The organism is Bacteroidia bacterium (genome assembly GCA_033391075.1).
Classification (GTDB): Bacteria; Bacteroidota; Bacteroidia; order J057; family J057; genus JAWPMV01.
On the sequence record JAWPMV010000001.1, the window covers coordinates 5131005 to 5188675 of the forward strand.

The window sequence follows — 57671 nt, forward strand, 5'->3', positions numbered from 1 at the left end:
CACTATGGCCTTCTTTACCGAGGATATGCTCGGCAATCATGAGGTTTACTTCATCGTCCTCGACAACCAGAATTTTTTTACCGGTAGGGATACTCATACACAGCTTTATGTAGGCAACAAACCTATCTCAGATATGAAAATAAGGGCTTTTTGGCTGATAATCAAAGCAAAAAGACCCACAAAGCAATCTAAATGTAACCAAGTCCCTAATTTGGTAAAATAAACGCCCTTGAAATGGAATTATTATTCTACTTTTGTTCCAATTCTGATTAAAAGACTGCTAAACTCGAATAGAAGATCTATGTCTACGGCAAAAAAAGATGTTAAACGCGTAACCACTCATGTACTGCGTGCCATGAAGGAACGTGGTGAGAAAATTTCCATGCTCACTTCCTACGATTTTTCCATGACCCGTATCGTGGATGAAGCAGGAATCGATGTCATTTTAGTAGGAGATTCTGCATCCAATGTGATACATGGACATGAAACTACCCTTCCCATTACCCTTGATCAAATGATCGATCATGCCTGTTCAGTAGTAAAAGCTGCGAAACGGGCATTGGTAGTCGTGGACCTTCCTTTTGGTCATTACCAGGGAGACTCCCGGGCAGCACTCAAAAGTGCAATTCGAATTATGAAGGAATCCGGGGCACATGCCATCAAAATGGAGGGAGGAGAGTTCATTGTAGATTCGGTAAAGCGGATTGTGAGTGCGGGTATCCCAGTAATGGGGCATTTGGGCCTTATGCCTCAGTCTATTTATAAATACGGAACCTATACCGTTAGGGCCAAAGAAGAAGAAGAAGCCAAACAATTGATTTCCGATGCCAAGAGTTTGCAAAAAGCAGGTGCCTTCGGAATCGTCCTGGAAAAGATTCCCCGTGATTTGGCTAAGCAGACAAGCGCCAAACTTAAGATTCCTACAATTGGAATTGGGGCCGGGCCGGATTGTGATGGACAAGTACTGGTTCTCCACGATATGCTAGGAATCAATAAGGACTTTAGCCCAAGATTTTTACGACGCTATGCAAATTTATTTGACGTGATTAAGGAGGCGGTTTCTGCGTATATTGGAGACGTAAAATCTCAGGACTTCCCCAATGAAAAGGAAGCCTACTAAATATTTGCCGTGAAGGGCTGAATGGAGAAATTACTGGATAAAATACCTCTAAAGATTTGGCACAATCTCGGATTGGCTGCCATTGCGCTTTTGTTATGGGGTACAATCTGGCTTACCCTTCAATACAAAATCTGGTTTTTGCTCGCGCTGCCTCTGGGAGCAATTGTGCTTTTACAGGTAGTCTATAATTACCGTCCCCTTTATTACCTCTTGATCTTTTCTATTCCCTGCTCCCTGCATTATGAGATGGGAGATTTGGCCATAGATGTAGTTTCGGAGCCCTTGATGCTTCTTTTTCTCTTGATTTTTTTGGTGAATCTGGCTTCGGGTAAGCAGTTTAACCTAAAAGGCAAACTCTATCCCTTCCATATTCTGATCTTTATGATCCTGTTTTGGACTGCCTTTACTACCATTACATCAGAATATCCGCTGCGATCCATAAAATTCCTCATGTCGAGGGTATGGTATCTGGCTGCCTTTGTCTATATCGCCGAACGGATTATAACAAGACCTGCTTCAATCAAAAAAATCTTCTGGGCCTTCTTTGTACCTATGGTGCTGGTAAGTATCGGAATCACCATACGCCACAGCCTGGATGGCTTTTCCTTTGAGCAATCCAATCTAGTCCCCTATCCTATATTCCCAAATGGAGTAGTATACTCTGCGACCCTCGTACTCTTTTTGCCCTGGTGCTGGTATGCAAGGACCTGGTATAGCCCTAAAAGTGTGGAATGGTATCTTATTATTATAGGGACGCTTATTCTGGCTTTTGCTACCATCATCACGTATAAGAGAGGTGCATGGGCTGCGATTTGTGTATTGCCGCTTATCGACCTCGCGATCAAACGGAAGATTTTTGACAAACTCATATATGTAGTCCTCCTACTTGCTACCCTTGCATTGGGCTGGCTACTCAATGACAACAAATTCTATGAGTTCGCTCCTAACTACCAGAAAACCGTCTGGCATGAAGGAGATATCAGTGGACATTTGGCTGCGACTTTTACCGGTACAGAGATTTCCAGTATGGAACGATTCTATCGATGGGTAGCCGCCAAAAACATGATTGCGGACATGCCAGTTCTGGGGGCAGGTCCCAGTACCTTTAACCAGGTTTACAAACGATATACAGACGATGCTTTCCGGACCTATGTAAGTGATAATCCGGAACAATCTACTACCCACAACTATTTTCTTCTGACCTTTTCAGAACAGGGAATTATCGGGGGATTGCTTTTCATCGCCTTCTGCGTATATATGCTTATTCAGGCTGCTCGCCTCTATCCCCGAATCAAAGATCCGGAGATGAGGTCATTTTTGATGCTGGCCCTTTTGAGCGTAAGCACCATCCTTTTCCATAGTTTGTTAAATGAATTACTGGAAGTAGATAAGGTAGGGGCTATGTTTTGGTTAAATATGTTGCTCATCCACAAACTCACTGTCTGGCATGAACCGGAAAAAAACGGGAAAGATAGATCGTAAACAATTCTACGAAGACGTCTATGAAGTCGTAAAGCTCATCCCCAAAGGACGAGTCAGCAGTTATGGCGCTATTGCCCGATATCTGGGTGCCAATAAAGCCTCCCGCATGGTCGGCTATGCCCTGGGCGGGAGTTTTGATGGCCTGGATGTTCCCGCTCATCGGGTTGTCAATCGAAATGGACTCCTCAGTGGTGCCCACAATTTTCCCAAAGATCGACCGATGGATAAATCTCTGGAAGCTGAAGGTGTAAAGATCGTAGATATGCAGGTTCAGAATTTTAAAGAGATCTATTGGGATCCAAATGAGGAACTACTCTAATACGAGAGTAGTTATCGTGTTCTTGTGTTCACGTATTCTTGTTTGGCATGCAGCAGAATACTTTAACACCTGAACACTCGCATACGCTCTTACCTCTGTAAGCTTTCCTTCAAAATCTACTATATCAGAGAGAAAAAAGACCGTATCTTCTAATAAGATTGATCGAAGGCGAACATTTTTTTGCCAAATCCGAAAAATTGTCCATTTGGGCAAAAGTTATGATTTAACTAAAACTGTCGCTTTCCGGATAATTCATTGGAACGTTCCTTGCAAAAGGAGGTTGTAACCAGACAAACCCCATGAACCCATTCAAAGGATTAGCTAAACTGGGTATCCTATGTTTAGCCCCATTTTTTGTCGCTTGCTCACCTCAACTGAAAGTTCAGCAATACAGTTATTTGCTGAAACATACTTCTCCTAAAAAAGAAGTACCCGCACCCAAAAGTGCTATTGCATCCACAGATCTTGTAGCTTCAAATCATATGGAACCGCAGAGTCAGACCACTCGTGTATATTACGATGAGCCTGCTCCGATCGGTAAAACAGATGTGAAAGCTCCGATTGTTGTTAAAGAAGAAACGGAAGCTCCGAAAGTAGATGTTTCACCAAAAATTCCCATTGCCCCAAAGGTCATCCATAAAGACCTCAAACAGATCCTTAATACAGCTGATACATTTATCGGCACTCCTTATCTCTATGCAGGAGATACAGAGAAAGGCATCGACTGCTCAGGTTTGATCTGTCAGTCTTATGCATCTGTTGGGATCAGACTGCCTCGCACATCACATGCAATGGCTGAAAGTGGGCGAAAAGTGTCCATTTCCGAGATCGGTCCTGGCGACCTTCTCTTTTTCCATTCCTACAAAGGGAAAGGCATCAATCATGTAGCGATGGTCAGTAAAGTGGAAGATGGTGAAATTGAATTCATCCATTCGACCGTAAGCAATGGCGTGAGAAAGGACATCCTATCCGATCCGTACTGGAATCAGAGATTCAGAATGGCGATAGAGATAGTACCTGCGGGTAAAAAATAAAGCACAGCTCTCAATAGAACTGTGCTTTTGTTTGAATAAGTCTAATTAGCCTGCAAAGGCTGTGAGCAATCGGTATTATGCTTCGGGAAGGCTTACTTTGGAAATCTTTTCCAATCCTTCCACAAGAATACCGAATTGATCGTCTTGCATTACTTGCTTCATTCGGGTTGAGAGTTCTCTCAGGAAATCAGCATAGTCTGCAAGTAATTTTTTACCCTTAGTAGTAATGTGGACATAAATAGATCGTCTGTCAGTTTTTGAGTTTACGCGCTTTACAAGCTTCTGCGTTTCCAAGCGATCAATAATATTGGTCAGGTTACTCAATTTTACCCTAACACGGTCTCCAATGTCCTTCATTTTTTTGTCGCCCTCATCACTCAGCAGTTTCAAGATATCAATCTCTACTGCTGTAACTTTAAACCGCCGTTGAACTATTTCCTGGTGTCTGTTGATCACAGCGCTAAGCTCGAACAGACTTTTTTCCAGGCGCGATAGCTTATCAGCTTTGGCGTCGAGGTTCTCTTGCATAGTCATTGGGTATTAAACAATGGGTTGATGTAGCTCCGAACTGAAATATACAATTCTATGGAATTAATAGGTAGCATATTGGAGGATCGAAGTTTAACAAAAATTGAAAAAAGCAGTCTAGGTAGAAGTAGTTTTTCGACTTTTTCTATATTAAAGAGGGAAAAATTGTTTACGTTCTGCTTTTTCTAGAAATTAGTTTTGTATTGAGAACGAAATAATCTTTTTCAGGATTATTTCTCAAAAAAAACACTTTAAATTCAAAAACGCAAATTTCGAAAGTTATTTACCTATAATACTTTTATTCGTAAATAATTCTGGTTTTAAATATTTTCTGCAATTTTTGTACCAAAGGATTTTTCTTGTTCATCGCCTCCAATTTCCCTTCTTCCGTATAGGGAATTTCTTCTTTTTCAGGGACCAGGCTTTCATCAACAATCACCTCAATAAACAAGGAACTTTGGTCCAGTTTATCTCTCAAATAAGGCAACAGGTCCTGTTCATGTTCAATGTATCCTTTGAAGATATGATTCTCCACTGCCAGCTCCCATTTATTGTGGGTAAAAGTACTCTTCCCATTGAGGATGGCAGAGGCCAGATTCATTTTATTTTGACTCTTTAGCTTTTCAACATAATCAGCCAGGTGTTTTTCAAAGGCAGAAAGGTCTAATTGGATCTCAGGCCTGATCTCCTTGCTGATTTCTACCTCCTGTTGCTTGGAAAGCTGTTTTTTCAGCTCGGCCTTTTCTTTTAACTGATTCTGAATTGCTTCAAAACTATTTCCTCCCAGCTTCAAAGCGCCATTGGATTTCCTTTTAGAGGCGACCTTTGGTGCACTTTGCGAAACACTTATTTCTTCCTTTACAACTGGGGTTTCAACTTCTGCTATGGGAGTGGATATTTCTTCTTTTTTTGCTGGAATTGCAGGGCTTTCAGCTAGCGCTTTGGCTGCAGGAGGTGGACTTTCTAGCTTAGGATTTTTTTTTTATCCACAGTCTCCTGTGTCGCTACAATTTGCATGGCTTCACTGAGGTGGGCCAGCTTGATCAAAGCCAGTTCTACCTTGAGCCTGGGATGGGTGGCATAGCGGGCTTCTTTTTCAGATTCTGAGCAGAGATTGAAAGCGTTCAGCAAAAAACCGGGAGACATGCTCGCACTTTGTTCCTGATATCTTTTCTTCACATTTTCAGAAGTTTCCAAAAGAGAAACTGTTTTTGGATCCAGACAAACGAGCAGATTTCTAAAATGAACAGTCAGACCTACAATAAAATCCTTCGGTTCAAAGCCACGCTCCATGATCTCTTCCAGAAGGAGTAAGAGGGAGCTATGATCTTTTTCAGATATCTTTTCTACTGCCTTGAAATAATAGTCATAATCGAGAATATTCAGATTCTCGAGAACTGATTCAAAGTTGAGTTTCTTTCCGGTAAAACTGACAAGTTGGTCGAAAAGACTCAGACCATCTCTGAGCGCTCCATCAGCTTTCAAGGCAATTTGTTGTAAAGCTGCAAATTCGTAGTCGATTTCTTCTGCCTTACAGATATGCTCTAAATGCCGGGCAATATCATCTACCTTGATCCGGCGAAAATCAAATTTCTGTACCCGGGAAAGAATGGTCGGCAGAATCTTATGCTTTTCTGTTGTAGCCAGAATAAATAGCACGTGATCCGGCGGTTCTTCCAATGTCTTGAGGAAAGCATTGAATGCAGCCTGCGAAAGCATGTGAACCTCATCTATGATGTAAACACTTTTCTTTCCATTGGCAGGAACATAGCGAGTCTGCTCAATCAGATTACGAATATCATCAACGCTATTATTAGAGGCAGCATCCAGTTCGTGAATGTTTATGCTCTTTCCCTGATTATAAGATTGGCAGGATTCACAGGAATTACAGGGTTCTCCGTCTTGTTGCAGGTTCTCGCAGTTGATACTCTTGGCCAGAATCCGGGCACAAGTAGTCTTGCCAACTCCTCTGGGCCCGGAAAACAAAAAAGCATGCGCAAGCTGATCCAGCAGGATCGCACTCTTAAGCGTATGCGTTACATGTGCCTGCCCCACCACTGATGCAAAAGTATCCGGGCGATACTTGCGAGCCGATACAACATAATTAGACATAGAAACAAAGCTAAGAAAAAATCAGCGACCTCAAATAGCCTGTAACAATTCTTTGTCCACATAGGTTTTCCACATCTTCTTTACCAACTACTCAAAAAAACATACCAACTACTCATTTACCTCCTCGGATCGCAGGGATTTTCCTGATTTTTACCCAGGCCCTGATCGCAACAAATCAAATCTATTATCCTTGTCCCAAGTCCAATAAAATGAAAACTCATTACTTCCACATCCTGCAAAAATTCGGCATACTATCTTTGCTGCTGCTGGAAGTAGTATATCACCACCCTTTACACGCACAGGTCAATTGGGACAATCCCAGTTTTATCCTCACTACGGATGAAGGCCTTCCTGACAACTATATAAAGAGCATCGCTGAGGACTCCTATGGCTTCTTTTGGATAGGTAGCAATAATGGTTTGAGTAGATATGATGGAACCCGCGTTGAAGTCATCAAGAAAGAAGGCCTGCCCCAGGCCTATTATTCAAAATTACTGGTCGATAAGAAAAGAGATATCATCTGGCTGGGAAGCTATTTGGGACTATACAATATGGACCTCAAATCCCAAAAAGTAGAACAGTTTACCGTAACAGGGATTAAAAAAGAATTCGAACATTATGTAAATGCCCTTCACTTGGATAGAAATGATCGGCTATGGGTAGGAAGCCGGAAAGGATTCTATCATGTTGATCTCGAAAGCCGAGAGTTAAGCTACCACCTCATCCTGGAGGACAGCACCGATTCCAGATTTGGGATGTACAACAACATCCATCATATTTTACAGGACCCTGACAGAGATCATATCCTTTGGATAGGAGCAGTCGGGGGATTCTTTAAATATGATATAAATAAGGGGAAAGCCGAATTAATCAAACCCCAACTGGAAAAACTCAAAAGTAGCAAGATCATTGGCTACCTCTATCAGGATACTTCCTCGCATTACATTTATGCATCCATTCGACCGGGAACCTCTACCCCCAGCCCTTATCAGTATTTAAAGTTTGATCCCCGACAGGAAAAATTTGTAAAAGGTATATCCATATTTGACACCTGGAGGAGTTACAAGATTTTCCCCCATAGCCAAAATCGCCTGTGTTTTTCTTCCAATGAAGGCATAGCTGTATACAATACGATAGAGGATAAGATTGAAGAAGTTAGGAAAATGGATCCCAGCTCAGGAAAAAGCTTCCGGATAGAATTTATGGATAGTTCAGAACGGATTTGGGCAAGTAATGCAAATGGACTTGCTGTTTATGATCCCATTCAGAACCAATGCTTAAGCGCATATTATGAATCAAATCTTCCCAAGGCTTATCATGTGATTACAGAGATTTATGTAGAGCCCTCCGGAAGAAAAGTTTACCTGGCTGTTTTTGGCGGCGATGGATTGTATGAATACGACCTCAGGAAAAAAAGCTGGAAAATCTATCCGGCTGTGGGTCGGGATGGTCAAATTTTTGATGCAACAGGGGTACAAACAGATAATAAAGGCCGCGTGATTGTAATTGCGAACTCGAATACCTATTTCCTTGATAGATCTGCAGGCCTTCTCAAACCCATGAAACTCCCCTTCTCTCTGGAAGAAGCAGGAAGAGGATTGAAGTTCATTCGCGACAGAAAAGAAAATGCCCTCTGGCTACTATACAGGCGAGGATTATATTACCTCAATCTGGATGAAAACAGTTATAAATCCTGGCCTGATTTCCCAGAATTTTGCCCGGAATCTCATACAGCCGCAGCCATGTTTCAAGACAAGAAAGGGAGAATCTGGTTTTCAGGAATATGCGATGGATTCCTTGTTTTTGATCCCAAAACGGAGGAGGTAAAAAATCAAATGGACTTTCCCATCCTGATTCAAGATTTTTCCAATGCAGAAATTGGAGATATAGCTGAACTGGGCGATACGGTCTATGTCTTGTCCGAGCTGTTGAAGTTGGCAAAGATACCGGTAGAGGACCTTTCCGCCGAACATAGCCGTTTATTAAACCTAAAAGATCATATTCCCAGTGAAAAGTATCCCAATCTTGAAGGTATGAGCGAGCTGGGCTTTGCAGCTGCGACCACTTCCTCCTTTGACCAAAAAGGAAACTACTTTATCCTAACCACCTTTGGTTTGTTAAAATATAACCCCAAAGATCATAGCACTGAGATCTATAATGAGGGAGAAGGTTTTGTCTTTAAGGATAGGGAACTTAAGGTACATGTAGCCGAAAAACTGACTACCATGCCTAATGGCCAAATGGTATATGGGTCCAGAAAAGGTATTCATTTTTTTGATCCCCTGAATTTGAGTAAGGATGAAAGAATGCCTATCCCCTACATCAGAAACATCGATATCAATGACGAAGCAATAGAAAGTGATTCTGCTTTCTATTTCAAGAAATCTCATTACCTGGAAGCCGGAGAGTATTATCTGAGTTTCGATTTCTCGGCCATTGATCAGACAAGTTCAAACAAGCGCAAATACAAGCATAAGCTCGAGGGCGTAGATCAGGAGTGGCGAACCCTGAGAGATAGAAACAGCATTTCTTATCCCAATCTAAAAGGCGGCGAATACACCTTCAAATTGATGGTCAGTAATAAAGATGGGATTTGGAATCCTCAGGTAGCTACTGCCAGCATAAAGATTGACAAATTTTGGTATGACACCTATTTTGCACGTGCCTTTGGGATTACTTTTCTGATTTGCCTGGCTATACTTTGGTATCACTATCGGGTAAAGAGAGCAGTAGAGAAAGAGCAAATGAGGACCAGCTTTGAAAAGAAACTGGCGGAGGTAAAAATGAATGCCCTCACGGCTCAAATGAATCCTCATTTCATCTTCAACAGCCTCAACTCTATCGACTACTTTATCATCAAAAATGAATCCGTCCTGGCCTCCGAATACCTCAATCGTTTCTCCAGACTGATTCGACTCATCCTCAATAATAGCAGATCCAATTACATCTCCCTGAAAGATGATTTGGATGCATTAAAACTGTATATTGAAATTGAGAGCCTTAGATTTGACAATAAATTTGAATACGAAGTTAAGGCAAGCAAAAACCTCGATCCCGAATTGATACAAATACCACCTATGCTTTTTCAACCCTATGTAGAAAACGCGATCTGGCACGGATTGATGCAAAAAGAGGGCTCGGGGAAGATTGAAGTAAAAGTGGAATTGGATGAAAAGGAAGAGCTCATCATAGGTACGATTACAGACAATGGAATCGGAAGAAAAAAAGCTATGGAGCTTAAATCCAAAGGAGTAAACAAAAAGAAAAACAAGTCTATGGGTATGCAGATTACTCACGACAAAATAGAAGCAATAAATTTTTTACACGATCTAAATGCAAGCGTAAGCATACATGACCTGGTAGATGATGCAGGAATAGCAGCAGGTACTCAGGTTGTATTGGAGATACCTATTTAGGAAGTCTTCTTGTTTTCAGCTGTTCCAGTGTTCCTGTAGTTTTTACAGCAGCACGAGAATACCAGAACACCTGAGTACGTGAGCACTAAATATGCTACCATGATAAAATCCGTAATACTCGACGACGAAAAGCACTCGGTGGAGACCCTTAAATGGAAAATCGAGAAGTTCTGCCCGGAAGTGGAAATCGTGGCAACATTTACCAATCCCGAAGAAGCCTTTAATTTTCTTCAAACTGCGAATATCAATCTCTTGTTTATAGATATTGAGATGCCTCGCATGAATGGTTTTGAGGTACTTCGAAATCTGGGGAAAGTAAATTTTGATGTCATTTTTACTACCGCCTATGATGAATTTGGGATCAAAGCCATCAAATTCAGTGCGCTGGATTATTTACTCAAACCCATCCAGACCCAGGAACTTGGACAAGCTATAGAAAAGCACAAGCAAAAATCAGCTCAGCAGATTAGCTCAGAACAACTCAAAGTACTCTTCAGCAATATAAAAGAAGACAATGAAGCCCCTATAAAGATCGCCTTAGCGACCAAGGAAAGTATAGAGTTTGTCCAACCTCATGAGATCATTGCCTGCGAAGCAGATAGCAATTATACCCGTGTCTTTCTGGCAGACGGGAGAAAGAAACTCATTTCGAAAACCCTCAAGGAATTTGAAGAACTTTTGGGGGAACATCATTTCTTCCGCTCTCATCACAGCCATTTAGTTAATACCAACCACATCAAGGAATATGTCAGAACAGAAGGTGGCTATCTGCTTATGACGAATAAACTTTCCGTACCCGTCTCCAGATCCAAGCGAGAAGAGATCCTGCGGTTATTCTAAAAATTAGATACTGTGATATTTGAGGCTTTGTGGAATTCGACCGCAAGGCCTCTTTAGCCCCAAGTCTTACCAACTACTCAAAATACCTTACCAAGTAATCATTTAGCCCTACAAATATCCTGAGTCTTTGGGATATTGAATCCTATAAGATCTATTGTTATGGATAATTACGAACAAAGCCCACAAGCGGAAGAAAAGAAAGATGCCCCCAAGGTTACTTATGTCGGCATGAATCAATCCTTTCCCTGTTACGACCCCAATTATAGCATCCTCGATGTGTCGATTGAAGAAAGGATTTCTCACGTTCACGAATGTGGCGGAAATGGAAAATGTACGACCTGTCGGGTGCGGGTATTGGATGGAATGAACAATCTAAGTCCTAAAACGGCCCTGGAGAAAGAGATTGCCCACAAAAGGAAATGGGATCATGGTATTCGCCTCGCATGCCAGGCCAAACCCAAGGGCGATGTCGTAGTACAAAGGTTGGTCTGGTCCAGTGCGGAGATTAGCCAACTGCAGACGGAATTTATAGGAGATTCCGGAGGAGAGGAAAGAGAAATTATCATCCTTTGTTGTGATCTGAGGAACTTTACAGAAATCACCAGTCAGAACCTGGTTTTCGATATGGTGCATATGCTCAATCGTTTTTACACCTTACTGGGTGATCCCATTTTGGTAAACAATGGCATCATTTATCAGTATGTTGGCGATGAGATTGTAGGCATCTTTGGAACAGCTGGCGGAGATGTGGAGAAAAATTGCACCGATGCTATACGAGCAGCATTGGGTATGCAATATGCCCTGGAAAGGCTCAATCAATTTGAACTGAAAGACCTGGGCAACCAGTTTGACATAGGGATAGGTATCCATTATGGCAAAGCCTACCTCGGACACATGGGCCACCCCAAACACAGACAATTTGCAGTCATTGGCGATCCCATCAATATTGCCAATAGAATACAATCCGAAACCAAAGAAATCGAATCCAAAATCCTGATCTCAGAAGACTTTCTTGCAAAGTTGCCGGATGGTATACTTGAATTGAAGGAGGAAATGGATTCAACCTTAAAAGGAAAAGAAGACAGTCTGAAGCTCCATGGGGTTAAATCTTTCCGCAAACCCGATATGAATCTGGAAGTACAAGCTTCTCTGAGTGTTTTATTGAAAGATGAGGAAGGTTTTGCCGAAAGTTTTTACAAAAGGGTATTCGAGAAGGCTCCACAGGTTCGCTCTATGTTCAAAAACAATATGACTATCCAGGGCAGACTTCTGACGCATATGCTTGGAGGAATAGTCTATAGCCTGAGTAGACCCGGACACTTGAAATTAGGCCTGAAAAGTTTAGGAAAAAACCATGCTAAATATGGGGTAATGCCCGCACATTATCCGGTGGTAAAAGAAGCCATGCTCGAAACCATCGAAGCTGAAATGGGAGATTTATACAATGAAAACATCGGAGCAGCATGGACCCAGGCATTGGACTTCGTTCTTATGCACATGATACAGGGACATATGAGTAAATTCTGATAAACGCCTTTCAACAAACAAAGACAAAAAATGAAATACAGAAAAAGGAACGGAGCTCCCAGAGAGCCTTCGAGGGATGGGATTGGGCAGGAATTTCGGCAGATAGCCAGTTCAGAAAACCGAGAAAAAGAATTCCTTGAATTCCCCTTTAGTTCCAAGAGACCCAAACTAAACCAGGCCTTAGGTGGCAGATCCCTGGGCCAGAGTCACAAAGACGAATTGTATCTGCAGATCATGCGCCTCAAAGGAGGTTCCGAATGTCTACCCAATAAATACGAAGATGCGGAAGTACAACTTAGTCTGGTTGCACGAAGGATTTGCTCTGCTTATTCTTCCATCCTCGTCGGCAGATATTATGAAGGCCTGCTAGAAGGGATTCCAGTAAAAGCCTTCCTAGCCCAGGTAAGCCTGAATCCGGATGAAATTTATCTGGTCATCTCGGTACTTGAAGCCAGAAAAAAAGAAGAGGCAGTTGAATCATATACCCTCCTGGTAGCAAAGGCTCTGGAAGATTGTGTCAAAGAGAATCAACTATCTCATTTATCCTGATCGGTATGGGATAATAGAAAAATTATTTAATGTGTATCTTTTCTGCAGTTGTCTGTTTCGATAGGCAACTGTTTCACTTTTGAAGATACCCCCTTTCCAGCCGCAGAAATTCCACCATTTCTGAAGCGCTCCCAGGCGAATTAGGCGGGGGAACAAAATATTCAAAGTAACCATGTGCTCGCATAAACTCCTTTTGCCCGTTTACATGGCTGAGAAAAGCTTCCTTATTGGCATAGCGCTCATAAAAAAGCACCTCTAATTGGCTAGGAGTAGGTTTGGAAACTAAATCTATGTCCCACATGGGTCTATGGATCAAATAACTAAGCGTCCCAGGCTCATTTCGAGCCCGCTCCTCAAATTGAACCAGAACTTTCTCCGCTTCTTTCTGGTATCCATTTTTGATTTTCCATCGTGAAATCAGATGTACTTCCTCTGAAGATTTTTCCATGACTTCTGCCTTAAATTCGACAATACTAATATTTCGACCTCTAGTAATTTAGTCCTTTTATGGCAAAAAAAGTAGCTTAGCTTTCGTATAAATTTCAACCCTCACTCATGGCAAAGAAAATTGGACTTCTGATTTGTGATCATGTCCTGAAACAATACGTTCACATTAATGGCAGCTATCCGGAAATGTTCAGGAAACTACTCCCGAAGCTTGAGATGGTGGATTATTTCGTCTGTGATGGTCAATTCCCGGATAGCATAGAAGCCTGCGATGGCTATTTGGCTAGCGGTTCCAAATATTCGGTTTATGAAGAGGTCGATTGGATCATTCAGCTCAAGGAATTTGTTAGCCAGCTTGATCAGGCAAAAAAGAAATTTGTGGGAGTCTGTTTTGGTCATCAACTCCTCGCAGAATCGACGGGAGGTAAGGTGGAAAAATCAGCGAAGGGATGGTGCGTAGGTGTCCACAGTTTTGATATGATCCAGGAGAAGGATTGGATGAGAGAAAAGGAAGCCCCCCTCAATATCCTCATGATGTGTCAGGATCAGGTTCATAAGCTCCCTCCAGATACAGAAGTCCTGGCTACAGGGCCTACGGTTGAATACGCCATCATTCAGAAAGGAGATCATATGCTAGGCATTCAGGGGCATCCCGAATTTTCGAAAGCCTATGACAGAAAGCTCATGGAAGATCGGGTGGAAAGGATGGGGAGGGAAACTGTCCAAAAAGGTTTGAAGAGTCTTGAGAAAGATCCACATAGAGCTCTTTTTTCGCAATGGATCACGGATTTCCTCCAAACCTAAAAAAGAAGAACTCTCACCGATGCGAAACATCAGGAGAGCTCTTATGTCCATCTATGTTAGCTAATTCTAATTGATTTCTATCCGTTTTATCAGGTATACTTGTCGATTTCTGTTTTCAATCCTCAGGAGATACATCCCCAGGGCAAGTTCTCCCAGATAGAAACTGTTTTCTATTTCTTTTAGCTCTTTCCTCATAATTTCCTGGCCCATCATATTGAGTAAAAAAGCCTGTGTTCCAGCCAAAAGTTGATCTTCAAAATTGACATTCAATCGGTCATGAGCGGGATTTGGGAAAACGCTTAGCCGCATTTCTTCGGGCCAGCGCTCCCCGATACCCGTCACCCAGTCATTGGTAGCCTTGAACGTAGGGCTCCCAGCCAGAAAGTTTCCACTTCCATTGGGCTTTCTGGCAAAGGTCTGATTGGAGCTTTGGGCTTCATAGCTCAGTGAATCCAGGATCGTGTTATTATCCATAAGGATAATGGATTCACCTGCTTTTGAAAGTTTAAAGTTTGCGTGTAATCCCTCCTGGCCTTCATCATTGTCAGCCCAGATAATCATATAGGCGTGTGGACCTAATCGAGTTCCTGCAGGAAAGGCCCATTTTTGAGGGTTCGAAATATTGTCGGATAGGTACGCATGAGAAAGATCAACCTCCGATGAGGTCGTATTGTATATTTCTATCCAGTCATCATACTCTCCATTTGCATCTGCAAGTCCCGAAAGGGAATCACAGGAAGCACAAAATTCATTGATTACCACTTCCCGAAAAGAAAGACTTGAATTCAGTTGACTGCAATCATACAAATTTCCTAACTGCATGCTATGTTCTGCAATCCGAGAACCGATAAAGCGCTTTAGACCGGGAATGGTATCATTGCCCTGATCCAGATCGCCTTCAAAGTTCTGCAAGCTCCAGGGGTAATTTACATCTGTCTGTATGTGGGGTCTAATCAGATTCCCAATCGTATCAATGATGGGAAATAGTCTTTCTGTGGTAAAGTTATCTTCCAGCAATCGACACCAGGTCTGATAGTAAATTTCATTGTATTCAGGTACTGCAAGAAGTCGATTGATAAGCACCTTTGAAGAGGTGTCCATATTTACAGGAAAAGTCGGATAGCCGAAAGGAAAACCTCCCCCTCCACCCAGGGTATCTCCATTTGACAGTCGGGTATATAAATCCTGACAAATCCCATCCCAACCAATATAACAACAGGCTTCGTCCAGGCTCATAACCTCCTGTAAAATGGTATCCTCGGGAGGATAAGGAACGGATCCATTAATTACTGTCGGGCATTGAGATACGGCAAGGGAATCTTTGCGAAGAGAATCCGGGGGATTTGGATCTTCTCCGGCAGAACTAAAAGTTCCCCCCATAGCGAGATTATAATCCCAGGGAATCCATTGAAACTTCCCGGAATTGGGGTTCTCATACATATAAAAGTTCCGCCCATGCTCTATATAAGAATCCCAATTAGAAGTGGCGACATCCACTGCCAGAACTTTCAGGTATAATTCTACATCAAATACCTGTGCAATGGCATCTTTAAAATCCTGATCGGAACTATTGTTCAGGACATCCAGCAAATTGACAAAGCGATTCCAGGCACCTGCCCTTGCTGGAGTTTTCAATTCGAACTCCTGTTGGTATAGGCTAGTGTCCCTTCCCTGCCAACTCAAATCCGAATTGCCCATATTCTTGAAGAGATTTCCCTCATCTGTCCCAAAGTTTTCATCCAGAAACGTTCGGTCTATTTGCTCCACCAATAAATAGAGCCCCCAATAAGTCCCATTCAAATAGACCTTTGCATAAGCAGTACGGGGTACCTTTACGCCTGAATTCCTCAAAATATCATAGCATAATTTATCTCGAAGAATAGCAGGATCTCCTTCTCCATTATTGAGGTTAATCTTTTTGAGTCCATCATATTTCTTTCCACTGACATATTCATTGAAGTCTAGTTTGATGGATTTTTTTGGGGTTGCGATGAAAGTAGAGGAAAAGCCCTTTAGGCGTACCCCGATGGAATCGAGAATTTCCCCATCTATCACAGCATTGGCCATGATATAGGGAATGTTGGGATAGTTGTTTTCATAATTGTCACTCAGGGTAGTCCAAAAATCAGAATCACTGAAGCTGAGTTGAATTTCATGGACTATGGCATCATCAAAAATTTGTTCTCCCTGGCCTAGTAGGTTATAAAAGGGAAAACATAGCCATAGGAGCAAAAAGGCAGAAGTAGATCTGGTCATAGAAAATGTTTTTAGGTAATGCGAAAGTTAGAGCTCATGTGCACCTCCAATAGAGGTACATAGTAAGCATCCCTGAGCGAGACAGGTTCTAATCGTGATTCCCAGTAAGGACATAGGATTGAGCGTTTTCCCCTATGCTTCCTGCTAATTTTTCCTCCGGCTCTCAAAAACCGCTCTTTTCTTACAAAAATTCCGCTTCCCTTCTTATCTTTGCGCCCTCAAAGACGCAATTATGGCCGAAAATATTAAGATCACATTGCCTGATGGCATGGTAAAAGAGTATCCCTCCGGAGTAAGCGGAGAGAAAATTGCCATGGATATCAGTGAAGGACTTGCCCGGGTGGCACTATCGATCAAAGTAAATGGAGACATTTACGAGCTGAGCCGCCCCATCACAGAAGATGCAGATATCCAGATCCTCACATGGAGAGATCAGGAGGGGAAAGAAACGATGTGGCACTCTTCGGCTCATATTCTTGCAGAAGCAATTGAAGAATTATATCCCGGTGCAAAATTGGGATTCGGACCACCCATTGAAAGAGGTTTCTATTATGATATCGACTTTGGAGATCATGAGTTCAATCAGGATGATTTTCAGAAAGTAGAAAAGCGTTTCATTGAACTGGCAAGAAGTGGAGAAACTTTTGAACGGGTCCCTATCAGCAAAGCGGATGCTTTGGCCCACTATAAAGAAAAAGGAAATGAATATAAGGTAGAACTGATCGAAGGCCTGGATGATGGCAATATCACATTCTACCATAGTGGAAACTTTGTGGACCTGTGTAAAGGGGGGCATATCCCTAATTCCAAGGTCATCAAAGCCGTAAAAATCCTCAATACTGCCGGTGCATACTGGAGAGGGGATGAAAAGAATAAACAGCTGACTCGTTTGTATGCCATTTCTTTCCCCAAAAAGAAAGAACTGGATCAACATCTCGAAATGCTGGAGGAAGCCAAAAAGCGAGATCACAGAAAAGTAGGAAAAGAACTCGAGCTCTTTACTTTCTCAGAAAAAGTAGGAATGGGTTTGCCTATGTGGTTGCCAAAAGGAACCCGTTTGCGTGAGACTTTGGTTGATTTTCTGAAGAAAGTTCAGGAAAAAGGAGGGTATGAGCAGGTTATCACCCCGCATATCGGGAAGAAGGACCTCTATGTAACTTCCGGGCACTATGAGAAATATGGAGAGGATTCTTTTCAGCCTATTCATACCCCTCATGAGGGAGAAGAGTTTTTGCTCAAACCCATGAACTGCCCGCATCACTGTGAGATTTACAAAACTCGTCCACGCTCCTATCGTGAACTGCCTTTGCGATTGGCAGAGTTTGGAACTGTATATCGCTACGAGCAAAGTGGCGAATTGCATGGATTGACCCGGGTAAGAGGATTTACCCAGGACGATGCCCATATCTTTTGCCGTCCGGATCAGGTGAAAGAGGAATTCATGAAGGTGATAGACATTGTACTCTATATCTTCAAGATTCTCGATTTCAAAGAATTTAAGGCGCAGGTTTCTCTGCGCGATCCTGAAAAGCCGGAAAAGTACTTTGGCGCTACTGAGCAATGGGACATGGCCGAGCAGGCAATCATCGAAGCTGCCAATGAAAAAGGTCTGGAAACTGTGCATGTGAAAGGGGAAGCGGCATTCTATGGTCCGAAACTGGACTTCATGGTGCGAGATGCTTTGAGAAGGGAGTGGCAATTGGGTACCATCCAGGTTGATTATCAATTACCCGATCGCTTTGAACTGGAATATATCGGGGCAGATAATGATAAACATCGTCCGGTGATGATTCACCGTGCGCCATTCGGATCTTTGGAGCGATTTGTTGCTGTACTGATCGAGCATACCGGAGGAGATTTCCCCCTTTGGCTGGCTCCTGTACAAGCCATCATTCTGCCTATTACTGAGAAATTTAACGATCACTGCTTTGAGTTGAGAAATAGATTGCGCGATCAGGGAATCAGAGTTGAAGTAGATGAAAGATATGAGAAGATTGGCAGAAAGATTAGAGATGCAGAACTAAAAAAATTCCCTTACATGCTAATTGTTGGGGAGAAAGAAATAGAAAATAATGGAGTTTCTGTCAGAAAAAGGAAGCAGGGAGACCTCGGAACTATGACAGAAAAGGAATTTATTGAACATTTTCAGGCAGAAATCACTGAAATTTTGTCATAGCTTGTAGGAATCAGCATAAAAATTGCATATTCGGGAGCTGTAACAAAATGCTTTTCAGGCTTTTGCTACTTTATTGAATTTGATTATATTAAATTCTCGATTATTTATCACCATAAAACGAACCATAATTTAAAGCAATTTGGCAAAAAGAAGATCAAGTAGACCTCAGCCAAGGAGGAGAAATGTTAGGCCACACAGAATCAATGCGGAGATAAGAGTCCCAGAGATAAGAGTAGTTGGTATGGACGCACACAAGGAAGAGTTAGGAGATGTGGAAGATGGAGTATTCCAAACATCTAAAGCTCTACAAATGGCCATGGAATTAGGCCTTGACCTTGTAGAGGTTGCCCCTAAGGCTCAGCCTCCCGTATGTCGCATCGTTGAATACTCAAAATTCCGCTATGAGCAGAAGAAGAGGGAGAAAGCGCAAAAATCAAAGCAGCATACGATCGTAATGAAAGAAATCCGTTTTGGTCCCAATACGGACGATCACGATTTCAATTTCAAACTCCGACATGCACAGAAATTCCTCTCCGAAGGAAACAAACTAAAAGCATATGTTCAGTTCCGTGGAAGGAACATCATATATAAGAACAGAGGTGCTGATATGTTGGCGAAGTTTGCAGAAGAACTCGAAGAACTAGCCAAAATCGAAATGCATCCAAAAATGGAAGGACGCCGCATGATCATGATCATGGCGCCCAAGAAATCAAAATGATTACAACTCGTTTAAAATATATAAGGCCGCTTTGCAAAAAGCGGCCTTTATTATTTGATTCAGGTCCCTCCACAGAGGTCGAGATGACATTCGTTTTTTCCTTTTTACACATAGCTCATCTTCACCACGATCTTGTTCCAGATCTCTTCATCTTCTTCCCGTATAATAGCACCATACTGTCTTAGCAGCATTTCTTTGGTTACTTCCTTCTCCCCTTCATGCTGATCCATAAAACTGGTCTCTCGTTCAAAGAGATTGCTTTGCGGATGCAGATCACGGAAGCGACATCCCTGCACATGCAGTTCATAGGTATTGTAGAGTATATTCCTTTCCGTAAAACGCTCTCCCCTTAACTCCCAAATCCGCAAACGGCCATCTGAAGTTGCATAAGCAAACTGATTGCTTTGCGGATCAAAGTGTACACAATTCACCTCGCGGGCATAGCCTAAAGGCAATACATGATGATTCAGCGTTTTGGTAGAAAGATTATTAGGGCTGTTTTCACTCCAGTCAATCTGATCCAAATCCCAAATGATGATCTTATCATCACTGGCCGCACTTATTAAGTGGAATTGATCCTTTTGATTTTTCTTCTTCTTATCCGATTTCCTGTATTTGAATTGTAAGCTATCAATTCCCCTCGTATGCCCTTTCAGTCTTCGGTAGAAATGATTGGGGTTTTCAGTTTTCCAGATGATTACGGTATCATCACTAGAGCCACTGGCAAAATATTCTCCATCTTCACTGAAACTCACACAATGGACCCGACTTACATGCATATCCAAAACTGACATAAGAGAGCCCGAAACACCATCCCAAATAGAGACCGTATTATCCCAGGAACCTGCAATGATTCGAATAGTTAGATCAGATTCATCCGCTTTAGCAGATTTATTTTTAAAAATATGCATGTCAACACTTCTGACAGCATCCTGATGAAAGACCAATTCATGTTCGAGTTTGGCTTCCCTTTGCTCTAAATCTACTTTCCACACGCTGATGCTATGGTCATGAACACAACTGCTCAATAACCAGAATTTTGTTTCCACTTCCCCAGGAATCGGATGATAAGCCAAATCCAGGATACCCAGAGGAGTTCCATCATCATGGGTATGTCCCATTTTTTGCTCCAGTAAACAAACCTCCGTATGCTGATCCCAAAATTTGATACTTCCTTCTGCCCCCGCACTGATGATATAGCGGCCCTCATTGGTCAGACAGACCGTGCTGATCGGGACTTCATGTCCCTCTATGATCTTATAGCAGATATCGTATTCGGTATCCCAAAGGCGAATTGTTCCATCTGATTCTCCGGTAACAATGATGTCTCCATTTCCACTGTATACAAAGTCTTTCACATAGCCTCCCTTATCAAAAAAGATGTCCTCCCAATTCACCAAAGACATACTAAGATCAGAGGAAAGGAAATAAGGTTCATAGGTCAATTCTTTGGATAGTCTGGAAAGACGTATTCCCCGCAAATCCAGTTTGACCAAAGAAATCCCCATCAGATATCCCTTTACATCATTCCATACATTGAGGATGTTCCAAATCGTTTGTCCCAGGGTCGGCTGGTCAAATATTCCTCTGCATCTTTCGAGGATCTTGATAAGGACCTGTTCTTCGCTATTTCTTCCTATTCGATCTAAATGGCCCAGCATTTTACGGACGGGCGGATCGATCTTGTTTTCTCTTAAAGTATCGGGTAAGGTTCCCTGAATCAGGCTGGCTTTTGCATTTTGCCAGATATGGGTAGCCGAAAGAAAGTTTGCAAAATAATTGTTGGAGAAACGATAGGTCCTGACTTTCTGCAAATGCACAAATTCCTTTCCAGGCTGGATAACACTATAGGTCTTAAAGCCTTCGATGAAAATGGAGAAATCTTTGCACAGATCAATGATGACAGCCAGTCGTTCTGATTCCGCCACCCAATCTTCCGCCAGCAATAAAAAGTTCTTGAAATCTCGTCTGTATTCAGGAAAAGCTTTGAGAAACCAGGGTTGGTAGAAATGATGACTGATTTCGTTGATCTCCTGCATCAATTCATCCTCCGAAAGCTCTGTTCTTCCTTCAACCTGCATGCGATAGGCTAGCAAAGGGATGAAATGTCGAACATAAAAACGGTAAAAATTCAGGCTGGACCTTTTGCGGCCGATTTCCTGTATGGTATTGGTTTGTGATAAAAGTCGAGCTTCGAAATAATTCCAAAGAAACTCTCCTTCGGTATTGAAATCTCGAATAAATACATAGCCTTCCTGATTTTTCTCTTCCTGAATCTTATCATAAAATTCATAGAAAAGAGAAAGCCACAACCTATTGCTTTTTACAAGTTCTCTGATTTCCTGTCGATAGCTCCCTAATTCCGTCTTGATCCGATCTTTGATCTCATCTTCGACCAGCGGTTTGATCTCCATGCTATGAAAACCCAGGCGAAAAACCTCTTCCGCATTTGCTTTACTGGTGGTACAGACAATTTGAAGTCCTGGATAGCCAGATAGTTTTTCTATTTCCTGATATAAAAGATTGCCAAGATTGAGGCTACCATCCAGAAAAAGAATCACAGCGGGAATACGCATTTGATTTTGCATACCCGAACTCAGGGTAGTTCCCAAAATCTTATTGATGGCTTCCTTCTCTGTGTCTTCCGAATAGCCTTCCAGTTCCAAATAGTATTTGGAGATGAAATTGATGATATAGGATTCCTCCCCTTCTATGTATTCTTCCAGATCTACAAATATGGGTACAGGGATATTTTTCCCCGTCCTGCCAAAATGAAGGTAACGATTCCAGAGCTGGAGAGCGGATCCGGTTTTGCCCGTACCAGGAGCTCCATAGAGCCAGGTATGGCTCTTATTTCTCATCCACAGATTCTCAAGGCCAATTGGAAGGAGGTGCTCTTCTTTTTTATTCAGAGTTACACTTACGTAGGTATCATTTTTACCAAAATCTTCTTCTTGCGAGGAAATGAGACTTTGGTGATGGATGAAAGGGCCAGCTAAGAGCTTTTGCAAAAAACGCTGGGAGCCTAAACGCAAATTCAAGAGAATCTTGATATCTATATCAATCTTCCAGGAAAGATGCTTGGATTCACGAAAATATAGCCTCCAGGGAAGCTCTGTCCTTACTTCTGTCTCATCTTCCTCCCCAAAATTCAGGCTTCTCAGGCCTCCACTTTCAGTCTCGACCTCCATATAGGCCTTCGCCCGCTCAAAGGCTTCCTCGATAGAATCCTTACGAGATAAAGATTCATAAAAGGCACGAGAAAATTTGATTGCCCTTGTGTCATTGATGGGCCAGGAAGTTGCGATCACAATTTTAACTCCGTGATCAAGAAAAGCTTCTGCCTGCTCACGTGTTTCGCAGGCATTGAGGAACACCAATTGCAAATGAGGTGCCTGTCCCAGCATTTTGGCAATGCCTTTCCCATTTACCTCTCCATCTTCCAGCAGGAGATCGGTACTATCTGCATGTCCGGCAAAATGAAAGATGACCAAGTCATCATAATAATTGAGAAGTCTTTTATGCAACTCCTCCATATTGATACTTTCCTCTCGCTCTACATTTACGAGGCCTTCATGCTCGACCAGGAGCAGGGCATCTTTCAGGGCAGAACTTTCGGATTTGGTGTCAAGGGGCCGGCCTGCATCATTATTAGCAAAGCTGAGCAGTACTACGGGTAATTTTAACATGTCGCGAAATCAGATAGCAGATGTTTTCCCAATAAATAAAAGGGAGGCAGCCAATGTCAGAAGGAAAACAAATTTCAATAAACGGAAATTTAGCGCTTACTGCAAAATCTCCTGAAACCAGGCTTCATCAAGATAAGGTCCATAAACGGGCTCCATCATGACTTCTACAGAATCTTCGTAGAAGTATTTCATCGCAAGCTTCATGTATTTAGCCAGATTCTCAGCATCAGCCGTTTCAGCATAGATTTCAGCCAAAGTCGCATAGGCAATTCCCATGTTTTGTTCCAGCTTCAATGCCTCTTCGGCATCTGATATGGCCGCTTCAAATTGACCGATTCGTCTGTAGTAGTTTGCCCGATTGTTGAAAGCTAAGGCATGAGGTTCAAGCTCCAGCGCCCTGCTATAATCTTCCATAGCCATCTCTGGATTTTCAGCATCATAGAGGAAACCACGATCTACATAATAATCGGGATTATCGGGATCCATTTCGATAAGCTCGTTATAGGTAGCTATGGCTTCACCTTTACGCCCCAGTTCCTGAAAGCATTGAGCCCTCCAGAGAAATAGCTCGGCAGTATGGATACCCAGCTCCTGTGCTTTTTTCAGGTCTACCAAAGATCCGGTGAAATTCGGGGGGGATTTTTTAAACTGACAAACCGCTCGCAAGAGGTAGATTTCCGGATCTTCTTTGTGTTCCAGGGCATGACTCAGATAGGCAATCGCGTCTGTATATTTGCCAATACGAGAAAAGAGTTCTCCCATGCTTCTCAAAGCTTCGCCATGATGAGAGTCTTTTTCCAGGACAAATTGAAAGTCCTCTTCCGCTTTTCCACTATAGTCTGTGAAGCTTGCCTGCATATACAAACGACCTCTATGAATGCGATAAGAAGAATTGACAGGATTGAGGTCAACGGCCTGTTCCAGATCTGTCAGGACCTGGTGAAACAATTCCTGGTCCTTCAGGGCATGTACTTCGTCCTGAGAAAGTAGAGAGAGTCCTCTTTGAAAATAAATCTCAGCTTGTGCCTCCTCTATCAATCCTGCTCCGTTTTCCGTTTCGATCAAGTGAACCGCCCGACTCAATTGCTGATAGGCGGTTTCCCATTCTTTATGTTCTGCAGCACGTATGCCACCTTCTATAAATGTATTGATATCTGTCGCCATAATCCCTACTTAAATGCTTGCCAGGGCTCCGTATCCGGTAGAGGAGCCGTGATTGTTATCTCTTCTTTACTTGTCGGATGTACAAAGCTAAGTTCCTTTGCTAACAATGCAATGGAGCGATCCGGCAGAAATTTGCTTTGGCCATACTTCACATCTCCCACGATCACTGCTCCTATACTCGCCAATTGTACCCGAATTTGATGTTTTCTTCCCGTCTTTAATTGCACCTCAATCAAAGCCCGGCCCCCATTTGCCCGAAGCAGCTGATAGGAAAGATGGGACTCCTTGCCTGCATCTACCGGCTTATTGTAAGCTCGCATAATATTTTTCCCTTTGATCTGCTTCAGAAAGTGTTTCAAATCACCCGCTTTCTGATCCGGAATCTGTTCCGTTATCGCATAATAGGTCTTGCGAGGTTTTTTCTCCTGAAACTGCTTTGACATTCTTGCCGCAGCCTTGGATGTTTTCGCCAATAATAATACGCCTCCTGCAGGTCGGTCAATGCGATGCAATAAGGCCGTATATACATTGCCCGGTTTATTGTAGGTAACACGGATGTATTCCTTCACCCAGTCAAATACACTCTCATCCCCCGTAGCATCGCCCTGAGAAGGCATGCCGAAAGGCTTGTTGACTGCGATAAGGTGATTGTCTTCGTAGAGGATCATAAAGGGAAATAAGTGTTAGCGTTGGTAAGTATTAGTGTGTTAGTGTTTATTTCAGATGGAACTAAAGTTTTTTGAACGCTAATACTCTAATACCCAAACACCCTAAAACGTCTATTTCAGCTTCTCATTATTCTTATGCCTATCCTTGTCCCGGATCGTTTTCTTTTCGATGTTTTTGCGGAAGGCTTCTTCGAGATCTATTCCGGTTTGATTGGCCAGACAAATGAGGACAAAAAGGACATCTGCCATTTCGTCTCCAAGGTCAATATCTTCCTCTGATTTTTTGAAAGATTGATCTCCGTATTTACGGGCCATTATCCTTGCCACTTCTCCTACTTCTTCCATCAATATGGTCGTATTGGTAAGTTCGGAGAAATAGCGGACTCCTATACTGGTCACCCAGCGGTCTACGGTCTCTTGGGCTTCTTTTAATCTCATGCCGCGAAGTTAGAAAATTTCCTTTTCACAAGCTGTCCTTCATTTGCCAAAGCCATTCTAATTGAATAAAAATGAATAGAATGATCCCTAATAAATGGGCGATGCTCAGCTTTTCGAACAAAAACTTCTTCCCTTTCTCCTGCCACAATCTTAGCCCCCAGATTGCATAGAGTGGAAGGATAGGTAAGTGATAACTGGGGTGAGAAAAAGCCAGAAGATAAGGCAGCATAAATAAGAGAATCAATGATATAAGCATAAGATTCATCTGCTCAATCTTCATCTCTTGACTCCTTCCTAAAGCGAGGAGAAATCCCAGGGCGAGCAGGCAGTATATTCCCCCATCAATTAACAGTGTTACAATTCCTATTATCCGATTTTTCGGATATATCCTGGCTCCGGAATAGGTATCAAAAGCAAAGAATACGCGCAAGCGATTCAGGCTCCGATACAGAAATTTAAACGGTCTCGCTTTGATATGCTCCACCGCCTCTATGCTGAAAGCCAAAGATTGTTGTTCGATAGGCAATGATCGTATGCTATCCAATTGCCGATAGTAGGGAGCAAAGTCCTCATTTGCTCGCTCATCATGAGAGCCCAGCCACCAGCTTTTGTAATCAGGTGTCCATTCATTGTTCCCCACATATAGATTGAAACTATTGAAGTCATTGATCCAGACGAAACGATCTGTCATCTGCCATGATTTATATTGCCAAAGCCCAATGAGAAACAAAAAGCTCAGGAAGAATGGCAGGAGATCTCGTGGATGTTTTTTTAAGGGAAGATATATGAGAAAAAGAGGAAGCAGGCTAAATGTTCCGGAGCGAAACAAAATGCCCAGAGCCAATAGGCTTCCCATTTTCCAAGCGGGCCCTCCTTTATAAAGCAATCTTACCAAAGCCAATACAAGGATCGCTATCGGGAGCTGGCTAAGGGGCGCCACGCTATAATGGATGAAAGCCGGCATAGAGGCAAAAAGGAACATTCCCAGCTGAACCCATTTCTCCTGCAGAAATAAAGTGGCCGTTTTAATCCAAACCCAATTAAAGATCAGGTAAAGCAATAAGATCGCACTTATCCAACTCCATAAGCTCTGCCCGAAGATTGTCCCAAAGATGCTGAGGTAATACGGCAAAGCAGGTGGCCATTCCGGCAGGAAGTTTTCCCCCGCCAAAATTGATTTAGCCGTTTCTACATAATAAAAAGCGTCTCCACTCAATAAATCTTCTCCCAGCCAAAACGCATAAAGAATCCTTAGCAAGATTCCCCAAACAGAAATCAAAAAGTAAGTATGTTTTTGGAGGAAGGACATTACCAGCCCGGTTCTTTCGAATCCAAAATTATCGTAACCGGACCATCATTCAGCAAACTTACCTCCATCATGGCGCCAAATTCTCCGGTAGCTACTTTCCCTTCAAAGTTCAGGGCCAGCAGCTCCACAAAATTCTCATACATGGGAATGGAAACTTCCGGAGGGGCTGAACGAATATAGGAAGGGCGATTTCCTTTCTTGGCATCCGCATACAAAGTAAATTGAGAAACCACGAGGATATCTCCTCCAATATCTTTGACAGAAAGGTTCATTTTCCCCTGCTCATCATTAAAGATTCTCAGATTTGTGATCTTCTTGATCAACCAGTCTATATCGGCTCGCTCATCCGCATGAGTTACTCCCAATAAAACCAGGAGTCCTTTTTCAATCTCTCCAGTAGTCCTTCCTTCGACCACAACTTTCGAATGACTCACCCTTTGTATTACTGCACGCATATTCGATTTTTAAACACTTTCAGCTATTTGGATTAACAAATTTTCAAAAAAATTCGTAATTAAATTGAGAATTCATATTCCTTTTCTATCTTTGACCCACTTGAAAACGATATCTACATATCGCATCCTTCCAAATACTGCTCCTTCCTTCAGGAGGGCAAGCAGGACTTTCCGTAGGGCCAGCCTGGCCTAAATTACTCATATATATCATTTTCCTATACCCATACCCTATTTTTCAAAGGGTAGTTCTGGATTATTCACCTTCAATTTATTTCTAATTTTTCTTCTGCCAATAACTTCCACCCATGGAATTTCAAATATTAGTCGCCGACAGCTCTCATTACTCCTATGCGGAGGCCATCTGTGAAACCATAGCCGAAGCAGCAAAGGCTCGGGGAACCGGTATTGCCAAGAGAGAACCCTCTTATGTGAAGGGGAAAATGGAAGAAGGCAAAGCCATTATTGCCTTACAGGATGGCAATTTCGCGGGCTTCTGTTATATCGAAACCTGGGAACATGGAAAGTATGCCGCCAATTCAGGGCTCATTGTTTCTCCTAACTATCGAAAACATGGGCTTGCCAAAAAGATCAAGGCAAAAGCCTTCGAACTTTCCCGGAAGAAATTTCCCGAAGCCAAGCTCTTTGGGATTACCACCAGCCTTCCGGTCATGAAGATCAATTCAGAATTGGGCTATAAGCCCGTAACCTTCTCTGAACTCACAGAAGATGAAGAATTCTGGGCCGGCTGCAAGAGTTGCCCCAACTTTGATGTACTCACTCGAAATCAACGGAAACTTTGCCTATGCACCGGCATGCTCTATGATCCGGCCAAAGAGAAAAAAGAACCTATCATAAAGCCCAAAGAAGAGGAAGAATCTCTCAGTCTCCGCTGGCAGCAATACAAAGCACACCTTCGCAAACGCAATAACAATCCCCTTTTACAAAAAATTAAAGAACGCATCTTCGGCAAGGCAGTCAAAGTCCTTGCCTGGACCAAATCATAAATTTTTATTCATCCATTCATCATGAACAATAAAGTAGTATTAGCATTTTCCGGAGGCCTCGACACCTCCTATTGTGTGAAATACCTGAGCCTGGAAAAAGGACTTGAGGTACATGCAGCCATCGTAAATACCGGAGGATTTTCTTCCGAGGAAATGGCTGATATCGAGCGAAGGGCTTATGATCTGGGAGTAAAAAGCTTCAGGATTTTGGATGAGGTAAAAAACTATTACGAAAAATGTATCCGTTTCCTGATCTATGGAAACGTTCTCAAAAACAATACATACCCCCTTTCGGTAAGTGCCGAACGTGTTTTTCAGGCAGTCGCCATCGCAAATTATGCCAATGAAATTGGAGCAGATGCCATCGCCCATGGTTCTACAGGAGCCGGAAACGATCAGGTTCGATTTGATATGGTATTTGACATCCTTTCTCCCGGTACCAAAGTCATCACACCGATTCGGGATAATAAACTTTCGCGCGAAGCAGAAATCGAATACCTCAAAGCTCAGGGCGTTGAGATGAATTGGGAGAAAGCTCAGTATTCGGTCAACAAAGGACTTTGGGGAACCAGTGTAGGGGGAAAAGAAACCCTCAATAGTTGGGACTATCTGCCCGAATCTGCCTATCCGACTCAAATAGACAAAAGCGGGAAAGAAGTGGTAGAGCTGGAATTTGAGAAAGGTGAGCTGGCGAAAGTGAATGGAGAATCCTTTGACCATGCAGTTGATGCTATCGAAGCCCTCAATGCATTGGCAGCTCCATATGCAGTCGGTCGAGACATTCATGTAGGAGATACCATCATCGGGATCAAAGGCCGTGTAGGTTTTGAAGCAGCAGCACCTTTGATCATCATCAAGGCCCATCACCTGCTCGAGAAACATGTACTCACCAAATGGCAGCAATACTGGAAAGAGCAAATGGCCAATTGGTATGGCATGCTCCTCCACGAAGGACAATATCTCGAACCCGTCATGAGAAATGTAGAAACTTTTCTCGAAGACACCCAGGAACGCGTCAGCGGCAAAGTGCAGCTTGAACTATCGCCCTATCGCTTCCAGCCTCTCGGCATCGAGTCCAAATACGACATGATGTCGGCCAAATTTGGTACCTACGGAGAAATGAATCGCGCCTGGAGTGGTGAAGATGTCAAAGGTTTTACAAAGATTTTGGCGAATAGTAGTAAGATCCACCGGATGGTAGGAGAAGATTAAGAAAAATGTGTTGAAGTGTTTTAGTGTTGTAGTTCCAGATTCTGATTTACTATAACACTTCCGCACGACAACACTAAAACACTTTTATCAATGATTAAAACAGGAATCATCGGAGCCGCAGGCTACACAGCCGGAGAGCTCATACGCATATTGATCCGCCATCCGGAGGTGCAGATCGTCTTTGCCCAGAGCAATTCGCAGGCTGGGAAGAAAGTCTATGAAGTACATGAGGATTTGGTGGGTGAGATCGAGCTTGAATTTGTGAAAGAATTATCTACGGAAGTAGAAGTGCTTTTCATTTGTTCGGGACATGGAAAAGCGAAGCCCATCATGGAAGCCCATAATTTTGGAGAAGAAGTAAAAATCATCGACCTCAGTCGGGACTTTCGCCTGAAATCTCCTGAGCACAATTTCATCTATGGATTGCCGGAACTGAATCGGGAGGAGATCAAAGCTAGTTCTCGCCTGGCAAATCCCGGATGCTTTGCGACTTGCATTCAATTGGGTTTACTTCCGCTGGCTGCAAATGGAAAGTTGAATGAGGAAGTTCACATACATGCTATTACCGGATCGACGGGCGCAGGGCAAAATCCCGTTGCCACGACTCATTTCTCCTGGCGCAACAATAACCTCAGTATATATAAGGCATTCAATCATCAGCATTTAGGGGAAATTCATCAAAGTCTGGCTCAACTTCAGGACGGATTTGGCAAGGAGCTGAACTTCCTACCTATGCGCGGAGATTTTCCGAGAGGCATTTATGCTTCTATGTATTTGAAATCGGACTTGAGTTTGGAGGAGGCAAAGGAACTTTACCAGAATTACTATGCCTCGCATCCTTTCACCCATGTAACTCCCAAAAATCCACACCTCAAGCAGGTAGTCAATACCAATAAGGCATTGGTTCATGTGGAGAAGCATGGAGACAAGTTGCTCATCATTAGCATGATTGACAATTTGCTCAAAGGAGCATCCGGCCAGGCCGTTCAGAATATGAACCTCATGTTTGGCCTGGAAGAAACACTCGGTTTACAATTGAAAGCGCTGGTATTTTAACCCCCTCGCACGAGCACCGTCCTCTTAAAATGGGGCTCACGCAGGACCGAATGAATCAAGTAAATAAGCTTCACATAGGTTTTGCAGGATTCCCCACTTCAAATGGGAATTGCGTAAGTGTTAAGGTGCCATATTTAAAAAAAACAAAAACAATGAATCTCTTCAATGTATATCCTCTCTTCGACATCGAACCCGTAAAGGCAAAAGATTGCTACATCTGGGATCAGGAGGGAAATAAAATCCTCGACCTCTATGGAGGTCATGCGGTGATCTCTATCGGACATAGTCATCCGCATTATGTTCAGAAAGTATCTGAACAATTAGGCTTGATTGGATTTTACTCTAATTCAGTCCAGAATTCCTTGCAAAAGGAACTGGCAGAAAAACTGGGAGAACTTTCCGGCTATCCCGATCATGAACTCTTTCTCTGCAATAGCGGAGCAGAAGCTATGGAGAATGCCTTAAAACTGGCATCTTTCCATACGGATCGTAAGAAAATTGTCATGCTCTCCGGCGCTTTTCATGGGCGAACTTCCGGAGCTGTTGCCATAACCGACAATCCCAAAATTCAGGCTCCTGTCAATCCAGTCGATCATGTGATTCGCATAGATTTTGATGATGAGGCAGCTTTGGAAGAAGCGATCTCTGAAGGAGATGTTTGCGCAGTAGTTATCGAAGGTATGCAAGGAGTAGGCGGCGTATTCGTTCCCTCCACTTCTTTCCTCCAAAAAGCCCGCAGCCTCTGTGATCAATATGGAACCGTCCTCATCATGGACGAAATCCAATCCGGCTATGGTCGTAGTGGCAAATTTTTCGCCCACCAACATGCAGGTATAGAAGCAGATCTAATCACCCTGGCCAAAGGTATGGGCAATGGTTTTCCGATAGGAGGAGTTATGATTGCCCCTAAATTTGAATCCTGGTTTGGGATGCTGGGTACGACTTTCGGGGGAAATCATCTGGCATGTGCAGCAGGCATCGCCGTACTGGATGTGTTGAAAGAAGAAAAGCTGATTGAGCATGCGGCAAAACTGGGAGATTACCTGAAGAAAAGACTGCAAGCTATCCCCGGTATCCAGGAAATTAGAGGACATGGATTGATGCTCGGTATGCAACTCAATAGCGAAGCCAAACCTATTCGTCTACAACTCCTGAAAGACCACAAAATCTTTACCGGTTCCTCTGCACAAAAAGAAACCCTTCGCCTGCTTCCGCCCTTGACAATGACAGAGGAAATGGCGGATGAATTTCTATACGCTTTACAAGAAGTCCTAAATCCGGCAATCGCCTAGCTATGCAACATTTTACCTCAAGAAAAGACGTAAGCGATATACAGGCCTTATTAAAAAAGGCTCAATCCATCAGTGCTGATCCCTTTCAGCAAACTGAACTCGGCAAAAACAAAACCCTGGGACTGATCTTCTTCAATTCCAGTCTGCGTACTCGCCTGAGCACCCAAAAAGCCGCCGCCAATCTGGGCATGAATTGCATAGTCATGAATATCGGCACAGATGGCTGGAAATTGGAGTTTCAGGATGGAACGGTCATGGATCAGGACAAAGCAGAACATGCCAAAGATGCTATTGCTGTCATGGGTTCCTATTGTGATATTCTGGGAGTTCGTGCTTTTCCGGGATTAAAGGATCGCCAGGCAGACTATGAAGAGCAAATTTTAAACAGCTTTATCCAGTATGCAGGTGTTCCCATCGTATCCCTGGAATCTTCTACTTTGCATCCGCTGCAATCATTCGCCGACCTCATCAGCATAGAAACATATAAAAAAACGGAGAAGCCCAAAGTAGTATTGACCTGGGCTCCACATCCAAAGGCTTTACCTCAGGCAGTTGGGAATTCATTTGTGGAATGGATGAAAGAGACTGATTATGAATTGATCGTAACCCATCCGGAAGGCTATGAATTGGCAGAAAAATTTGGAGAGGGAGTAAAGGTCGAATACGATCAAAGCAAAGCCTTTGAAGGAGCAGATTTTGTGTATGCGAAAAACTGGTCCTCTTACGCTTCTTATGGCCAGATATTGAGTCAGGATAGAAGTTGGGTAGTAGATGAAGAAAAAATGTCTCTGACGAATGATGCCCATTTTATGCATTGTTTACCGGTCAGACGAAATGTGGTAGTGGCTGATGAAGTCATTGATTCTCCGAAATCTTTGGTCATACAGCAGGCATCCAATCGGGTAGTTTCTGCTCAAACGGTACTGGCCAGTCTGTTAGAAGCTTTATAAAAATCAAGAAGAGCCGATGAAAAAACCCTTGTATATCCTGAAGATTGGAGGTAAGGTTTTAAGCAATCCTGATCAATGCAATTCCTTGTTGCAAGCCTTTTCCGCACTTGATGCAGCCAAAATCCTGGTACATGGAGGAGGAAAAACAGGTACTGAGATCGCCGAAAAACTGGGCATAGAAGCCAAAATGATTGAGGGGCGAAGGATTACCGATGAAGCCATGCTTGAGGTGGCCATGATGGTTTATGGCGGGCTGATGAACAAAGGAGTGGTGGCTCAATTGCAGGCATTGGGGCAAAATGCACTAGGGCTTACCGGAGCAGATATGGATGTGATCACTTCAATCAAAAGACCTGTAAAAGAAATCGATTATGGCTTTGCCGGAGATATCGTCAAAGTAAACGATCAGCAGTTATTCCGTCTATTGGAGGATGGGATACTTCCCGTAATGGCTCCCTTGACTCACGACGGCAAGGGAAAAATGCTCAATACCAATGCAGATACGATAGCCTCTACCGTAGCTCGATCTATGGCCAAGCATTTTGAGGTGCATCTTATGTATAGCTTTGAAATGAGTGGAGTATTGAAAGATCCCAAAGATCAGGACAGCCTCATTCCCTTGCTGAACGCAGATTCCTATGAAAGATATAAGGCCGAAGGCGTAATAGTTGGTGGAATGATCCCCAAGTTAGATAATGCTTTTTCCGCACTGGCTTCAGGCGTACATCGCGTATATATTTGTCATGCTTCTGCTATAGCAGGACTCAACACAAACAAATTCAGAGGAACACAGATATTCCTCTCTTAGACCGTACTTTGTTATGATAGGGCCCAAAGAACTTAAACAAAACGCCATTGAGCTTTTGAAAAAGCTCATAGAAACTCCTTCCATCAGTCGGGAAGAGAATGTCACCGCCAATCACATTGAGAAGTTTCTTCAGGATGCAGGGGTAAAAACCCAGCGAAAAGGAAACAATATATGGGCCTTTAACAAAGTGTTTATCGAAGGCCAGACGACCCTTCTCCTCAACTCCCATCACGATACCGTAAAACCTAATGCCAGCTATAAAAATGATCCTTTCAAGGCGATAGTCGAGGAGGATAAATTGTATGGTTTGGGAAGTAATGACGCAGGGGGTTGTCTGGTTTCCCTGATCGCAACTTTCCTGCATTTTTATGAAAGGCCGGATCTGCCTTTCAATCTCGTTCTGGCAGCTACGGCAGAAGAAGAAATTTCCGGAGCCAATGGAATTGCCTCTATTCTGGAGGAGATTGGCAATATCGATGTAGCTATTGTAGGTGAGCCTACTCAAATGCGGATGGCCATAGCTGAAAAAGGCTTAATGGTGTTGGATTGTACGGTAAGAGGAAAAGCAGGTCATGCAGCAAGAGAAGAAGGAATCAATTCTATCTATAAATCTCTGAGCGACATCCAGTGGTTCCAGAATTATGCATTTGAAGAAGTTTCAGAATTATTGGGACCCGTAAAAATGTCTGTTACCCAGATACATGCCGGCACGCAGCACAATGTTGTCCCGGATAGCTGTAAATTTGTGGTGGATGTTCGAACCAATGAATTTTACAGCAATGAGGATGCTTACAAAATCATTACTGAGGAGGTGAGCTGCATGGTAAAAGCCCGTTCTTTCCGCCTGAACTCATCTCGTATCGATCTCAAACATCCCCTGGTACGCGCCGGGCAGTCGATGGGATTGGAGCATTTCGGTTCGCCTACTTTGTCAGATCAGGCATTGATTCCATTTCCGAGCATGAAAATTGGACCTGGAAAATCCGCCCGTTCTCATACAGCTGACGAATTTGTCCTGATCTCCGAAATTGAAGCAGGTATAGATACTTATATCAAGCTTATCACACGTCTGGAAGGTTATTACGAACCCGACTCAGACGAAACCTGGGAAGATCAAAACGAAGCCAGCCTGAACCTGAGTGCGGATATAGGGATGAGCTTATAGGGTTCCTATTGAGGATAAAGCACAAAACAAAGCTGTCATTGCGAGTCGGAATTTCCGGCGAAGCAATCTCCTTGGATCCAAATAAGCTTTACGAATCAAGGGGATTGCTTCGCCCTTTATAAGGGCTCGCAATGACACAATATTTGTGAGAGCGATTATTCGGTTGCACTTTTGACGAAAAGACGCGATTGAATTTTACATAAGAAACCATAAACTACTTATATGAAACTCTGGGACAAAGGATACTCCACAGAAGACATCATAGAATCATTCACTGTCGGTAAAGACCGGGAGCTCGATTTATATCTGGCTCCATTCGATGTAATGGGAACCCTTGCCCACATACAGATGCTGGAGAGTATTGATCTATTGGAAAAAGAAGAACTCGACATACTTTCTGCCGAATTAAAATCTATCTATCGTGAAATCGAAAAGGGCAACTTCCTGATCGAAGATGGGATTGAGGATGTTCATTCGCAGGTGGAGATGATGCTGACGAAAAAGCTCGGCGAGGTAGGAAAGAAAGTACATAGTGGACGTTCGAGAAATGATCAGGTCCTGCTGGATTTAAAACTATACTTTCGTTCCGCAATAGAAGAAATCAGTTCTCTCACAGAAAAACTCTTTGAAGGTTTGCAGAAACAAAGTGAAGCTTATAAAGATGTCCTTTTACCGGGATACACCCATTTACAAGTAGCCATGCCTTCCTCCTTCGGCCTCTGGTTTGGCTCCTATGCCGAAGCTTTGATTGACGATATATATATGTTGGAAGCTGCCTGGAAGGTCGTAAATCAAAACCCTTTGGGTTCAGCGGCGGGATACGGCTCCTCCTTTCCCTTAAATCGGACCATGACTACCGAACTCCTGGGATTCGATACCCTGGCATACAATGTAGTCTATGCACAGATGGGGAGAGGGAAGACAGAGAAGCTTTTGGCCTATGCCATTGCCTCCATCGGTTCCACCCTATCCAAACTATCCATGGATGTCTGTCTGTATATGAGTCAGAATTTTAGCTTCCTGGGACTTCCCAAGGAATTGACTACGGGTTCCAGCATTATGCCCCATAAGAAGAATCCAGATGTCTTCGAAATGCTGCGCGCCAAAGGCAACAAATTACAGGCGCTTCCTTTCGAAATCAGTCATATCACTGGAAACCTCCCTTCCGGCTACCATAGAGACCTTCAGCTTACCAAAGAATCCCTGCTGCCTGCGATAGAAGATTGCAAGAACTGCCTGGAGATAGCGAGCTATATGATAGAAAGACTGGAGGTCAAAAGCGATATCCTCAATCACCCCATTTATGATTACCTATTTAGCGTAGAAGTGGTAAATCGGGAGGTGCTCAAAGGAAAGCCATTCCGTGAAGCCTATCGCATCATCGGCGAAGCCATCGATAGTGGCAACTTTAGCCCGGAAAAAGAGATCAATCACAGGCATGAAGGAAGCATCGGTAATCTTTGTACCGATGAAATCAAAGCGAAGATGGATGCTGCGATTGGGGCCTTTGGGTTTTCAGAAGTACATGATAAGCTAGCGAGTCTGATGCGCTAGAAGAGGTGTTCATGTGTTCTCGTGTTCTGGTTTGAGATTTTCCATCACGAGAACACATGAACACCAGAACACCAGAACACGTCTCTCTTTTGTTGTGGGGAGAATTATTCCGATATTAGATATACCATGAACACAATGAAATCCCTATATCCATTTTGGCTCGAAATTTCATCAGGATTCGATCTTGGTGAAGATGCTATTTGCATTAAAAGGTGCGGATAGCCAGGAGATAATAGGGTATAACCGGAACTATGGCGGATATACAGATGTTCTACACAACAAATTATAAAAAACTAAGTGCCAAACTATATAGAAACAAAAGTATCTGACTCTTTGAACGAAAATTAATGAATAAGATAACTAAGGTAACTCGAGGTAAAATATTTGACTCTATTATAATCGAAAGAATTAATTGGAATGGTAGTTTAGAAGAACCTGAATTCCTTTCAAGAGTTTTTGACCTAAGAAACCTTCCTTCTTATGATAGTAGATACACCAATATGGAAGGAGACGTTTGGCAGCACAGAATTAATAATTATGATTGGGAAGAATATTGGGTATTTACTGATGATCGTTTGAATTTAATGGATTGTGATGATGCCTTGTTTTTGCAATTTCTCTGTGAGATGGTACACCCTGTTGTAAGAAGAGATAAAACTGAAGTGGCTAGATTAGTACAGTCATTTAACGAAGGCTTAAAATATGATGGTTATGAACTAGTGGAAAAAGCCCAAATTTCTGGACACTCAATTTTTGGCGGGAGAAGAGTAATTATTGGGAATGAAATGCTTCAAAGGAAAAAGCGTGAAATAGAAAATGTGTTGAGCGAGGAGTATGTTATTAGGCAAATTAATATTATGGAAAGCTCTGTAGAAAGCTCCCCAGAACTAGCTATAGGTACATCTAAGGAATTAATTGAAACCATATGTAAAACGATACTCCATGAGAGAGAAATTGAAATAGAACGGGGTTGGGACTTACCAAAATTATTGAGAGAAACAGCATCGAACTTAAAGCTAGCACCTGGCGAGATTACCAATGAAGTAAAAGCAGCAGATACAATAAAAAAGATATTGGGAAGTCTTTCGACAGTTGTTTTTGGGATTGCTGAATTGAGAAACAATTATGGTACCGGTCATGGAAAGGATGCAAAATTTAAGGGACTTAATTCAAGACACGCAAGATTAGCAACGGGAGCATCATCAACTCTTGCTTTATTTCTCCTTGAAACTCATAAAATCAGAGAAGAAATAGAATTAAAAGAAAAATAAATGTGTAGAACAAAACCTATCCGCCAGCCTTCGCTATCGCTGCGGCCGTTCGGATAGCTAGTCGTTAGCTTTCATTATGAAAAAGGAAATAATTACGCATTGGCACTATAAAACAGAAATTTCACTAACAATAGCTGAAGATAATTCCTGTCCTTGTCCTGTTTGTGGAAAATCAACTACTAATATTGAATGGCGACCATATGGAAAAGATGGCAATCCAACTTATGACATTTGTGAATGTTGTAATTATGAATTTGGATACGATGATGGAGATGACGAACCGCCTCATGATAAAAGTTGGAAGAATTACCGTGAGAAATGGCTTAATGGTGAAATCGAAAATGCAACTAAATTAACCTTGACGCAAAAGAGAGAACTGCTTAAAAATATTGATATAGAAGTTACACAAGGTTTAAGCAAAAGTGAAAAACGAAAGCTAACAAAAAATAAACAGCATTAAAACGACTGTTTATTCAGAACGTTGTGTGTATAAAGAAAAAGAAGAGATGACAAAGGTCGATTTAAACGATTTTAAGGAGCAAAAAGATTGTACCTACAAATCTGAACTTTATTCTGTAAGAGACAACGGAGCAATTTATCGTCATTCTAGAGATAACAAACCGGTTCGTAAACTAGATAATCACTGGACTTTTGGGAAACCAACTAAACAGGGATATATGCGTTTTGCTTCCGAAGTTGTTCATAGAATTGTTGCTTGTGCATTTTTAGGATATCCCCCAACAACTCAACATATTGTTGATCATAAAGACACAAATCGTCAAAACAATCGACCAGAAAATCTTCGATGGCTCACCAAAATGGAAAATATTTTGAAGAACCCCATAACGGTAAAGAAAATAGAATTCTATTGTGGAAGTATTGATGCTTTTCTTAAAGACCCTTCAATATTAAGCAAGTTTATAACTGAAGACCCAAATTTCAATTGGATGAGAACTGTCTCTGCCAGAGAAGCTCAAAATTCTTGGGAACGATTAAGAAAATGGTCAGAAACAGAAAATGATAATTCTTCATCAATAAGGGGTTCACTAGGAGAATGGATATTTAAGCCTTTCAAAAAATCAGAAAAAGAGCGAATAGAATACGAGTTAGGAAATCATTCCGAACTATCTAAAATGATCGAAGGCATTCTTAATAAAGTTGAGCAAGAAACGGGAATAAACAGAAAGGAATTTTCCTTAAAATCGAAGAAGAAGGAATACTTACAAGCACGAGTCTATGCCGCAATCCGACTTCGAGAAGAATTAGATTTATCAGAAGAATGGATTAGTAAAATCATTGGGAAGTCTAAAAGCATGGTAAACACATATTTAAATTACCCTGATAGTTATTTAAAGAATGTGAGCTATTACAAAAAAAAATAAAATCTAAACACACAACAATAGCTAAACTCCAGCCAGCTGCTAAAGCAGCTGTCCGAGGTATAGCTTGGCGTTATAGCCAATAAAAAGAAAATGATGGAGATTCAACTCGAGAAATTGAAGTTTAGAGAGATCCATATTTGGATGGATGGAGGTTCAATTACCTTAAATTTCAGAGATGAAAAAGACAAAGAATTGATGATCGAGCTTCAACAATCGGCAACTGAGGAATACCTAGAAGAAATTTCAAAGATTCCTGGAAGGATTTATTTCGATGAAAAAGTTATTGAAAAGAGATCTTCTGAAGAGGAGCAAATACTAGAATATTTGAAAGAAAGAATTATTAATAAGTTAGAAGTTCTAGAAAGAAGAATCTTAGAAGATCAAATTCGTTGGATAGAATCTCCTAAATACCTAGAATTCCAGCCAAGAAAAATGAATAGAAGAAGAAAGATAACCTAGAGATGATTTAGAAAAAGAAAATACTGGCTATAACACTGTGCATATGTACATGCACTAACCGTCAATAAAAAATGAGAATTGATAGTACAAATTATGAGTACTATAAGGAAATTTTCGCATTTATATGGGATTATTATAATAGTAAATCCAGATTGATTACAAAGGAAGAACATTCTCCAATAGCCATACTCACAAAAATGGAGAAAGAAAGCTTTTCTCTTGCCAAGAAAGGATTAAAAATGGGAATGAGTGACCTAATTCAGATGGTAAATGGGCAATCGGAGGCTTTCAAAAAAGAATTGAACGAATTATTAATTGCAAGTGATCTGCCTAGTCTGAAAAGGCTTAATGCGCAAATAAAAAATATAGCTCAAAAAGTATTGAAGGGAGGAGAAATTAAGAGTGAGTCGGAGTACTATATTATCAAAGAAGTACTCATAGATTTGAGTTTGAAGTTGCCTCAAGAAGAAAGGGAAAGACTTACTCAATGTATGTTGGAGTACGAATTGAAAGAAAAAAAATAAAAGACGGCTGACAAAAGCTACAACGCCATCCAGCTGCTAAAACAGCTGTCAGAAGCATAGCTAGTCCTTAGTCACCATAAAATTTAGAACATGAGAATAACAATCATTATAATTATTCTGACAATTCAAGTAAGCTGTAAAAACCGTAATGAGACGAATATTAAGTCTGAGAATTCTGCCATCACTGAATTAACGAAATGCAACTACAATAATGAAGCAATTACTAAATATCACATTCTAACTAATAAAGCTGAAATTGCAATTTGTGATGGTGATTTCGATAGAGCATCCAAAAATTACTCATTGGCATTTAGAGAAATTAAAAAACCTTTTGGTCATGATGTTTATAATGCTGCACTTTCAAATCAACTCTCTAATAACTTAGATGAAAGGAATTTAAATCTTCAACTACTTATAAATAATTCTGATGATTTAAGTTCGCTAAAGTCAATTTTTGTCAACACATATATAGATGAAAACCTTTGGAATTCTTTTATAGAGAAAAGAACGACTGAATATGACTCAAGATTAAGAAATGAATTCAAAGCAATTTGGGAAAGAGATCAATTGTTCAGACCCATGTACGATACTCATGATGACACTATTCAAGCTAATCGAATAATAAATATGAACAGGATACTTTCGATAACTGATTCTCTTGGCTTCCCTTCTCAGATAGAGCTCGGTTTTAGAAAATCCTTATGGGGGCAAAATCATGATGTGGTTTTAGTTCATACATCTCAAAGAAGAAGCAGCAATAAAAACATAATTGATCTTGAACCAATTCTTTGCAAGGCAGTAAATGAGGGACGATTTGATCCTGAACAGGCAATCTCTTACCTCCATTTCCAAAATGATAAGGATAAAAGAGATTTTGAAGTTTACTCAACTTGGCAATATAAACATCGCTTGTTGCCAGATTCTCTAAATAACAAAATATGGCTTGCAAATTTGAATAAGGAAAAATATGAGCGTGCTAATGAAATAAGAAAAAAATGGAATGCTGATCAATTAGATGACATTGCAACAAAATCTGATTTTATTTCAAGAAGCAACATACCGTTCATGTTTACATCAGTTATGACATTCATTGAAAATATGCCAAGAGATCTTACTCTGGAAGAGGCTTTGGAACAATATAAAATGACTACTTCAGATAAAAAACCATTTAAAGAAAAGTAAAAAATACAGTGACTAACACGTGATATAAGGGCATACTTCATACAGCCCTATATCACCGAACCGTTGTAGCAAATAAAAGATTTCATGAATTTCGAACAGATTAAAGAACGAACAAGACCCTTAGTCAACAAGGTGGCACCTGTATCGGAGGGGTCGTTAGATCTGATGAGTGACTTGATTTTAGTTGAAGTTTATGAAAAAGGAGATGTGTTTATTGATAGAGGGAAAAAAAACAACAAGGAATACTTTGTTTACGAAGGTGTCTGCCGGAGCTTTTTGCTAAGCCCGGAAGGTGAGGAAGTAACTATATCTTATTTTCTTGAAGGTAGTGTACTTTCTCCGAATAAAACGAGAACAGCCAATCAAATATCTCACCTCAACTTTCAAGCGCTTACAAAGCTGACCGTAGCCAGTTTAAACGCTGACAAGTTTGAGCAGCTAATGATAAATCACATCGACATACGCGAGTTTGGAAATATGGTTTTACAATATGAACTCCTTGCAAAAGTTGAAAAAGAAATTGCTCTCGCCTCGTTGAACGCGAGAGAAAGACTCATTCTTTTTAGAGAAAAATACCACTTTTTGGAAAATCTAATCTCACATGTTGACATTGCCTCCTATCTGGGAATTACAAATATTTCCTTAAGCAGACTTCGAAGGGGACTCATGGAATAAAATATCATCCTTTATCAAATGTTAATGGATTTGAAATCCGCATCATCAACCTTTGTTGTCAACTTAAAAACAAAGAAAGATGAAAGAATTATCAAGTACCCACACACAAGGATTTTATGTAGATAAAATTAATCCACTTTGGTATCTCGCAATTGGAATAGTTACCATAGCCCTTACTCACATGACCTTTAGTATTGAAGTCATGGCCTGGGTTTCAAGTATTCCATTTTTAATATATCTAAGTCTCACACAAGGTTGGAAGTCAAGGTTAAGCTTTTTTCTCGCTTTAGTTTTGGCCTGGTCCCTTGTTGTAACCAAGATTATTAGCGATCCAATTCCATTGGTGCTGGTCTTTCTCTACTCGATCCCAATTAGTTTGTTTCACCTGCCGGGATACTTGATCTGGAGCAAATTTAAAAATCAGAAATATGCGCTGTTTCTATTTCCTGTCATCATGATCATTATGGAATGGATTCAATACACCTTTACACCTCTTGCCAGTTGGGGAGTAGCTGCATATACCCTGCACGATAATGTATCACTTATTCAAACAGTATCCTTGTTTGGGTTGGCTGGACTAAGCTTTTTGATTTATTGGGTTAATGTCTCAATTGCTAACATCATAATCAAAAGAAAAACCTCTATTTCAACATTTCAGCTCCCCTTAATTATGCTGTTCCTTTTAATTGCTTTTGGCTCCATCCGATACGACATGAGCAAAGCTAATGGTATTGACACTATAACTGTTGCCGCAGTTGGAACAGACTCGAAAGCAAGTGGTTTGCCATTGCCTTCTAAAGAAAGAACTGAACAGACTAAAACGGCATTATTTAAACGAACCAGAACTGCAGCAGGCGGTGGCGCTGAAATAATATCATGGAACGAAGCCGCCATATTTATAATGCCTGAAGATGAGAATGAATGGATTAACTCCATCAAGGAACTAGCTGCTGAACTCAATATCACTTTGGTAGCTTCTTATGTGACACCCATTTCACAATCTCCCTTGAGGTATGAGAACAAGTATCAGTTTATCGATTCGTCAGGAAACATTACACATACATACCTCAAGCATCAACCCGTACCAGGAGAACCAGCTGTGCAAGGAAAGTCCCCTTTAAAAGTTGCTGATATAAAAGGAACAAAAGTCGCAGCCGCAATTTGCTATGATTATGATTTTCCGTATCTGGCAAAAGGGTATGGTGAATTAGGAGCAGATATGGTTATTCTTCCGTCAAGTGATTGGAGAGGCATCGACCCTGTTCATACAGAAATGGCAGCCTTTAGAGCTGTTGAGCAAGGTCACTCGGTTCTTCGTTCAACGCGTTTTGGGCTCTCTGCAGCAATTACACCATACGGTGAAATGGTTTCACAAATGAGCAGTTTTGACGATAATGATAAAATCATGTATTCACAACTACCTACCAAAGGTGTCACTACATTATACTCAGTTATTCAAGATAGCTTCGTCTACCTCTGTATTGGATTCTTACTGTCGTTCATGGCTATTGCGTCTAGATCAAAAAATAAATTAAAACCTATAAAAAAAGATAATTGATTTAAATAGAAGTATGTTAGTATTACTTGCTACAACAAAACCTAAGCTACAATAAAACGCAGTTTAGCCAAACCATTACTGATTAATATACCCCATTTGGAGCGAGCAGATATTGGGGTATTGTAGCCTTATGCTGATGTGTGCATTCTAAATTACACTTTTTGATGTAAAATCGGATTGGTAGGCCACAGCAAAGCGAATGATTTACTCTGGGACACACACGGTTTTTCGAGTTTCGGTAGAAATTGTTAGATTTAGATAGCCTGGATCTATTTGTAGCCGATACTCAAAGTGAATTAATGGAAAAGCAGCCTTCAACAGCGGAAGAAGAAATCATTGAGTTAACCCGAAAGTTAATCGAAAAATGGGCTGTAAGAACCCAGCCTTCAACATCAGAGATGCTCACTCATGCCCACCCTAACTTTACCGGATTTGGGACTGGTAAATATGAGGTATGGGATAATTTTGCTACTTACAAGCAATCGGAAATGGCAAGCCTGGAACAATTATCGGATCCGGTGCCTTTCAAGTACCATTGGATAAGAGCATCCGTGTTTGGGGATACGGGCATCACGATGACACAAGTTGATCTTACCTTCCAGATTGAGGGAAAACAATACGACGTGAAAAATGTTCGATGGTCGATGATTTTAAAAAAAATAGATCATTCCTGGTTGCAAATACATACACATTGCTCTTTGCCCTACAGTGATGATGTCGTTCCGATAGAAGAGTTGAAGGCTCGTAATAAGGAACTGGAGCAACTTGTTACGAAGCGAACGAATGCCCTGGTAAAAGAAAAAGAACGAACGGAAAACCTCCTTCATAATATTTTGCCGGTGGAAGTGGCAAAAGAGTTGCTGCAAACGGGCGCTGTAAAGCCTGTTAGATTTGATGAAGTAAGTATTTTGTTTACCGATTTTAAGGAATTTACCAATATAGTAGCAACTATTCCTACCCGTAAATTGATAAGTGAGCTCAATGAACTCTTTAGTGAGTTTGATGATATAATGGAAGCCGAAGGAATAGAAAAGATTCAAACGGTTGGGGATGCCTATTTAGCAGCCTCTGGTTTGCCAGAAGAAGTACCAGACCATGCCATGAGATGTGTCAGAGCTAGTAAAAAGATGATTGATTTTCTAAAGCAGAGAAATAAAACAAGTGCCATCAAATGGAAAATCAGAATAGGAATTCATTCCGGACCAATCGGAGCAGGAGTCGTTGGAAAGAAAAAATTCGCCTACGATATCTTTGGCGACACCATCAATATAGCCAGCAGAATTGAAACAGCAGGGGAAGAGGGAAAAATAAACGTATCGGCATATACCTATGATCTAATCAAAGAGCATTATCCTTGCGAATATAGAGGAAAGGTTAATGCTAAAGGAAAAGGAGATTTGGATATGTATTTTGTTAAATGACTTTCAATTCTTCGACTTTTCCTTGGATTTCATAATCCCAATGTTTTTTGACTCTTGCCAAATAAAGTCCGTCCAAAATTATTTGCTTTTCAATGGGTTTTCTAAACTTTAAGATCGATAAATAAAAACTCACCGGATTTTTTAAAAATAATCACCTATTCTGATTCAGAATTAAGTTTTTAGATTATGAATCAGATGAGGCGCACTTGGTTTAATTTTCAGTCATACCCAATGTAGGCTGGGTGATTGCAGAGCGAAAAAACAGAATACGGAAATAAAAAATCAGTAACAAAACCTATCCCGAATACTCCGCTAATGCTACGAACTAGGGATAGCTGTTCGTTCTCGGCAAGCAAAAAAAAATACAGAATTGTTGTCCAATTAAAAGAAGTTCATTCGTCTAGTATTTGATATTGAATTATTAACGATAAAACTTATTAAAAATGAAAGATTTTATGATGCTTTTCCATAGTGAACCTGATCCTAATTTTGAACCTACGCCGGAAGAAATTCAAGCAGAAGTAAAAGCTTGGCAAGATTGGATGGGTGGAATTAGTGCACAAGGTAAATTAAAAAATCCTGGCGAAGCATTAGGGTTTGAAGGGAAAACAATGCATTCTGATGGAGCAATTACCGATGGCCCATACGCAGAATTGAAAGAAATGGTAGGTGGCTACATAATTGTCACAGCAACATCAATTAATGAGGCAATCCAGCTAGCAAATGGCTGCCCCGCTCTTAACAGTGGGGGTAAAGTAGAGGTTAGAGATATCATGGTATTGGAAGGAATGTAAACCAATGGTTAAAGACCAACTTATAGAAACATTTAGATCAGAGTACGGTAACTTAGTTGCCGTACTTTGTCATTTTCATGGAATACAAAATATTCAATTGGCTGAAGATATTGTGAGTGATACTTTTCTTCATGCAATGAAAGTGTGGTCACATAAAGGTGTACCGGATTCTCCAAAGGCTTGGTTAAGGAAAGTTGCTGTCAATAAATTCAGAGACTATTATCGTAGAAGACAAACTTTTCGAGAAAAGGTTAAGGGCAACTATTTTCAAAGCCTTCAACAAACAAATGAAATTATTTTAACTGAGGAAATCATTTCAGATGGTTTGTTAAATATGATTTTCGCTATTTGTAATTCCAATCTCAAAATTGACATACAAATCTGTTTATCCTTGAGATTATTGTGTGGATTTGGTATAGGTCAAATCGCAGCTGCACTCCTTACAAACAAAGAGAATATTAATAAAAAACTATATAGAGGTAAAAAACAATTAAGAAAGTATAAGGACTCCTGGAATCAACTAAGTCGAAATGACTATGCTTCAAGAATTCCCTCTGTTTTAAGGATTATTTATCTACTTTTCAATGAAGGGTATTATAGCAGTGTTAGTGATGAAAACATTAAACAAGATTTTTGCTGGGAAGCAATGAGATTGGCCATATTTATGTCGAAGCAATCCTTCCTACCGAAAAAAGACACCTATGCCCTGATTGCATTAATGTGTTTTCACGCTTCAAGACTTGATTCAAGAACGAATCCAAATGGTCAATATATTCTATATCAGGAACAAGACAGAAATAAATGGAATAATAATTTAATTAAGAAAGGAGAATACTATTTAACGAAATCAGCAAATGGCAATAATGTTTCTAAATATCATTTAGAAGCAGCTATTGCATACTGGCATACAACGGAAGTTCCCAATAAATGGGATAATATTCTACAATTGTATAATAGACTACTTCTAGTAGAATACTCTCCTATTATTGCAATGAATCGAACTTATGCTCTTGCTATAGCTAACTCAGCTGAGGAAGCAATTATTGAAGCGAGAAAATTAAATCTGGAAGACAATTATTATTATTATTGGCTTATGGCAGAATTATTCAGACTGAATTTAGAGCCAGAAATGGAAATAGAATATTTAAACAAAGCCTTGGATTCAGCAAAAAAAATTAGTGAAAAGGAAATCCTCAAAACCAAATTAGACAAAGCAAGCCGAGAACAAAGTGCAAAACGTACATAGCCGCTATATGCGTCTACAGTCGTTTCCACCGAGCGGTAGATGTTAATAAATGAAAATACAATTTTGCATAACAATAATCTTGCTTTCTAGCTCCCTGGCAAACTCACAAGATTGCTTTGGCAGTTACGACCTGGAAAGTGGATTTTGTACGGCAAGTATCTCATTGTGGTCAGATTCGACATTTTTTTGGGCATACGGCTGTGAGGGAATTAGCAATATTCGAACAGGTAGTTTCTCGATTAACGAAAACAAAATAGACTTTAAAACTATCGAAAAAGATTCTATTGATATTATTTTCGATGTAGAGTGGATTGAAAGCTTAGATAGAATTCCTGATGCTTTAAAGGACAGTACATGGCCTTATTTCTATGTGGTAGATAGAAATGACACCTTGGTCCAAGGCCTGGAAATCGTTTGCTATAATGATTCGGATACATATCAGATTTTAGAAGACAATTATAATGGCATTTATTTTTTCCCGCCTGATGATACAGAAGAGCTATCTATTCCTGTTTTAAGTATGTTTCTTAAACGATATATTGGAATTAGAGTACCCAAAAAGCCCGAGCGAAAATCAGTCTTGAAAATAAGATTGAATGTAGCATCTTCATTTCTGTTTTATCCGATGATAAATTACCGTCATGAAAAGGAAATAATTTCAGGATTATATAAAGAGAATAAATTAATTTTTGGTGAAGGGGATAGGATCTATAGTCTTGAAAAAAGAAAATAATAAACAGCTTACATCAGCTATTGCAACAGTCCGAGACATAGCTTGTCATGAGCAATCAAAAAATGGAAAAAACTTTAATAATTTTAGTATTGGCGACTTTGGGATTTTATTCCTGTGGACAAAAGGATCTATCTACAAAAAATAAGGAGACTGATGAGGTAAAAACAGTAGATACGATAACCTTAGATGAACATAGAATAAAGTCTCAGGAGATAAATTCTAATAATCATATCCACACTGAGGCAAATTATACCGATTCTACAGGAAAAGGTATCATCATACAAAATGGTTTTCCCAGAGGCGGTGGTAGGATTTATTCTTCCAAGGGTATGACATATGGACATGCGGTATTCTGGTCGCGGCTTATAAATAAAACGGATACACCTTTAACAATAACCATTAATTTCCCTGCCGATTCCATTCTCATTTTCCCATCCTCTAATGGTCATATCAAGTTACTCATTCCCCAGGAAACGATGAGAATGGACCAAGTTTCAGAATTTAGTTATGGACTAGAAAATATAAAACCTTTTGTAGAAAGTAACTTCCATAAACCAAGTCAACTCCAAAGAACGATTAAGCCTAATGAAGAATGCATTTTCTATGTCGTTTTACTTAGCCACTTCGCTTCAGCTGATGAAGTCATTAGGCGAACGGGGCTTCTATTAAAAGAACAGGACCTTTTTTATCGCCTTACTGTAGACTCTTTGACTTCTAAAATAATACCTTGTGGACGGATTGTTTTTAATAATGAAGAAGACAATTAATGTGGCTCCATTTTGTCATTTTTTAATATTCCTCAAGTGGAAAAGTAGAATAGCGTATACAGCTAAGTCATATACTCCGCTAAGCCTCTCTACGAAAGCATAGCCTGGTCTTAATAGCAAGAAAATATCATGAGTTCTAAAGGTGAATCTATTTATAAGGCATGGGAGAAAGCTATAAAGGAAATAGATTTGGAGTCAATTTCTACTTTAATAGTAGAATCCCCGAAACTCATAAATCAAGGAATTATTCATTATCGAGGGAATGGAACAACATTCCAAACTCTCCCCTTAAACATGGTAAATAATTCCTTAGAAGCCACAAAACTACTCATAGCAAATGGAGCTGACCCAAATGAATATGGAGAGGCAAATGTTCTAGCATTACATAATGCCTCTGCAGAAGTCACGAAATATTTAATCTCAAAAGGCGCCGATGTTAATCGAATTGGTGCTGAAGAATGTTCGCCATTAATGTATGAAGTCTACATGCACAATTATGAAAATGTAAATATTCTTATCGAGCATGGAGCTGAAGTTACTTATCAAAGTAATTATGATGGATATACATCACTTCATTGGGCTGCGAGAAAGGGAGATTTACAAATTGTCAAAATACTTTTGAAGCATGGAGCGAAAATAAATGCCGTGAATAACAAGCATCAAACAGCTGAAGATTTAGCAAAAGAAAATAATCATGTGAAAGTTTTCGAGTATTTAAAAAAAGAAGCCAGCTCCTAACATTTTGCATACGGCCTTGATAGTACTTGCAAAAAGATCTCCCGAATTTTATTATAGCTTTCTCCATATTGCCTCCTGCTTCTCATTCGAACTACACACGATCCGATAACATAGCAGCAATAGAAAATGAATCACAACCCTCCTTACAACCCATTTCGATATACAATATAGGCAGCAGCTTATGCCCAATTGAAGTGCTAGGTATTACTCATAATTTTATGCCGACCTGCTGATCAATATGATAAATGATGGAAGCTTTTACCAAAAGGAGTTTGAATGATTGTATTATACTCACTCATTCTGGTATTTTAAATAAAAGTACTTCGATGAAAAACAGCAAGTAAAGGGATGATCCTATAATCCCGGCCTTCACCTACAAGTGGCCATTGGCTGCAAGCAATAAAATCGATATTGAATGAATACTTATTGTCCTGAAAATAAAGAAGCGTGGAGAAATTGGCTTAAAAAAAACCATCTGATAGAGGATTCAATATGGTTGATTTTTAACAAAAAAAGTTCTCCAAACCCTAATTTAAACTGGAGTGAAGCAGTCGATGAAGCTCTTTGCTTTGGTTGGATAGATAGTACCAAAAGGTCCATCGATAGCGAAAAGTACATGCAGTATTTTTGCAAAAGAAAAGCCAGGAGTAATTGGTCAAAAATAAATAAGGATAAAGTGAAAGTCTTAATTGAACAAGGACTTATGGCAGATGCAGGCCTCAAAAGCATCGAGATTGCAAAAGAAAATGGTTCCTGGACAATTTTAGATGGAGTCGAAGCACTTGTAATCCCAGAAGATTTAGCAGAAGAATTTGCAAATTATAAGGGCTCGGGAGAATACTTTGATAGCCTAAGCAAGTCTGCAAAAAAGATTTTATTGTATTGGGTTGTCTCTGCTAAAAGAAAAGAGACAAGACAAAAGAGGATTTTAGAAATCGCAAAAAATGCAAGTCAAAAATTGAAACCCAAACAGTTCAGATAAAAAGCCGGCAGAGAACTTATTGACTTTTGGCCAGGGCACCTAAACAAGACATCTTTATCAGTAAAAAATGAGCTCCGGTAGATAACTCGCTTAGGTTTTTTGAGCATTAGCTTATTCCGCATCAGATCAATCTAGACATGCTAAACCAAAATAATGCCTTTGGAATATTCATTCCAAACTGTATCTTTGTTGCGTGACAAAAAAAGAAGCCATTCTACATGCAGCTCTGAAACTCCTCGTTAAAAAAGGAGTTCATAATACGCCTATGTCGGAAATTGCGAAAGCTGCCGGTACAGGAATGGGAACCATCTATAACTATTTTCCTAACAAAGAGGCCTTGATCAATGCAATCTACCTTCGCATCAGAGAACGAGAAGAAGCTTTGTTCCTCGAAGTAGATACAGATAAGCCCATAAAAAGCCAGTTCGAGAACTACCTGACAGTCTTAATTGAGTTCTTTATAGAGCATCCTTCCTATTTCCAGTTCATGGAGCACCTGCATGCTTCCCCAATAATTACAAAGGAAAACAAAGCGAGGGGAGGGAAATCGGAAGAAATGGTTGCTTTACTTTTGAAAAAAGGACAGAAAGAAAGAATCATCAAAAACATAGGCATAGACGAATTGCTGATGTTTATAGGCGGAACTATTTCGGCTTATTTACGCTGGTATTTTACCAAACAGAAAGCGAAGCCCTCCTCCTTAAAAAACCAGATTCAAATGGTTTGGGATGGAATTAAAGGATAAAAAAATTTTAAGTAAACTTTGGAATGAATATTCACTCCAATAAAATGTAAACAATATGATCGATTTGAAATTTGACACCAAAATCAACAAACCCATCGAAGAAGTATGGAGATTTATTATTGACGAATTTCCAAACGCCCATCACTGGGCTACTGGGACACCTACTTGCAGAAAAGGAACGGAATCCGAAGATTTTGACAGAGTCTGTGACACAGAAACGGGAAGGCTCATGGATACAATCACGAAAATTGATCACGAAAATCATGTGCTCGAATTTTCGGTCAAGGGATTGCCCTTTTTTGTTCGATCCGTAGTGAGTAGCTGGAAGCTATCTAAACTTTCCAATACACAAACAGAAATTACGCTTGGACCACGAATTGAAGTTATGCCAGTCATTGGGACCCTTATGCAAATCCCGATGAAAATAGCATTTAAGAAACTTTATCCCGGATTGCTTAATGATTTGACAACCTTTATTGAAACCGGCAAACCTTCACCGAGAAAGCAAAAGGAGATTGACAGTAGCAATTAATCCTAATCAAAAAGGAAGGGTATTATTAATCTTATAGAAACTGGAAAAAATGAAAAAATTTAGTTTAAGCCTTGTAGCTGGTTTCATTGTCAATAATGTAGTTGGAACCTTAGCCGCGCTGTTTATTGCAAAGCCATGGGTATACCCTATGATAAGCGAGTTTGAAAGGAAGCCTGATGAATTAGAAATGCCCTTTTTATTAACCGGATATTTCTTGCTTACCTTGATGATGGTAATTGTTTACCCTTATTTTAACCTGCAGACTAGTTGGCTAAAAAAAGGAGCTATTTGGGGTCTTATTGCAGGCCTAATGAGTTTTGTATCCATATATTCCATCATTTCAGGATGGTCAATTCTACCCCCCAAAGCCATGATTATTTCAGGAATAATTGATACCTCCTCAACCATTGCGACAGGTATCGTAATCGCATTTATTTATAGAACTAAGCCGGATTAACTGCTGGCTTTGGTTCATTCTCTGCCTCGGGTGTAAACAGCTGGCTGTTAAAGTAGTTTCTTAGGCGAAAAAAGCAAATAGTACTAGAACCTATATGCGTATATTTGGGGCCTTATGAACGAATATTTTAGCTCGATAATTCTGCAGAACACGGGAGCCTCTTCTTTATCGGAAAAAGAGATGATCCAGGAATTGTGGAGTGGGTATGGGAAAATTGTGAGAGTTGGATTGGAAAATGCCTCTGTCGATAGTGTAGTAGTAAAACACGTGCAATTACCCATAAATAAAAACCACCCGCGAGGATGGAATAGCGATATCGGTCATCAACGAAAATTGAAGTCATACAGAGTTGAAACGAACTGGTATAAAACATACAGTAAAAAGAGTGCTGCCCGAGTTCCGCATTGTTTGGCTCTTGAAACCCGCGATGATGAAGTGCTGATGCTCTTGGAGGATTTGGATGAAGCCGGCTATCCCTTTCGGAAGCGATCTGTTTCCTGGGATGAAATAGCCGAATGCCTGGCCTGGCTGGCACAATTTCATGCAAGCTTTCTGGGAGAGTCTCCGGATGGACTTTGGGAAGTTGGCACCTACTGGCATTTGGAAACCAGGCCTCAGGAATTAGCTGTTCTGAATGATCAGCCTTTGATCGAAGCGGCTCCTTTGATTGACAATAAACTGAATACTTGTGCATACAGAACTTTTGTGCATGGGGATGCAAAATTGGCAAATTTTTGTTTTGCAGAGGATGGACAAGTAGCTGGGGTGGATTTTCAGTATGTAGGAGGGGGTTGTGGAATGAAAGATGTGTCCTACTTTATCGGAAGTTGTTTGAATGAAAGAGAATGTGAACGCCTGGAAGATCAAATCCTGGATACCTATTTCCAATGCTTGCAAAATGAATTGGCAGAACGAAATGAAGCCCTGGAAGCGGAATGGAGGTCTTTGTATAGAGTCGCCTGGGCGGACTTTCACCGCTTTTTAAAAGGCTGGAGTCCGGGCCACTGGAAAATAAATAGTTATAGTGAACGAGTACTTGCTGAAGTGATCAATAATCTGTAATAATGGATCTGACACAGCTTAAAGATATCGCAATAAAAGCTGCACTTTCCGCAGGAAAAGTCATTCAGAAGCACATGAATGAGGAGGTATTGGTGGAGAAGAAGGAAGCGGGAAACAGCTATGCCTCTCAAGTCGTAACCAAGGTAGACAGAGCTTGTGAAAGTGTAATTCTTGCTCAGTTAATGCCCCTATGCAAGGAATTTGACATAGCCCTGCTGTCAGAAGAAACAGAAGATGATGGCAGTAGATTAGAGAAGGACTTTTTTTGGTGTATAGACCCAATGGATGGAACGCTCGCTTTCATCAATAAACGTCCGGGTTTTTCTGTATCGATCGCTTTGGTCGCAAAAGATGGGACTCCCTATTTGGGAGTAGTCTTTGATCCCAGCACGGATACTTTATACCATGCAATCAAGGGGCAGGGAGCCTTTAAAAACGGGAGCCTTTGGGAAATAAAAAATACACATGAGCATTTGAGTTATGTAACCGATAAGAAGCTGAAGGATACCCCCAGAGCCGCTGAAATAGAAAGCTTATTACAGAAAAAGGCAGAGAGCTTGAATCTGACGGAAGTAAAAGAAATTTCCGGAGCGGGTGCAGTATTGAGCGCCATTCGTGTACTCGAAAATGGCCCAGCCTGTATGTTGAAGTTTCCGAAAAAAGAACTTGGGGGCGGCAGCATCTGGGACTATGCTGCTACAGCTTGCATCTATCAGGAATTGAAGCTGAGCGCGACAAATTTTGAAGGAGGAAGATTGGACTTAAATAGAAAGGATACTACTTTCATGAACCAGGAAGGTGTCTTTTTTGCAAATGTATAGGGAATTGATGGTCGAAATGGATCGCTAAATGATTTCTGAAAAAACAGGAGGGTTTATAAAAACAAATATGTAATAAAACTACGTAGAGACCTACTGCAATGAGGAAAGCCATAAAACATAATTCCATTCATGCCTAACAAGCTAAGGCCCAAACTCATACTGATCGATGTCAGCTTTGTATTTTTCCTCATCACAGGAATGAAAAGGCTTTATTTAGCTAGTCAGTCAGAAATCTATGACGCCATGATTCAAGAGGATTCTAAGAAACTTGAATCACTAACTGACTCGACTGCAGGAGAAGTAATATTTGATGTATACAATTGGACTTTGGCTTTCCTGGCAATTGCTGTTTTGATCGTGGGACTGATCAATTGGAGATACAAAACATCCATAGTCAATTCTATTCTGACATTAATAATTGCGTTCCTCTTCTTTCCGCTAGGCTTAATCAATGGAGCCTTTATTCCCGACCTCTTCAATTCCTTTTGTTATTTTTTTTCAGATGAGATGGGTATGGCTTTTATGATTGGAGGACTAATTCTGTGCGGAATTGCCCTTATGTTATTATCTTTTAGTCTCGACATAAATAGGCAAATAATTCACAGCAAACCTTAAATTACATATAAGAATAAAACCCGTTAAACCGACAATTCATGAAAACAATCATCCAGGTCTTAGGCCTATTCTGCTTAACTATTTCCTTGTATGGACAACAGGCAGACATCCCTCCCTTAGTCAAGCTTACTCCAGAAAGTGTCGGATTTATTCAGGATTCCCTTGATATGATTGATGATACCATTTATAATTCTCCACAGCCTAATTTCATTGGATTGATGGTTATCAAAGACAACAAATTAGCGGTGGAGTACTATTACCATCAATATTGGAGGAATCACATCCACGATATCCGGTCTGCAGGCAAGAGTATTACCGCTTTAATGTTAGGAATTGCGATCAAAGAAGGCTTGGTTCAGGATGTAAATCAATATGTCTACGATTTCTTCCCTAAAGAAAAGTATCCGGATATACACGAAGACTATAAGAAAATCAAGCTTATTCATCTCCTGAATATGGTTTCAGGATTAGATGCTAATTCAGATGATAATAGCACCCCCGGAAATGCCGGAAAATGGATAGGCAGGGATGAATGGGTAAAATACATCTTGAGTATCCCGCTGGCTCATGAGCCAGGAGAAAAATGGATTTATGCAGATATCAATGCTGTATTAATCGGGGCCATCATTGAAGAAAAATCCGGTATGAGCCTGAGAGATTTTGCCAAAGAGAAAGTATTTGATCCACTTGATATTAAAGAGTTTTACTGGTACACCAATGCAGCAAATCAGACGGGGGCTGCTGGGAACCTATATCTCTCTACCCTGGATTTTGCAAAGCTGGGCTTGCTTGTAGCAAACAAAGGCAAATGGGAAGATAAACAATTAGCCGATTATGAATATATGGATCGTTTGTTGAAAGAGGAATCTCCTGCTATTGGAAATTATAATCCTTTGGCTGATGGCTATGGTATGCTTTGGTACAGATCCCATAGGACATTTGGAAAAAGAAAAGCAAACTATCTCTGGGCTTCTGGAAATGGGGGAAATCATTTGGTGATTATTCCTGAAGAAAATATGGTTATTGCGATGACCTCTTCGGGTTATAGTCTGGGTCTCCCTCATGCAAGGGCCTATTATATTGTAGGTAAGCTTATCAATGCACTAAAAAAATAGAAGAGTCAAATCCGAATCAGAGAAGAAGGCAACATGCGAGTTCGGATACGAAAAAAATTGATACAAAAATTTATGACTGCAGATCACTTAGATAAAAAGCTTGACAAGCTCCAGGCTCAATCTGTAAATAATGGTGGGATATTTCAATTCCGCCCTTTAGCTATACCCGCAGATAGGAATCTTGAAGATTTTCTTCTAAGCCTATCTAAAGAAGTGAAAGCAGCTTCCATTCAAAATGAGCAAGCCAGAGTGTTGATCGGCCAAAGAATTGATCATTGGTCTCTATATGAGGGTCCTGCTCCCGAGAGGAAAGAAAATACAAAGGAATATAAAGGTTTGAGAAGAGAGTTTGTGAACGATCTTTTCTACTTTTTAGCTTCAGAGGAGCTAATAGAGGTATTTCAAGTTGAAAATATAGACATCGGGCTCCATGAAATACTCGAATCAGGTAAGGACCATTTGAATGAAGATTTCTTTTTCAGACAGCTCAGGGAGCGCATCTCCTGCATTTGGGATTTAGTTCCTAAAAAGCAGCAAAAAAACCTACAGATATCAAGATGAAAAATCGCTTAATCATATTTCCGATTCTTATCATATCGTTTATAGGGATCAATTTGGGCTGCACCCCTCAAACGTATGAGTTGAATCAGTCAGATATCATAGCAGCCAGGCCAATAGCGAACAAAGCATTGGAATTAATCAGGAATGCTCAATTCGATAGCTTAAAAAAGCAGTTAGATCCCCAGTTTTTATCTCAATATAAACCTGAAAAGCTAGACACTATTCTACAGGAAGCAAAAGTGATCCTCGATAGCTCCATTTACCCAAAAGAATCTGAAATAATTATTACGAACTCTTACCTCCAAACAGAATCAGGAGAGAAAGAAGGAATACTTTTCGGTTTCCCCTTTGAACAAATGGGTGAAGAAAATTCTAGGAGCATTTTTCAAATAATTGTAATCAGGGAAAAAATACATGGATTAGGTGTCCTTACATTTCCATCTGATTTGGCACTAATTGATCCCCCTCAAGCAGAACCTCACAGGACGAATTTCGACTTACAAACCAAAGACTTGTCCTGGTTTAGGATTTGGTATGATGGAGGCATGTGGGACAATAAGAAATACGAAAATAGAGAAGGATATTATGCCGTTTCGGGCAGTAGAAGAGAATTAATAAATACTGGGATAGATACAAAATTTCAAGAAGTTTTTGATCTTCTGAATAAGGCCGATTTTGATTCCTTAGATGTTCGACAGGTTAGCGATAACCAAATTGGGGATCCTGAATGGATTTACCTGAGAATGAAATTTGAAGGTGAAAATGAGGACTTAAAGGGATTAGAACTTTCTTATTTTATCAAAGAAGAAAAAGGTAAAGAACAAAGCTCCTCCGGTTACATAATTTTAGCCCACAACTATTATACTCGGTACCTCCTGCGTGCAGAAAAGAATCCGGAACTTGTCAGACTACTGACCGAAATTGGGCGACATGATTATACAGGATATTTTGAATCAGATTAGCATTCCTATTCCCAACAAAATGCAAAAGCTCCTCAAATCTATTATTTTACTTCTGTGTTTTGCCTGCTTTATGGCCACCCCTAAGGCGCAGGATATAAATCTTGATGTCCTAAATTATGACTTGACAATAGAACCCGACATTGAGCAGGAATCTATAGAAGGTGAACTGGTCATTTGCTTTAAGCTTCAAGGAAAAACAGAGAGCATCCGCCTGGATGCCCATAAGCTTGTCATTGATCAACTAAAGGGCTTGAATGTAAAGTCTTATCGCCAACTTGATTCGAAATTGATCGTGCAACTCAAACAAAGTCATCAAAAAGAACAGGAAATAAGCATACGCTACCACGGGAATCCAAAAAGAGGGCTGATATTCAATCCCCTTTTGAATCAGGCGCATACGGTTTATTTTACACATGACTGGATGCCTTGCCATTTCGTTCCCGGCGACAAGTCAACATTTTCCATCAAGCTCCTCCTGCCTCCAGATAAAACATGCATTGCGAGTGGCGAATTACAGGAAGTAGTCGAAAAGGCTGACAAAAAGCTGCATAAATGGGAACAAAACTATGAAACCGCTCCTTATACCTATGGGTTTGCCACAGGATCATTCACAGAGGTCAATGAGCAATACAGGGGCATCCGCTTAAACTATTATTCCTCGGAGCAAAGTAAAAAAGAACTCAAAAAAGTCTTTAAAGAAACTCCCAATATCCTCCAATTCTTTGAGGAGAAAAGCGGCATTCCTTATATCCAAAATGCTTATTCTCAGGTATTGATCGGCTTGAATTACCAGGAAATGTCTGGCTTATCTGTATTCAGCACTTCCTATCCGGCTTCCGTTTTTAAAGACAGTTCTGAAATTCACCTCACTGCCCACGAACTAGCCCATCAATGGTGGGGCAATATGATTACATGTGAAAACTTTGGGCATTTTTGGCTCAATGAAGCCTTTGCCGTTTATATGGCAACGGCTTTTA

56 protein-coding genes (2 of these 56 cut by a window edge) are annotated in these 57671 nt (G+C 40.8%); 44 read left to right on the forward strand and 12 right to left on the reverse strand.

What is annotated here, in order from left to right; all coding sequences use genetic code 11:
- A protein-coding gene (locus tag R8P61_20400) for a response regulator (GenBank protein MDW3649442.1) crosses the window boundary here: on the reverse strand, positions 1-97 show its 5' portion. 284 nt of this gene lie to the left of the window's left edge; 97 of the gene's 381 nt are visible here — the first part of the coding sequence; its start codon is at positions 95-97; its stop codon lies beyond the left edge, outside the window.
- Between the two features lie 204 nt (positions 98-301).
- Between R8P61_20400 and panB the strand changes: the two genes are divergently transcribed.
- From panB to R8P61_20420, 4 genes are all read left to right on the forward strand, one after another.
- Positions 302-1120: a 3-methyl-2-oxobutanoate hydroxymethyltransferase gene (gene panB, locus R8P61_20405; protein MDW3649443.1), complete on the forward strand. Its 819-nt coding sequence runs from the start codon at positions 302-304 to the stop codon at positions 1118-1120.
- Between the two features lie 21 nt (positions 1121-1141).
- On the forward strand, positions 1142-2602 hold the full coding sequence (locus R8P61_20410; GenBank protein ID MDW3649444.1) for an O-antigen ligase family protein: 1461 nt from the start codon (positions 1142-1144) through the stop codon (positions 2600-2602).
- Entirely contained in the window at positions 2568-2921 is a 354-nt protein-coding gene (locus R8P61_20415; GenBank protein MDW3649445.1) for an MGMT family protein, read from the forward strand. The genes R8P61_20410 and R8P61_20415 overlap by 35 nt, the downstream gene beginning before the upstream one ends.
- Positions 2922-3220: 299 nt before the next feature.
- Positions 3221-3955, forward strand: a complete 735-nt coding sequence (locus tag R8P61_20420) for a C40 family peptidase (GenBank protein ID MDW3649446.1) — start codon at positions 3221-3223, stop codon at positions 3953-3955.
- 75 nt (positions 3956-4030) lie between these two features.
- Here the strand turns inward: R8P61_20420 and R8P61_20425 are convergent, their stop codons facing one another.
- The 3 genes from R8P61_20425 to dnaX form a co-directional block, all read right to left on the reverse strand.
- Positions 4031-4483: a MarR family transcriptional regulator gene (locus R8P61_20425; GenBank protein ID MDW3649447.1), complete on the reverse strand. Its 453-nt coding sequence runs from the start codon at positions 4481-4483 to the stop codon at positions 4031-4033.
- A 298-nt stretch (positions 4484-4781) separates the two neighbouring features.
- On the reverse strand, positions 4782-5276 hold the full coding sequence (locus R8P61_20430; GenBank protein ID MDW3649448.1) for a hypothetical protein: 495 nt from the start codon (positions 5274-5276) through the stop codon (positions 4782-4784).
- Between the two features lie 170 nt (positions 5277-5446).
- Positions 5447-6595, reverse strand: a complete 1149-nt coding sequence (gene dnaX, locus R8P61_20435; GenBank protein ID MDW3649449.1) for a DNA polymerase III subunit gamma/tau — start codon at positions 6593-6595, stop codon at positions 5447-5449.
- Between the two features lie 209 nt (positions 6596-6804).
- On the opposite strand from dnaX, the gene R8P61_20440 reads away from it, so the two are divergent.
- The 4 genes from R8P61_20440 to R8P61_20455 all read left to right on the forward strand — a co-directional run bounded on the left by R8P61_20440 (position 6805) and on the right by R8P61_20455 (position 12927).
- Positions 6805-10011, forward strand: a complete 3207-nt coding sequence (locus R8P61_20440) for a histidine kinase (GenBank protein ID MDW3649450.1) — start codon at positions 6805-6807, stop codon at positions 10009-10011.
- Positions 10012-10110: 99 nt separating this feature from the next.
- Entirely contained in the window at positions 10111-10851 is a 741-nt protein-coding gene (locus R8P61_20445) for a LytTR family DNA-binding domain-containing protein (protein MDW3649451.1), read from the forward strand.
- Between the two features lie 159 nt (positions 10852-11010).
- Positions 11011-12378, forward strand: coding sequence for an adenylate/guanylate cyclase domain-containing protein (locus tag R8P61_20450; protein ID MDW3649452.1), 1368 nt, complete (start codon positions 11011-11013; stop codon positions 12376-12378).
- Positions 12379-12408: 30 nt separating this feature from the next.
- A complete protein-coding gene (locus tag R8P61_20455) occupies positions 12409-12927 on the forward strand; it encodes a hypothetical protein (protein ID MDW3649453.1) in 519 nt (172 codons plus the stop codon).
- Positions 12928-13000: 73 nt separating this feature from the next.
- On the opposite strand, the gene R8P61_20460 is transcribed toward R8P61_20455, so the two are convergent.
- Complete coding sequence (locus tag R8P61_20460; protein ID MDW3649454.1) at positions 13001-13375, reverse strand: antibiotic biosynthesis monooxygenase family protein; 375 nt, start codon at positions 13373-13375, stop codon at positions 13001-13003.
- Between the two features lie 107 nt (positions 13376-13482).
- Between R8P61_20460 and R8P61_20465 the strand changes: the two genes are divergently transcribed.
- Positions 13483-14178 carry an amidotransferase gene (locus R8P61_20465; protein ID MDW3649455.1) on the forward strand — a complete coding sequence of 232 codons (696 nt, stop codon included), beginning with the start codon at positions 13483-13485 and terminating at the stop codon, positions 14176-14178.
- Positions 14179-14244: 66 nt separating this feature from the next.
- Here R8P61_20465 and R8P61_20470 read toward each other — a convergent pair whose 3' ends face one another.
- Positions 14245-16434, reverse strand: a complete 2190-nt coding sequence (locus R8P61_20470) for a CotH kinase family protein (protein MDW3649456.1) — start codon at positions 16432-16434, stop codon at positions 14245-14247.
- Between the two features lie 232 nt (positions 16435-16666).
- Here R8P61_20470 and thrS point away from each other — a divergent pair, with 232 nt between their 5' ends.
- The gene (gene thrS / locus R8P61_20475; GenBank protein MDW3649457.1) at positions 16667-18610 is read left to right on the forward strand and encodes a threonine--tRNA ligase; all 1944 of its coding nucleotides are present in this window, start codon (positions 16667-16669) and stop codon (positions 18608-18610) included.
- Positions 18611-18749: 139 nt separating this feature from the next.
- Complete coding sequence (infC, locus tag R8P61_20480) at positions 18750-19328, forward strand: translation initiation factor IF-3 (GenBank protein ID MDW3649458.1); 579 nt, start codon at positions 18750-18752, stop codon at positions 19326-19328.
- Positions 19329-19432: 104 nt separating this feature from the next.
- Here the strand turns inward: infC and R8P61_20485 are convergent, their stop codons facing one another.
- From R8P61_20485 to dtd, 6 genes are all read right to left on the reverse strand, one after another.
- On the reverse strand, positions 19433-23017 hold the full coding sequence (locus R8P61_20485; GenBank protein MDW3649459.1) for a CHAT domain-containing protein: 3585 nt from the start codon (positions 23015-23017) through the stop codon (positions 19433-19435).
- Positions 23018-23113: 96 nt separating this feature from the next.
- The gene (locus R8P61_20490) at positions 23114-24181 is read right to left on the reverse strand and encodes a tetratricopeptide repeat protein (protein ID MDW3649460.1); all 1068 of its coding nucleotides are present in this window, start codon (positions 24179-24181) and stop codon (positions 23114-23116) included.
- A 5-nt stretch (positions 24182-24186) separates the two neighbouring features.
- Entirely contained in the window at positions 24187-24849 is a 663-nt protein-coding gene (locus tag R8P61_20495; GenBank protein ID MDW3649461.1) for an RluA family pseudouridine synthase, read from the reverse strand.
- A gap of 111 nt (positions 24850-24960) precedes the next feature.
- On the reverse strand, positions 24961-25287 hold the full coding sequence (locus tag R8P61_20500; protein ID MDW3649462.1) for a nucleotide pyrophosphohydrolase: 327 nt from the start codon (positions 25285-25287) through the stop codon (positions 24961-24963).
- A gap of 25 nt (positions 25288-25312) precedes the next feature.
- Complete coding sequence (locus R8P61_20505) at positions 25313-26596, reverse strand: hypothetical protein (GenBank protein ID MDW3649463.1); 1284 nt, start codon at positions 26594-26596, stop codon at positions 25313-25315.
- Positions 26596-27051, reverse strand: a complete 456-nt coding sequence (dtd, locus tag R8P61_20510) for a D-aminoacyl-tRNA deacylase (GenBank protein MDW3649464.1) — start codon at positions 27049-27051, stop codon at positions 26596-26598. The genes R8P61_20505 and dtd overlap by 1 nt, the downstream gene beginning before the upstream one ends.
- A 305-nt stretch (positions 27052-27356) precedes the next feature.
- Here dtd and R8P61_20515 point away from each other — a divergent pair, with 305 nt between their 5' ends.
- The 33 genes from R8P61_20515 to R8P61_20675 all read left to right on the forward strand — a co-directional run.
- Positions 27357-28055, forward strand: coding sequence for a GNAT family N-acetyltransferase (locus R8P61_20515; protein MDW3649465.1), 699 nt, complete (start codon positions 27357-27359; stop codon positions 28053-28055).
- Positions 28056-28076: 21 nt separating this feature from the next.
- Positions 28077-29267 carry an argininosuccinate synthase gene (locus R8P61_20520; protein MDW3649466.1) on the forward strand — a complete coding sequence of 397 codons (1191 nt, stop codon included), beginning with the start codon at positions 28077-28079 and terminating at the stop codon, positions 29265-29267.
- A gap of 90 nt (positions 29268-29357) precedes the next feature.
- Positions 29358-30323 carry an N-acetyl-gamma-glutamyl-phosphate reductase gene (gene argC, locus R8P61_20525; protein MDW3649467.1) on the forward strand — a complete coding sequence of 322 codons (966 nt, stop codon included), beginning with the start codon at positions 29358-29360 and terminating at the stop codon, positions 30321-30323.
- A gap of 152 nt (positions 30324-30475) precedes the next feature.
- Positions 30476-31615 carry an aspartate aminotransferase family protein gene (locus tag R8P61_20530; protein MDW3649468.1) on the forward strand — a complete coding sequence of 380 codons (1140 nt, stop codon included), beginning with the start codon at positions 30476-30478 and terminating at the stop codon, positions 31613-31615.
- A 2-nt stretch (positions 31616-31617) separates the two neighbouring features.
- On the forward strand, positions 31618-32565 hold the full coding sequence (locus tag R8P61_20535; protein MDW3649469.1) for an N-acetylornithine carbamoyltransferase: 948 nt from the start codon (positions 31618-31620) through the stop codon (positions 32563-32565).
- A 16-nt stretch (positions 32566-32581) separates the two neighbouring features.
- A complete protein-coding gene (gene argB / locus R8P61_20540; protein MDW3649470.1) occupies positions 32582-33373 on the forward strand; it encodes an acetylglutamate kinase in 792 nt (263 codons plus the stop codon).
- A 13-nt stretch (positions 33374-33386) separates the two neighbouring features.
- Positions 33387-34538: a M20 family metallo-hydrolase gene (locus R8P61_20545; GenBank protein MDW3649471.1), complete on the forward strand. Its 1152-nt coding sequence runs from the start codon at positions 33387-33389 to the stop codon at positions 34536-34538.
- Positions 34539-34760: 222 nt separating this feature from the next.
- A complete protein-coding gene (argH, locus tag R8P61_20550) occupies positions 34761-36092 on the forward strand; it encodes an argininosuccinate lyase (GenBank protein ID MDW3649472.1) in 1332 nt (443 codons plus the stop codon).
- A 347-nt stretch (positions 36093-36439) separates the two neighbouring features.
- A complete protein-coding gene (locus R8P61_20555) occupies positions 36440-37363 on the forward strand; it encodes an abortive infection family protein (GenBank protein MDW3649473.1) in 924 nt (307 codons plus the stop codon).
- A 76-nt stretch (positions 37364-37439) separates the two neighbouring features.
- Complete coding sequence (locus tag R8P61_20560; protein MDW3649474.1) at positions 37440-37823, forward strand: hypothetical protein; 384 nt, start codon at positions 37440-37442, stop codon at positions 37821-37823.
- A 25-nt stretch (positions 37824-37848) separates the two neighbouring features.
- Positions 37849-38745 carry an HNH endonuclease signature motif containing protein gene (locus R8P61_20565; protein MDW3649475.1) on the forward strand — a complete coding sequence of 299 codons (897 nt, stop codon included), beginning with the start codon at positions 37849-37851 and terminating at the stop codon, positions 38743-38745.
- Between the two features lie 90 nt (positions 38746-38835).
- The gene (locus R8P61_20570) at positions 38836-39204 is read left to right on the forward strand and encodes a hypothetical protein (GenBank protein ID MDW3649476.1); all 369 of its coding nucleotides are present in this window, start codon (positions 38836-38838) and stop codon (positions 39202-39204) included.
- Between the two features lie 71 nt (positions 39205-39275).
- Entirely contained in the window at positions 39276-39728 is a 453-nt protein-coding gene (locus R8P61_20575; GenBank protein ID MDW3649477.1) for a hypothetical protein, read from the forward strand.
- 90 nt (positions 39729-39818) lie between these two features.
- Positions 39819-40910 (forward strand): hypothetical protein, encoded by a 1092-nt coding sequence (locus R8P61_20580; GenBank protein ID MDW3649478.1) that lies wholly within the window; start codon positions 39819-39821, stop codon positions 40908-40910.
- A gap of 84 nt (positions 40911-40994) precedes the next feature.
- Positions 40995-41585, forward strand: a complete 591-nt coding sequence (locus R8P61_20585; protein ID MDW3649479.1) for a Crp/Fnr family transcriptional regulator — start codon at positions 40995-40997, stop codon at positions 41583-41585.
- Between the two features lie 79 nt (positions 41586-41664).
- A complete protein-coding gene (locus R8P61_20590) occupies positions 41665-43143 on the forward strand; it encodes a nitrilase-related carbon-nitrogen hydrolase (protein ID MDW3649480.1) in 1479 nt (492 codons plus the stop codon).
- Positions 43144-43442: 299 nt separating this feature from the next.
- Positions 43443-44564 carry an adenylate/guanylate cyclase domain-containing protein gene (locus R8P61_20595; GenBank protein MDW3649481.1) on the forward strand — a complete coding sequence of 374 codons (1122 nt, stop codon included), beginning with the start codon at positions 43443-43445 and terminating at the stop codon, positions 44562-44564.
- Between the two features lie 443 nt (positions 44565-45007).
- The gene (locus R8P61_20600) at positions 45008-45358 is read left to right on the forward strand and encodes a YciI family protein (GenBank protein ID MDW3649482.1); all 351 of its coding nucleotides are present in this window, start codon (positions 45008-45010) and stop codon (positions 45356-45358) included.
- A gap of 4 nt (positions 45359-45362) precedes the next feature.
- Positions 45363-46604, forward strand: a complete 1242-nt coding sequence (locus R8P61_20605) for a sigma-70 family RNA polymerase sigma factor (protein ID MDW3649483.1) — start codon at positions 45363-45365, stop codon at positions 46602-46604.
- Between the two features lie 49 nt (positions 46605-46653).
- Positions 46654-47337 carry a hypothetical protein gene (locus R8P61_20610; GenBank protein ID MDW3649484.1) on the forward strand — a complete coding sequence of 228 codons (684 nt, stop codon included), beginning with the start codon at positions 46654-46656 and terminating at the stop codon, positions 47335-47337.
- A gap of 47 nt (positions 47338-47384) precedes the next feature.
- Positions 47385-48104 carry a hypothetical protein gene (locus tag R8P61_20615; GenBank protein ID MDW3649485.1) on the forward strand — a complete coding sequence of 240 codons (720 nt, stop codon included), beginning with the start codon at positions 47385-47387 and terminating at the stop codon, positions 48102-48104.
- Positions 48105-48233: 129 nt separating this feature from the next.
- Positions 48234-48842 carry an ankyrin repeat domain-containing protein gene (locus tag R8P61_20620; protein ID MDW3649486.1) on the forward strand — a complete coding sequence of 203 codons (609 nt, stop codon included), beginning with the start codon at positions 48234-48236 and terminating at the stop codon, positions 48840-48842.
- Between the two features lie 415 nt (positions 48843-49257).
- Positions 49258-49824 carry a YdeI/OmpD-associated family protein gene (locus R8P61_20625; protein MDW3649487.1) on the forward strand — a complete coding sequence of 189 codons (567 nt, stop codon included), beginning with the start codon at positions 49258-49260 and terminating at the stop codon, positions 49822-49824.
- A 193-nt stretch (positions 49825-50017) separates the two neighbouring features.
- Positions 50018-50569 (forward strand): TetR/AcrR family transcriptional regulator, encoded by a 552-nt coding sequence (locus R8P61_20630; GenBank protein MDW3649488.1) that lies wholly within the window; start codon positions 50018-50020, stop codon positions 50567-50569.
- Between the two features lie 55 nt (positions 50570-50624).
- A complete protein-coding gene (locus tag R8P61_20635; GenBank protein ID MDW3649489.1) occupies positions 50625-51101 on the forward strand; it encodes an SRPBCC family protein in 477 nt (158 codons plus the stop codon).
- Between the two features lie 49 nt (positions 51102-51150).
- Positions 51151-51558 (forward strand): hypothetical protein, encoded by a 408-nt coding sequence (locus tag R8P61_20640; protein MDW3649490.1) that lies wholly within the window; start codon positions 51151-51153, stop codon positions 51556-51558.
- Positions 51559-51672: 114 nt separating this feature from the next.
- Positions 51673-52620 (forward strand): phosphotransferase, encoded by a 948-nt coding sequence (locus R8P61_20645; GenBank protein ID MDW3649491.1) that lies wholly within the window; start codon positions 51673-51675, stop codon positions 52618-52620.
- A 2-nt stretch (positions 52621-52622) separates the two neighbouring features.
- On the forward strand, positions 52623-53441 hold the full coding sequence (locus R8P61_20650; GenBank protein ID MDW3649492.1) for an inositol monophosphatase family protein: 819 nt from the start codon (positions 52623-52625) through the stop codon (positions 53439-53441).
- Positions 53442-53570: 129 nt separating this feature from the next.
- Entirely contained in the window at positions 53571-54056 is a 486-nt protein-coding gene (locus R8P61_20655; GenBank protein MDW3649493.1) for a hypothetical protein, read from the forward strand.
- 38 nt (positions 54057-54094) lie between these two features.
- On the forward strand, positions 54095-55171 hold the full coding sequence (locus tag R8P61_20660) for a serine hydrolase (protein MDW3649494.1): 1077 nt from the start codon (positions 54095-54097) through the stop codon (positions 55169-55171).
- A gap of 72 nt (positions 55172-55243) precedes the next feature.
- Positions 55244-55732 carry a hypothetical protein gene (locus tag R8P61_20665; GenBank protein MDW3649495.1) on the forward strand — a complete coding sequence of 163 codons (489 nt, stop codon included), beginning with the start codon at positions 55244-55246 and terminating at the stop codon, positions 55730-55732.
- 80 nt (positions 55733-55812) lie between these two features.
- A complete protein-coding gene (locus R8P61_20670; protein ID MDW3649496.1) occupies positions 55813-56694 on the forward strand; it encodes a hypothetical protein in 882 nt (293 codons plus the stop codon).
- Positions 56663-57671 carry the 5' portion of a M1 family metallopeptidase gene (locus R8P61_20675; GenBank protein ID MDW3649497.1) on the forward strand. It continues 338 nt past the right edge of the window, so 1009 of the gene's 1347 nt are visible here — the first part of the coding sequence; the start codon lies at positions 56663-56665; its stop codon lies off the right edge, out of view. Before R8P61_20670 ends, R8P61_20675 begins: the two co-directional genes overlap by 32 nt.

Excerpts from the sequence above, each read along its gene's own strand:
- dnaX (MDW3649449.1), bottom strand. The coding sequence starts at position 6,595 with ATGTCTAATTATGTTGTATCGGCTCGCAAGTATCGCCCGGATACTTTT.
- R8P61_20615 (MDW3649485.1), top strand. The coding sequence starts at position 47,385 with ATGAGCAATCAAAAAATGGAAAAAACTTTAATAATTTTAGTATTGGCG.
- R8P61_20585 (MDW3649479.1), top strand. The coding sequence starts at position 40,995 with ATGAATTTCGAACAGATTAAAGAACGAACAAGACCCTTAGTCAACAAG.
- R8P61_20625 (MDW3649487.1), top strand. The coding sequence starts at position 49,258 with ATGAATACTTATTGTCCTGAAAATAAAGAAGCGTGGAGAAATTGGCTT.
- R8P61_20545 (MDW3649471.1), top strand. The coding sequence starts at position 33,387 with ATGATAGGGCCCAAAGAACTTAAACAAAACGCCATTGAGCTTTTGAAA.
- R8P61_20560 (MDW3649474.1), top strand. The coding sequence starts at position 37,440 with ATGAAAAAGGAAATAATTACGCATTGGCACTATAAAACAGAAATTTCA.
- R8P61_20455 (MDW3649453.1), top strand. The coding sequence starts at position 12,409 with ATGAAATACAGAAAAAGGAACGGAGCTCCCAGAGAGCCTTCGAGGGAT.
- R8P61_20410 (MDW3649444.1), top strand. The coding sequence starts at position 1,142 with ATGGAGAAATTACTGGATAAAATACCTCTAAAGATTTGGCACAATCTC.
- R8P61_20660 (MDW3649494.1), top strand. The coding sequence starts at position 54,095 with ATGAAAACAATCATCCAGGTCTTAGGCCTATTCTGCTTAACTATTTCC.
- dtd (MDW3649464.1), bottom strand. The coding sequence starts at position 27,051 with ATGCGTGCAGTAATACAAAGGGTGAGTCATTCGAAAGTTGTGGTCGAA.
- R8P61_20530 (MDW3649468.1), top strand. The coding sequence starts at position 30,476 with ATGAATCTCTTCAATGTATATCCTCTCTTCGACATCGAACCCGTAAAG.
- R8P61_20500 (MDW3649462.1), bottom strand. The coding sequence starts at position 25,287 with ATGAGATTAAAAGAAGCCCAAGAGACCGTAGACCGCTGGGTGACCAGT.
- R8P61_20515 (MDW3649465.1), top strand. The coding sequence starts at position 27,357 with ATGGAATTTCAAATATTAGTCGCCGACAGCTCTCATTACTCCTATGCG.
- R8P61_20605 (MDW3649483.1), top strand. The coding sequence starts at position 45,363 with ATGGTTAAAGACCAACTTATAGAAACATTTAGATCAGAGTACGGTAAC.
- R8P61_20640 (MDW3649490.1), top strand. The coding sequence starts at position 51,151 with ATGAAAAAATTTAGTTTAAGCCTTGTAGCTGGTTTCATTGTCAATAAT.
- R8P61_20535 (MDW3649469.1), top strand. The coding sequence starts at position 31,618 with ATGCAACATTTTACCTCAAGAAAAGACGTAAGCGATATACAGGCCTTA.
- argC (MDW3649467.1), top strand. The coding sequence starts at position 29,358 with ATGATTAAAACAGGAATCATCGGAGCCGCAGGCTACACAGCCGGAGAG.
- R8P61_20495 (MDW3649461.1), bottom strand. The coding sequence starts at position 24,849 with ATGATCCTCTACGAAGACAATCACCTTATCGCAGTCAACAAGCCTTTC.
- argH (MDW3649472.1), top strand. The coding sequence starts at position 34,761 with ATGAAACTCTGGGACAAAGGATACTCCACAGAAGACATCATAGAATCA.
- R8P61_20520 (MDW3649466.1), top strand. The coding sequence starts at position 28,077 with ATGAACAATAAAGTAGTATTAGCATTTTCCGGAGGCCTCGACACCTCC.
- R8P61_20665 (MDW3649495.1), top strand. The coding sequence starts at position 55,244 with ATGACTGCAGATCACTTAGATAAAAAGCTTGACAAGCTCCAGGCTCAA.
- R8P61_20555 (MDW3649473.1), top strand. The coding sequence starts at position 36,440 with ATGAATAAGATAACTAAGGTAACTCGAGGTAAAATATTTGACTCTATT.
- R8P61_20485 (MDW3649459.1), bottom strand. The coding sequence starts at position 23,017 with ATGTTAAAATTACCCGTAGTACTGCTCAGCTTTGCTAATAATGATGCA.
- R8P61_20420 (MDW3649446.1), top strand. The coding sequence starts at position 3,221 with ATGAACCCATTCAAAGGATTAGCTAAACTGGGTATCCTATGTTTAGCC.
- R8P61_20645 (MDW3649491.1), top strand. The coding sequence starts at position 51,673 with ATGAACGAATATTTTAGCTCGATAATTCTGCAGAACACGGGAGCCTCT.
- R8P61_20650 (MDW3649492.1), top strand. The coding sequence starts at position 52,623 with ATGGATCTGACACAGCTTAAAGATATCGCAATAAAAGCTGCACTTTCC.
- R8P61_20465 (MDW3649455.1), top strand. The coding sequence starts at position 13,483 with ATGGCAAAGAAAATTGGACTTCTGATTTGTGATCATGTCCTGAAACAA.
- R8P61_20490 (MDW3649460.1), bottom strand. The coding sequence starts at position 24,181 with ATGGCGACAGATATCAATACATTTATAGAAGGTGGCATACGTGCTGCA.
- R8P61_20450 (MDW3649452.1), top strand. The coding sequence starts at position 11,011 with ATGGATAATTACGAACAAAGCCCACAAGCGGAAGAAAAGAAAGATGCC.
- R8P61_20620 (MDW3649486.1), top strand. The coding sequence starts at position 48,234 with ATGAGTTCTAAAGGTGAATCTATTTATAAGGCATGGGAGAAAGCTATA.
- R8P61_20580 (MDW3649478.1), top strand. The coding sequence starts at position 39,819 with ATGAGAATAACAATCATTATAATTATTCTGACAATTCAAGTAAGCTGT.
- panB (MDW3649443.1), top strand. The coding sequence starts at position 302 with ATGTCTACGGCAAAAAAAGATGTTAAACGCGTAACCACTCATGTACTG.
- R8P61_20570 (MDW3649476.1), top strand. The coding sequence starts at position 38,836 with ATGATGGAGATTCAACTCGAGAAATTGAAGTTTAGAGAGATCCATATT.
- R8P61_20590 (MDW3649480.1), top strand. The coding sequence starts at position 41,665 with ATGAAAGAATTATCAAGTACCCACACACAAGGATTTTATGTAGATAAA.
- R8P61_20440 (MDW3649450.1), top strand. The coding sequence starts at position 6,805 with ATGAAAACTCATTACTTCCACATCCTGCAAAAATTCGGCATACTATCT.
- R8P61_20595 (MDW3649481.1), top strand. The coding sequence starts at position 43,443 with ATGGAAAAGCAGCCTTCAACAGCGGAAGAAGAAATCATTGAGTTAACC.
- R8P61_20445 (MDW3649451.1), top strand. The coding sequence starts at position 10,111 with ATGATAAAATCCGTAATACTCGACGACGAAAAGCACTCGGTGGAGACC.
- R8P61_20505 (MDW3649463.1), bottom strand. The coding sequence starts at position 26,596 with ATGTCCTTCCTCCAAAAACATACTTACTTTTTGATTTCTGTTTGGGGA.
- R8P61_20655 (MDW3649493.1), top strand. The coding sequence starts at position 53,571 with ATGCCTAACAAGCTAAGGCCCAAACTCATACTGATCGATGTCAGCTTT.
- R8P61_20460 (MDW3649454.1), bottom strand. The coding sequence starts at position 13,375 with ATGGAAAAATCTTCAGAGGAAGTACATCTGATTTCACGATGGAAAATC.
- R8P61_20575 (MDW3649477.1), top strand. The coding sequence starts at position 39,276 with ATGAGAATTGATAGTACAAATTATGAGTACTATAAGGAAATTTTCGCA.
- R8P61_20635 (MDW3649489.1), top strand. The coding sequence starts at position 50,625 with ATGATCGATTTGAAATTTGACACCAAAATCAACAAACCCATCGAAGAA.
- R8P61_20470 (MDW3649456.1), bottom strand. The coding sequence starts at position 16,434 with ATGACCAGATCTACTTCTGCCTTTTTGCTCCTATGGCTATGTTTTCCC.
- thrS (MDW3649457.1), top strand. The coding sequence starts at position 16,667 with ATGGCCGAAAATATTAAGATCACATTGCCTGATGGCATGGTAAAAGAG.
- R8P61_20600 (MDW3649482.1), top strand. The coding sequence starts at position 45,008 with ATGAAAGATTTTATGATGCTTTTCCATAGTGAACCTGATCCTAATTTT.
- R8P61_20415 (MDW3649445.1), top strand. The coding sequence starts at position 2,568 with ATGAACCGGAAAAAAACGGGAAAGATAGATCGTAAACAATTCTACGAA.
- argB (MDW3649470.1), top strand. The coding sequence starts at position 32,582 with ATGAAAAAACCCTTGTATATCCTGAAGATTGGAGGTAAGGTTTTAAGC.
- R8P61_20610 (MDW3649484.1), top strand. The coding sequence starts at position 46,654 with ATGAAAATACAATTTTGCATAACAATAATCTTGCTTTCTAGCTCCCTG.
- R8P61_20425 (MDW3649447.1), bottom strand. The coding sequence starts at position 4,483 with ATGCAAGAGAACCTCGACGCCAAAGCTGATAAGCTATCGCGCCTGGAA.